The 57,671-nt window shown below is 45.4% G+C and carries 49 protein-coding genes (1 of these 49 running past the window's edge); 28 read left to right on the top strand and 21 right to left on the bottom strand.

Annotated features, from left to right (window positions below):
- The 4 genes in view from IQ211_RS03045 to IQ211_RS03030 are tightly spaced (at most 14 nt apart) and all read right to left on the bottom strand, a layout consistent with a single transcriptional unit that may run on beyond the window.
- Nucleotides 1–2,999, bottom strand: partial view of an RHS repeat-associated core domain-containing protein gene (locus tag IQ211_RS03045; RefSeq protein ID WP_193836320.1) — the 5' portion only. The gene continues 1,579 nt to the left of window position 1, outside the view; 2,999 of the gene's 4,578 nt are visible here — the first part of the coding sequence; it begins with the start codon at nucleotides 2,997–2,999; its stop codon lies off the left edge, out of view.
- A gap of 11 nt (nucleotides 3,000–3,010) precedes the next feature.
- Complete coding sequence (locus IQ211_RS03040; RefSeq protein ID WP_189758917.1) at nucleotides 3,011–3,367, bottom strand: DUF4150 domain-containing protein; 357 nt, start codon at nucleotides 3,365–3,367, stop codon at nucleotides 3,011–3,013.
- Complete coding sequence (locus tag IQ211_RS03035; RefSeq protein WP_189758916.1) at nucleotides 3,360–4,577, bottom strand: DUF2169 family type VI secretion system accessory protein; 1,218 nt, start codon at nucleotides 4,575–4,577, stop codon at nucleotides 3,360–3,362. The genes IQ211_RS03040 and IQ211_RS03035 overlap by 8 nt, the downstream gene beginning before the upstream one ends.
- A gap of 14 nt (nucleotides 4,578–4,591) precedes the next feature.
- A complete protein-coding gene (locus tag IQ211_RS03030) occupies nucleotides 4,592–6,508 on the bottom strand; it encodes a type VI secretion system Vgr family protein (RefSeq protein WP_282885651.1) in 1,917 nt (638 codons plus the stop codon).
- Between the two features lie 1,549 nt (nucleotides 6,509–8,057).
- Between IQ211_RS03030 and IQ211_RS03025 the strand changes: the two genes are divergently transcribed.
- The 7 genes from IQ211_RS03025 (at nucleotide 8,058) to IQ211_RS02995 (ending at nucleotide 15,476) form a co-directional block, all read left to right on the top strand.
- A complete protein-coding gene (locus tag IQ211_RS03025) occupies nucleotides 8,058–8,825 on the top strand; it encodes a nucleoside-specific channel-forming Tsx family protein (protein ID WP_189758915.1) in 768 nt (255 codons plus the stop codon).
- A gap of 350 nt (nucleotides 8,826–9,175) precedes the next feature.
- Nucleotides 9,176–10,141: a cytochrome o ubiquinol oxidase subunit II gene (cyoA, locus tag IQ211_RS03020; protein WP_189758914.1), complete on the top strand. Its 966-nt coding sequence runs from the start codon at nucleotides 9,176–9,178 to the stop codon at nucleotides 10,139–10,141.
- 4 nt (nucleotides 10,142–10,145) lie between these two features.
- Complete coding sequence (cyoB, locus tag IQ211_RS03015) at nucleotides 10,146–12,128, top strand: cytochrome o ubiquinol oxidase subunit I (RefSeq protein ID WP_189758913.1); 1,983 nt, start codon at nucleotides 10,146–10,148, stop codon at nucleotides 12,126–12,128.
- On the top strand, nucleotides 12,128–12,739 hold the full coding sequence (locus tag IQ211_RS03010; protein WP_189758912.1) for a cytochrome o ubiquinol oxidase subunit III: 612 nt from the start codon (nucleotides 12,128–12,130) through the stop codon (nucleotides 12,737–12,739). Before cyoB ends, IQ211_RS03010 begins: the two co-directional genes overlap by 1 nt.
- A complete protein-coding gene (locus IQ211_RS03005; protein WP_189758911.1) occupies nucleotides 12,739–13,071 on the top strand; it encodes a cytochrome o ubiquinol oxidase subunit IV in 333 nt (110 codons plus the stop codon). Before IQ211_RS03010 ends, IQ211_RS03005 begins: the two co-directional genes overlap by 1 nt.
- A gap of 12 nt (nucleotides 13,072–13,083) precedes the next feature.
- Entirely contained in the window at nucleotides 13,084–13,968 is an 885-nt protein-coding gene (cyoE, locus tag IQ211_RS03000) for a heme o synthase (RefSeq protein WP_189758910.1), read from the top strand.
- A gap of 140 nt (nucleotides 13,969–14,108) precedes the next feature.
- The gene (locus IQ211_RS02995; protein WP_189758909.1) at nucleotides 14,109–15,476 is read left to right on the top strand and encodes an MFS transporter; all 1,368 of its coding nucleotides are present in this window, start codon (nucleotides 14,109–14,111) and stop codon (nucleotides 15,474–15,476) included.
- A 183-nt stretch (nucleotides 15,477–15,659) separates the two neighbouring features.
- On the opposite strand, the gene IQ211_RS02990 is transcribed toward IQ211_RS02995, so the two are convergent.
- The gene (locus IQ211_RS02990; protein ID WP_189758908.1) at nucleotides 15,660–16,151 is read right to left on the bottom strand and encodes a YajQ family cyclic di-GMP-binding protein; all 492 of its coding nucleotides are present in this window, start codon (nucleotides 16,149–16,151) and stop codon (nucleotides 15,660–15,662) included.
- A gap of 125 nt (nucleotides 16,152–16,276) precedes the next feature.
- Between IQ211_RS02990 and panE the strand changes: the two genes are divergently transcribed.
- Nucleotides 16,277–17,188, top strand: coding sequence for a 2-dehydropantoate 2-reductase (gene panE / locus IQ211_RS02985; protein WP_189758907.1), 912 nt, complete (start codon nucleotides 16,277–16,279; stop codon nucleotides 17,186–17,188).
- Nucleotides 17,151–17,747: a protein deglycase YajL gene (yajL, locus tag IQ211_RS02980; protein WP_189758906.1), complete on the top strand. Its 597-nt coding sequence runs from the start codon at nucleotides 17,151–17,153 to the stop codon at nucleotides 17,745–17,747. The genes panE and yajL overlap by 38 nt, the downstream gene beginning before the upstream one ends.
- 89 nt (nucleotides 17,748–17,836) lie before the next feature.
- Here the strand turns inward: yajL and thiI are convergent, their stop codons facing one another.
- A complete protein-coding gene (gene thiI / locus IQ211_RS02975; protein WP_189758905.1) occupies nucleotides 17,837–19,285 on the bottom strand; it encodes a tRNA uracil 4-sulfurtransferase ThiI in 1,449 nt (482 codons plus the stop codon).
- Nucleotides 19,286–19,539: 254 nt separating this feature from the next.
- On the opposite strand from thiI, the gene xseB reads away from it, so the two are divergent.
- The 9 genes from xseB to pcp all read left to right on the top strand — a co-directional run bounded on the left by xseB (nucleotide 19,540) and on the right by pcp (nucleotide 30,606).
- Nucleotides 19,540–19,797 (top strand): exodeoxyribonuclease VII small subunit, encoded by a 258-nt coding sequence (gene xseB, locus IQ211_RS02970; RefSeq protein ID WP_189758904.1) that lies wholly within the window; start codon nucleotides 19,540–19,542, stop codon nucleotides 19,795–19,797.
- 4 nt (nucleotides 19,798–19,801) lie between these two features.
- Complete coding sequence (gene ispA, locus IQ211_RS02965; RefSeq protein ID WP_189758903.1) at nucleotides 19,802–20,734, top strand: (2E,6E)-farnesyl diphosphate synthase; 933 nt, start codon at nucleotides 19,802–19,804, stop codon at nucleotides 20,732–20,734.
- Nucleotides 20,735–20,843: 109 nt separating this feature from the next.
- The gene (gene dxs / locus IQ211_RS02960; protein WP_189758902.1) at nucleotides 20,844–22,709 is read left to right on the top strand and encodes a 1-deoxy-D-xylulose-5-phosphate synthase; all 1,866 of its coding nucleotides are present in this window, start codon (nucleotides 20,844–20,846) and stop codon (nucleotides 22,707–22,709) included.
- 480 nt (nucleotides 22,710–23,189) lie between these two features.
- Nucleotides 23,190–24,359, top strand: a complete 1,170-nt coding sequence (locus IQ211_RS02955) for a KamA family radical SAM protein (RefSeq protein WP_189758901.1) — start codon at nucleotides 23,190–23,192, stop codon at nucleotides 24,357–24,359.
- Between the two features lie 53 nt (nucleotides 24,360–24,412).
- Nucleotides 24,413–26,500: a 2OG-Fe dioxygenase family protein gene (locus IQ211_RS02950; protein WP_223281627.1), complete on the top strand. Its 2,088-nt coding sequence runs from the start codon at nucleotides 24,413–24,415 to the stop codon at nucleotides 26,498–26,500.
- Between the two features lie 17 nt (nucleotides 26,501–26,517).
- On the top strand, nucleotides 26,518–27,744 hold the full coding sequence (locus IQ211_RS02940; protein ID WP_189758900.1) for an MFS transporter: 1,227 nt from the start codon (nucleotides 26,518–26,520) through the stop codon (nucleotides 27,742–27,744).
- A 434-nt stretch (nucleotides 27,745–28,178) separates the two neighbouring features.
- Nucleotides 28,179–28,907, top strand: a complete 729-nt coding sequence (locus tag IQ211_RS02935; RefSeq protein WP_189758899.1) for a DUF969 domain-containing protein — start codon at nucleotides 28,179–28,181, stop codon at nucleotides 28,905–28,907.
- Nucleotides 28,904–29,923 carry a DUF979 domain-containing protein gene (locus IQ211_RS02930; RefSeq protein WP_189758923.1) on the top strand — a complete coding sequence of 340 codons (1,020 nt, stop codon included), beginning with the start codon at nucleotides 28,904–28,906 and terminating at the stop codon, nucleotides 29,921–29,923. The genes IQ211_RS02935 and IQ211_RS02930 overlap by 4 nt, the downstream gene beginning before the upstream one ends.
- 35 nt (nucleotides 29,924–29,958) lie before the next feature.
- Complete coding sequence (pcp, locus tag IQ211_RS02925) at nucleotides 29,959–30,606, top strand: pyroglutamyl-peptidase I (RefSeq protein WP_189758922.1); 648 nt, start codon at nucleotides 29,959–29,961, stop codon at nucleotides 30,604–30,606.
- Between the two features lie 93 nt (nucleotides 30,607–30,699).
- Here pcp and pgpA read toward each other — a convergent pair whose 3' ends face one another.
- The 10 genes from pgpA to tgt all read right to left on the bottom strand — a co-directional run bounded on the left by pgpA (nucleotide 30,700) and on the right by tgt (nucleotide 39,510).
- The gene (pgpA, locus tag IQ211_RS02920; RefSeq protein WP_189758898.1) at nucleotides 30,700–31,200 is read right to left on the bottom strand and encodes a phosphatidylglycerophosphatase A; all 501 of its coding nucleotides are present in this window, start codon (nucleotides 31,198–31,200) and stop codon (nucleotides 30,700–30,702) included.
- Complete coding sequence (gene thiL, locus IQ211_RS02915) at nucleotides 31,193–32,239, bottom strand: thiamine-phosphate kinase (protein ID WP_189758897.1); 1,047 nt, start codon at nucleotides 32,237–32,239, stop codon at nucleotides 31,193–31,195. The genes pgpA and thiL overlap by 8 nt, the downstream gene beginning before the upstream one ends.
- A 101-nt stretch (nucleotides 32,240–32,340) precedes the next feature.
- Nucleotides 32,341–32,757 (bottom strand): transcription antitermination factor NusB, encoded by a 417-nt coding sequence (nusB, locus tag IQ211_RS02910; RefSeq protein ID WP_047766861.1) that lies wholly within the window; start codon nucleotides 32,755–32,757, stop codon nucleotides 32,341–32,343.
- A gap of 29 nt (nucleotides 32,758–32,786) precedes the next feature.
- Entirely contained in the window at nucleotides 32,787–33,257 is a 471-nt protein-coding gene (ribH, locus tag IQ211_RS02905; protein ID WP_189758896.1) for a 6,7-dimethyl-8-ribityllumazine synthase, read from the bottom strand.
- A gap of 87 nt (nucleotides 33,258–33,344) precedes the next feature.
- Nucleotides 33,345–34,451: a bifunctional diaminohydroxyphosphoribosylaminopyrimidine deaminase/5-amino-6-(5-phosphoribosylamino)uracil reductase RibD gene (gene ribD, locus IQ211_RS02900; RefSeq protein ID WP_189758895.1), complete on the bottom strand. Its 1,107-nt coding sequence runs from the start codon at nucleotides 34,449–34,451 to the stop codon at nucleotides 33,345–33,347.
- A gap of 43 nt (nucleotides 34,452–34,494) precedes the next feature.
- The gene (nrdR, locus tag IQ211_RS02895) at nucleotides 34,495–34,944 is read right to left on the bottom strand and encodes a transcriptional regulator NrdR (protein ID WP_189758894.1); all 450 of its coding nucleotides are present in this window, start codon (nucleotides 34,942–34,944) and stop codon (nucleotides 34,495–34,497) included.
- Between the two features lie 122 nt (nucleotides 34,945–35,066).
- On the bottom strand, nucleotides 35,067–36,035 hold the full coding sequence (gene secF / locus IQ211_RS02890; RefSeq protein WP_189758893.1) for a protein translocase subunit SecF: 969 nt from the start codon (nucleotides 36,033–36,035) through the stop codon (nucleotides 35,067–35,069).
- 10 nt (nucleotides 36,036–36,045) lie between these two features.
- Nucleotides 36,046–37,893 (bottom strand): protein translocase subunit SecD, encoded by a 1,848-nt coding sequence (gene secD / locus IQ211_RS02885; protein WP_189758892.1) that lies wholly within the window; start codon nucleotides 37,891–37,893, stop codon nucleotides 36,046–36,048.
- 29 nt (nucleotides 37,894–37,922) lie between these two features.
- The gene (yajC, locus tag IQ211_RS02880; RefSeq protein WP_189758891.1) at nucleotides 37,923–38,261 is read right to left on the bottom strand and encodes a preprotein translocase subunit YajC; all 339 of its coding nucleotides are present in this window, start codon (nucleotides 38,259–38,261) and stop codon (nucleotides 37,923–37,925) included.
- Between the two features lie 124 nt (nucleotides 38,262–38,385).
- Nucleotides 38,386–39,510: a tRNA guanosine(34) transglycosylase Tgt gene (gene tgt / locus IQ211_RS02875; protein ID WP_189758890.1), complete on the bottom strand. Its 1,125-nt coding sequence runs from the start codon at nucleotides 39,508–39,510 to the stop codon at nucleotides 38,386–38,388.
- A gap of 353 nt (nucleotides 39,511–39,863) precedes the next feature.
- On the opposite strand from tgt, the gene IQ211_RS02870 reads away from it, so the two are divergent.
- Together IQ211_RS02870 and IQ211_RS02865 are read left to right on the top strand one after the other, a co-directional pair.
- Nucleotides 39,864–40,124 carry a type II toxin-antitoxin system RelE family toxin gene (locus IQ211_RS02870; RefSeq protein WP_189758889.1) on the top strand — a complete coding sequence of 87 codons (261 nt, stop codon included), beginning with the start codon at nucleotides 39,864–39,866 and terminating at the stop codon, nucleotides 40,122–40,124.
- Nucleotides 40,125–40,188: 64 nt separating this feature from the next.
- Nucleotides 40,189–40,548, top strand: a complete 360-nt coding sequence (locus IQ211_RS02865; protein WP_189758888.1) for a helix-turn-helix domain-containing protein — start codon at nucleotides 40,189–40,191, stop codon at nucleotides 40,546–40,548.
- Nucleotides 40,549–40,769: 221 nt separating this feature from the next.
- Here the strand turns inward: IQ211_RS02865 and queA are convergent, their stop codons facing one another.
- Nucleotides 40,770–41,843, bottom strand: coding sequence for a tRNA preQ1(34) S-adenosylmethionine ribosyltransferase-isomerase QueA (gene queA / locus IQ211_RS02860; RefSeq protein ID WP_189758887.1), 1,074 nt, complete (start codon nucleotides 41,841–41,843; stop codon nucleotides 40,770–40,772).
- 118 nt (nucleotides 41,844–41,961) lie between these two features.
- Here queA and IQ211_RS02855 point away from each other — a divergent pair, with 118 nt between their 5' ends.
- The 3 genes from IQ211_RS02855 (at nucleotide 41,962) to ggt (ending at nucleotide 45,280) form a co-directional block, all read left to right on the top strand.
- Nucleotides 41,962–42,549, top strand: a complete 588-nt coding sequence (locus tag IQ211_RS02855; RefSeq protein ID WP_189758886.1) for an acyl carrier protein phosphodiesterase — start codon at nucleotides 41,962–41,964, stop codon at nucleotides 42,547–42,549.
- A 182-nt stretch (nucleotides 42,550–42,731) separates the two neighbouring features.
- Nucleotides 42,732–43,334, top strand: a complete 603-nt coding sequence (locus IQ211_RS02850) for a peroxiredoxin C (RefSeq protein WP_189758885.1) — start codon at nucleotides 42,732–42,734, stop codon at nucleotides 43,332–43,334.
- 185 nt (nucleotides 43,335–43,519) lie between these two features.
- Nucleotides 43,520–45,280: a gamma-glutamyltransferase gene (ggt, locus tag IQ211_RS02845; protein ID WP_189758884.1), complete on the top strand. Its 1,761-nt coding sequence runs from the start codon at nucleotides 43,520–43,522 to the stop codon at nucleotides 45,278–45,280.
- 100 nt (nucleotides 45,281–45,380) lie between these two features.
- Here the strand turns inward: ggt and brnQ are convergent, their stop codons facing one another.
- The 3 genes from brnQ to phoB form a co-directional block, all read right to left on the bottom strand.
- Nucleotides 45,381–46,721: a branched-chain amino acid transport system II carrier protein gene (gene brnQ / locus IQ211_RS02840; protein ID WP_189758883.1), complete on the bottom strand. Its 1,341-nt coding sequence runs from the start codon at nucleotides 46,719–46,721 to the stop codon at nucleotides 45,381–45,383.
- A 356-nt stretch (nucleotides 46,722–47,077) separates the two neighbouring features.
- Nucleotides 47,078–48,388 (bottom strand): phosphate regulon sensor histidine kinase PhoR, encoded by a 1,311-nt coding sequence (gene phoR / locus IQ211_RS02835; RefSeq protein WP_189758882.1) that lies wholly within the window; start codon nucleotides 48,386–48,388, stop codon nucleotides 47,078–47,080.
- 19 nt (nucleotides 48,389–48,407) lie between these two features.
- Nucleotides 48,408–49,097, bottom strand: coding sequence for a phosphate regulon transcriptional regulator PhoB (gene phoB, locus IQ211_RS02830; protein ID WP_189758881.1), 690 nt, complete (start codon nucleotides 49,095–49,097; stop codon nucleotides 48,408–48,410).
- A gap of 476 nt (nucleotides 49,098–49,573) precedes the next feature.
- Between phoB and sbcD the strand changes: the two genes are divergently transcribed.
- From sbcD to IQ211_RS02810, 4 genes are all read left to right on the top strand, one after another.
- On the top strand, nucleotides 49,574–50,791 hold the full coding sequence (gene sbcD, locus IQ211_RS02825) for an exonuclease subunit SbcD (RefSeq protein ID WP_189758880.1): 1,218 nt from the start codon (nucleotides 49,574–49,576) through the stop codon (nucleotides 50,789–50,791).
- A gap of 15 nt (nucleotides 50,792–50,806) precedes the next feature.
- Entirely contained in the window at nucleotides 50,807–54,487 is a 3,681-nt protein-coding gene (locus IQ211_RS02820; RefSeq protein WP_189758879.1) for an AAA family ATPase, read from the top strand.
- Between the two features lie 79 nt (nucleotides 54,488–54,566).
- Nucleotides 54,567–54,758 carry a type II toxin-antitoxin system HicA family toxin gene (locus IQ211_RS02815; RefSeq protein WP_189758878.1) on the top strand — a complete coding sequence of 64 codons (192 nt, stop codon included), beginning with the start codon at nucleotides 54,567–54,569 and terminating at the stop codon, nucleotides 54,756–54,758.
- 51 nt (nucleotides 54,759–54,809) lie between these two features.
- Nucleotides 54,810–55,214, top strand: coding sequence for a type II toxin-antitoxin system HicB family antitoxin (locus IQ211_RS02810; protein ID WP_189758877.1), 405 nt, complete (start codon nucleotides 54,810–54,812; stop codon nucleotides 55,212–55,214).
- 34 nt (nucleotides 55,215–55,248) lie between these two features.
- Here IQ211_RS02810 and IQ211_RS02805 read toward each other — a convergent pair whose 3' ends face one another.
- Nucleotides 55,249–56,871 carry an ABC transporter substrate-binding protein gene (locus IQ211_RS02805; RefSeq protein WP_189758876.1) on the bottom strand — a complete coding sequence of 541 codons (1,623 nt, stop codon included), beginning with the start codon at nucleotides 56,869–56,871 and terminating at the stop codon, nucleotides 55,249–55,251.
- A gap of 452 nt (nucleotides 56,872–57,323) precedes the next feature.
- Between IQ211_RS02805 and IQ211_RS02800 the strand changes: the two genes are divergently transcribed.
- On the top strand, nucleotides 57,324–57,671 hold a 348-nt coding region (locus IQ211_RS02800), incomplete at its 3' end, for a cation:dicarboxylate symporter family transporter (RefSeq protein WP_193836319.1).

The raw sequence follows: 57,671 nt of genomic DNA, 5'->3' as shown, positions 1-57,671 counted from the left end.
AGTGGGGTATGCTGATTCAACTGAAAATGATTCAGCGCGCCTGATAACGGGTGATAGCCAAAGTGCAGGGTGTGGCCATCCAGGTTTTCACTGATCAGCCGCCCGGTCAGACTATCCCATTCGCGGGTGATTTCCCGCCCGTTGATACGCTCACAAATCGGCAGGCCCGTGGTCTTGTCATACTCATATTCCACCACGGCATCGGCATTGGTGGCTTTCACCAACTGATGGCGTTGGTTGTATTCGTACGTGGTGGTGGCTTTCAGTACCCACTGATTTTCTTCTGGCTGCCAGCTTTCCTGTCTGACCAGCAATCCCGCCGCGGAATAGTGCCAGCGGAGTTGCTGCCCATCGGGGTATTGTACCTGGGTACGACGCCCCAGTTTATCGTACTGATATTCAAGGGTACGCCCGGTAAAATCGGTTTCGCGGATAATCTGCCCCGCGGTATCCCGCTCATAATGGTAAGTTTCGCCGGTGGAGCCCGTGACTGACTTCAAGCGGGTCAGGCGGTCGTAGCCAAAGCGCAGCGTGGTGCCATCAGGCCGGGTCACCTGTGTCAGCAAATCAAACGCACCGTATTGATAACGTGTGGTACGGCCTTCGCCGTCAGTGGTGGCCGCCACGCGCCGTTCACTGTCATAGGCCAGTTGTTGCGCGGTGCCATCGGGCAGGGTGATTTCGGTCAGGCTACCATTGAGACCTGCGTGGTCGGCGCTGTAGCGGTAGCGGGTCTGCTGTTTGAGGGCATCGGTGACGCCGCGCAGCCGCCCCAGTGTATCCAGCTCCAGCCCGGTATTTTCACCATCCGGGGCCATGATGTTGGCCAGGCGTAGTTGCCTGTCGTAGGTATAGTGCCACTCGCAGCCATCGGGGAGGAGGCGCCGGCGCAGTTCACCGTGGGCGCCGTAGTGGTACGCCTCCTTGTGCCCCAGCGGGTTGGTCAGCTCGGTGAGGTTACCTTGCTCATCATAGTGATACCGCCAGCGCTCTCCCCCGGGCAGCACGCTTTCAATCAACTGGCCGCGGGCATCATAGCCATAGTAAAAGGCGTCGCCGGTAGGCAGGACGATTTCGGTCAGGGCGCCGTCGGGATTGTAAGCAAAGGTAGTGACATGGCCGGCGGGATCTTCTTCCCATATTTTCTGGCTGTTTTGCCACTGGCGGCGGGTGACGCGTCCCAGCGGGTCAATCTCCCGGATAACCTGCCCGTCCGGGTTATAGATGAACCGGCTTTCGCCGCCTTCCGCATCCAGATAGATGGTGGTGCGGGTGCCCTCTTCATAGCGAAAACGGTCACACCAGTAACCACTGGACGAGGTAGTGCTGAGCACGCGTCCACGCTCATCGTAGGTCACCGACAGGTCGGTCTGGTCGGTGTCGTGCCAGCGGGTCATCCAGCCCTGTGCGTTGTATTCATGCCACAGGTGGTTGTGCTGGAAGGCATTGCACTCTGCCAGATAGCCGTGTGCATCATAGCCGCAGGTGACCCAGCGCTGTTGGTGGTCACCATCAATCAGATCAATCGCTTGCAGTTGCCCGTCCTGATAGTCCAGTACCAGCCGGATGCCGTCATTGCGCACAATTTCCGCCAGATGACCCTGTTTGTTGTAATGAAAATGAATCGTGTTCTGACGACGATCTGTTATGGCAGACAAACGGCGGATATTGCCCGTCATGGCGTTGAAATGATGGGTGAGCTGGGTTTGGTTGTCGGTCAGGCTCAGTGCGCCGTCCCGTTCGCCGGTCAGCAGGCAGTGGGGCAGGTGCTTGTTTCGGGACGAGACGGTGTTGTCCGGCGTGGGGTAGTCGTAGACCACGCCGGCGGCATCCGTGTAAAGTACCTTGCCACCACTCAGCACCAGTTGGCGCGACCAGTCATCGGCCCATTTGGGGCCGAATAGCCCCTGAGGATTGGCGGTAGAGCGGTAGGTACGGGTCAGGGTGAGGGGCAACAAGCCGGGGATAGCCATGACCGGCCAGACCTGCAGGAAGTCACCGGTGGCCATATCAACCGGGTCACCGCCCCCCGTGGTTTTTTCCGGGTTATTGCCTTGTTTGTCGCTGGACGTATTTTTGGCCTGATCCGGGGCGTGGTTTTCCGGTTTATCGATAGTTTTAGCGTCTGTTTTCGACTCCCTCTTAATGCGAGCCCCGCTCCCATCTTTAGTTTTTCCTGCTGCCTGAGTTTTCGCTTTCGCGACTCCTTTGACTTCTTGTTTGGCAACCTCCTTAGCGGCCGTTTTGCCGAGGGTAAAAAAGGAGCTAATGCTTTTAAGTATATTGGGTATTTCGCCTGCTAAAGATACCGTCATACCGGTATCTACTGCCATTGCTCCGCCTTCCTGCATCGGATTATCAAAACGCTTTCGTTTGGCATCCAGATTAAATTCTTGAGTATTTTGGGCGATGGCAACACTCGTGTTACGTAAACCTTCGGTCGCGCGTTTTTGTCCCAGAGCTTCCAGTTCAGCCGCACGAGCCTGTGCTTCCAGTGCAGAGGCATTCCCCTGGAGTTTTGTTACCGCTTCTGCGGCATCGACAGCCATGTTATTGACACGTTTCGCTGCGCCAATAGCCATATCCGTCGCACGAAATTTATCAGCATTCTGCCGGGCGTTCTCTGTCACAGCCTGTAAGTTTTCTGCGGCTTTTGTCTGACCGGTCATAGCTAATATAGCGGCGCGTTCTTCTGCATCGGCATTCACAGAATTTATCATACCCGTGTCAAAGTAATCTCTTATCTGCGACCAAAGCCCTTTTTCTTCTTTGGTTTCCGGTAGTATTACCGCATTAGCTTCATGCGGCGGATTGCCTGCCTGTGGTGCCTGACCGACAATTTTACCGATGGTATTGCCTTCCCCTGTCGGGCTGTCATCCCGTACCTTTTGTGGTAACGGGGAGTTTGGTTTGAGCGGTTCAATAGGGATATCAGGCGCTTTCGGGCTGGTCGATTCTTCTGCCTGAGTATCTGCACTGGCTCCGTTGTTTTCTGTCATAGTTTCCTTCCTTATGCCCCGTTCATCCAAAATTTATCCCCGTGGCGCAACACCAGTTTGTTGCCGGCTCGTACCGTTTTAGTATGCTCCTGTGGATGGCACTTACCGCCCACGGTGCCGCTTTTGACGCCATTGGCCACGCCGGGCTGGTCACCCAGGGTGGTGGGAACAAAACTGTGGGCAAACACCACCACGGGGTTGCCATTGGCGCGCACGGTTTTCTCCGGGGCTGAGCTGTCGGCCAGTTTCGCTACGACTGGGTAGGGGATAGGCGGCGTAGAAGCACCCATCGGGGTTTTGCACACATCCGGCAGCATGCCGACAATCATCCAGGTGCCCGCAGTACGGGCCATGTAGTTATCAGCCATCAAATTTTTCCTCTTCCCGTGGCGCCAGTTTCAGTAACGGCGCATCCGGGGTCATTTCAAAGCGGGCTTCCGCTACCCGTACCGGCAGGTCAGTGCCGAAGTGCAGCCGATGGGTCAGGTGGACGGTCATCGTATCGCTGTCAATCAGCAGGGTATCGAGGCGCATCGGCACGGGCAGTAACACGCCGTTGTGCATCCGCAGCAGCAGGAAAGGGCGGTGCGTGGGTAATGGCAGGGTCGCGTGCTGTGGCAGTATGCCGCTCAGGTGGATCGTCAGGCCGGGTGCGGGCCAGTCAATCTGCTGATCCACCGGTGCTCCGTTCCAGTAGCCGAAATCAAAATCGTTCGGCAGGTAAGGATGGCGATGTGCCAGCCATTCATCATCGTAAGTGCCCGCCAGGGTGCGGCGGGGCAACCATGGTCGCCCGATAAAGCCCATGCCTTGTGGCTGCGCAGAGGGAGCATCAGCCGGCAGAGTGCCCGCGAGCAGGGCGGCAAAGTGTGCCGCTGTGAACGGAGCGTTTGGCTGGGTGAGGCGCGGTGCCGGCCAGCGGGTGATGGCGTGGACCCGGGCATACCACGGGGTGATAAAGCCCCGCCCGAGTGGATTTTGCTCACAGACAGCGTGAGCCAGCGGGGCATTAGCCTCCCCGTCCGGGTGCTGGCGGCGTTGCTCCGGTGTCAGCCGTTCGGCTTCGTGCAGGTGCTGAGCAGCGGTTTCATCGGCTGAAATTTTGCACTCCCCGCCAAAGGCGTAGCGGTAATCGAGCGGGAGATGGCGGCAAGGTGCGGGCGCAGTCAGTTGCCACTCACCGTTATCCCGGCGGATAAATTCCCGTTCGCCGCACACCAGCAGAGTTTTGTCGAGCAGCACATGGCCTTGCGCATCCGTCAGGCGCAGGCTGACCGGCCATTCCGGGCACGGGATACTGTTCGGTGCATGGGCGGTGCCGGTGAGGATAATGTCACAATGTGGCTTGAACGGGGCTAAATCACTTTCTTGTTTCACAGACGAGCGGTTCAGGCTGCCGAAATACTCGTCCTGCAGGCACAGGGGCGGAGACGGCAGCAGCTCAGCGGTGTAGTGTCCGTGATCGGTGTGCTGCCACTGGTAGCCGGTCTTCATTACTACCACATGGTGCTCCACATCCTCTACATCGAGCATCGAATAGTTCATGACCGCAAACGGGGTCAGGTTACGAAATTCCATCTCAGGGTGTCCTTTTAGTTCAGATCGATATCTTTACCGGTGATTTGTACCGCGCCGCTGGCGTCAAATTTGAACTCACTGCCCTGTATCGTGATTTTGCCGGTACTGTCCATGCGCAGGACACTCGCGCCGCAGCGCAGCTCAATCACCTCCCCGGCCGTGATGGCAAGGGTATTGCCGACGTTAACCTGCTTGTGCGTCCCGACCGTGATAATGTAATCCTTGCCGGTGGTGAGTTTGCGTACCTCGCCCACGATTTCTGCGCTGTTAAGGGTGACAGTTTCTTCTTTATTCTCATTGACCTTAATGGCCTGGTTTTTCTCCACGGTTTCGGTGTGGTTGGCGAGTACATGGGTATCGCGGTTGTTGAGTACCTTGGTGTACATGTCCTTCTGGGCGTGCAATGCCAGCCGTTCACTGCCTTTCGCATCCTCAAACAGCAGCTCATTGTAACCCTCGCCTTTGTGGGTTTTGGAGCGGAAGGCCATCTGGGTTTTGCTGCCCGGCAGTGCGCCCGGCGGGAGGTTGCTGGCATGGTAGGTGCGGCCGGTGATGATGGGCTGATCCGGATCGCCGTGCAGAAAATCCACCACCACTTCCTGGCCGATACGCGGAATGGCCAGCATGCCCCAGCCCTGACCGGCCCACGGCTGGCTGACACGTATCCAGCAGGAGCTTTGGTCATCGCTCTTGCCGTAACGATCCCACGGGAATTGCAGACGCACGCGGCCGTACTGGTCACAGAAGATTTCTTCCCCAGCCGGGCCGACTACTTTGGCAATTTGCGGGCCATCAATCACCGGTTTGGGTAACGGTGCCGGGCGCCAGTTCTGGTTCTGGCGGATGAAGTAGAAATGGCTGTTTAGCGTGGTGCCAGAACCTGAACTGACGGTTTCCAGTGCCTGCGGCTGGCTGCCGCTGTGGCGGGTGGAGATGGTTTGCCATGACTGGTTCAGGTCTTCCCGGGGATGGTTATCGAGCATGAACAATTTACCGGGTTGCAGGGCAATCGCATTGCCATGACCTTCTCCGGTCACGGCGTCGCTGCGTAGTGCCTCCAGTCGGTAGCGGGTGAATGCCTTGCCGTGCGCCTCGTCTTTGAAGCGGCCCGGATAATCGTAGTGTTCGTAGTACAGCTGTTGCAGGTTTTCGTCCCGTATTTTTTGGTGAAATTCTGCCGGCCAGGCGGGATTCTTGAAGGTGTAGTCCTTAAGCTGCACCTGAGCCGGGCGCACCTGTGCGCTATGGGTCAGGCTGCTGACCGCCGGTTCCCCCAGCGTACTGCTTTCACCGGGTTGATAAGGCAAGCGTATACCCGGCTGTACCGAGCCGCAGTCATCGGCGAACACCAGCGTATTACGCCCGTTGCTGCATTCGAAGAAGTAGAAAATACCTTCTTCTGCGGTCAGCCGTTGCAGGAAATTGAAGTCACTTTCCTGATATTGCACGCAGAATTCGCGCTCTGGGTGTGGGTGGCGCAGGTTGAATACCACGTCGCGGATGCTGTGCTCCTTGAGGATTTTGGTAATAATGCCGGCAATATTGAGTTGCTGGAAAATGCGCGAGTTCTGCCGCAGGGTAGTGCGCCACAGGTCGGGGCGGATGCTCATCCGGTAGGTGGTCTGGTGTAAGCCAGTGTTGCCCTGCTCAAAGCGGGTGACGATGCCGGTGATGCTGCGTTGTTCAACACCATTGAGCAGGATAGTGAGTGTTGCCGTGCGATCCAGCACCAGTGGAAAATCAATGGCGGCGTCAGCACTGGCCAGCCCCACTTCCAGGGTAAAGGGGTGTGAAAAGTGTTCGGTCAGGCTGAAGTCGGTGACGACAAAGGTCTGTGCCGGCAAGGTGCCCGCAGTCAGGGTAAACAGCAGGCCGCTAGGGTCGGCCCCGCCACCGCCCAGCCCCAGTTTCTGGCCCAGTTGTTGCAGGATCTTTCCTGCCCCCAGATTACCCGCAGCTGCTTTAGCGGCCAACCCCGGCGCGCCAAGTGCCTTACTGGCCCCGCCGGCAAAACCACCGCCGCTGGTCAGGCTGCCGGTACTGAAACCACCGAGTGCTTTGCTGGCCCCGCCGGCAAAACCCCCACCACTGATCAGGCTGCCGGTACTGAGACCGCCAAGTGCTTTGCCCGTTCCGCCCGTCAATCCGACCTTGCTGGCAATTCCACTCACAGAATCGCGCACAGCGGCAGCTTTGCTCGCCCCATCCGGTAATCCAACTTTGCCAGTTATTCCTGTTACGGAACGGAGGAGATCGCTGGCGTTACCGCTCGCATCCGCTAACAGCGTTTTAGCCTGTTTGGTTATTGCTTCCTGTCCCTGTTCTAATCGCGTCTTTCCTTCCTGCAATATTGTGAGGGGCTTTTTTTCTTTCTCTGACACTGTCTGTCTCCCTGAAGTCATGCCGATGGAATATAAAATGGCAATGGGGCTTAACAGGGACATCGTCATATTCGGCAGGCAAGGCACGCTTATTCAGCGCACCTATTTTTCTCGTCTGACAATAAACTGAAAATAGAGGGTTTCCTGTTTTGAATAAGGCAAAAATGTCCGGTTAAGCCAGAATAAATTGTTCCATTCGTGATAAAAAATCTGCCGAAAATAATAAGGAGTGGAAAATTAAAAACCAAATAAAATCAAGTGGAGGAAAAAAGGCGCGTTGTCCAATCACAGTGTAAAAAGTTAAAAACATTGCCGTTGGAAAATAAATTTTCGTCAGATTCACTCTGGTGAGTGCATCATACTGAGTGATTTTGTGCCAAAATTGAGGTTTTTTTTATAACAGAATGAATTACAAATAAAAAAATAGTTTTGATCTTTATAACACCCATGATCATTTCTATTTTGTGAACTTATTCACAAAAAGGTTATCTTGGAGAAAATCAAATTTTTTGGCGAATTCAGCAGCGAAGTGCAACCCAATCCCGAATGTCAAAAGGCCGGTTTCTGTTGTGCTTTAATAAATTCAGGCACTTTAATAAAGGAATAAAATGACTTTAATTACATAGGTTTTCATAATACTGAGAGTATCAGATGCTGGCGTTCCTTACCCCGCGCTCCGCGCGGGGTAAGGAATACTCCTATCATTTTGAAACGCTATTTAAAGTTGTCTTTATGAAACGAGAATCGCCCCCAAAATTTACCGATAGCTTTAAGAAACGCCGTCAATCTGGTTGTTGAACAGGGTCATACCGTCCCGCAGGCGGCTGATGCCTACTCGACAGAGATGATTTCCCCCATAGAATATGAAATGGCCTTCGTAAAAATGTCCGATTCTTCTTGAGCAGAACAGGTTATGTTGATTTTGCTATAGTGACAAACTTCACAAGAAGAGTAAAAACCTGCAATTTTGTGTGCTAAAAAACATTTTTTCAAAATGAAATTATTTATATTTGAACTAATAAATATTATTATTTGCCACATATTATTTCGAACTATTCGGAATATCGTTAACCATCTTAAAGCCATATAAAGGGAATTTATGAAAAGACGTATTTTGACACTCACCGCAGTTGCCGCAGCCTTAGTTTCTGCTTCAGCTAATGCGGAATACCAGTGGGGGTTTGGCAATGTCAGCATGAACTACCTTGACTGGAGCAAACATACTACTCATAAAACCGGACAAACCTCACACAAGGATGATTTTGCTTATTTAGAATTGGAAGGTGGAGCAGGATTTAGCTGGGGCGAACTCTATGGTTTCGCTGATTTAGAGAATCCTTTTAACAGTAAAACAGCCCAACCGGGTGACAACCAACGTTATACTTTCAAGACAACTGGCCGTTTCTATCTGGGTGATACAGGTTTCAACCTTTATGGTCATGTTTATGGAACCTATTCATTACCAGGCAAAGCAAACGGTGGAAACTTCCATGAAGTTAATACACTTTATGGATTAGGCTATAATGCGAATATTGCTGGCCTGTGGTTCAAGCCTTTTGTCGCACTGCATTATGTTGACCAAACTTTCTATTCAGGCAATAACGGTTATGTCGTAGGCTGGGTTGCAGGATACGATTTCAACCTTTGGGAACAAAAATTCAGTGTCACAAACTGGAATGAAATTGAATTGAACCGCAATGAACGCTACGGTAACGGCGGACGTGAAGGCATTAATGGCGCGGTTGCATTATGGTGGACTCCACATCCTTCTTTTACCACTGGGGTTCAGTACCGCTATGCGGATAACAAACTGGGAGAAGATTTCTTGCAGGATGGTATTGTTTACAGTGTAAAATATAACTTCTAATAATTAATTTAATCGGTGAGTAGCCTGATGCTACTCACTGAAACCAATAAATAATAGTTATCTCATCAATAAAAAAGCCTATTTTGGGGTTTTTTCTTTGATTTTTATCAAGAATTTTTCTTGTAAAATAAACAGTTATTTGAAATTAATTGTCTATTTTGATTTTTTAGTTAAAATAACTAACCGAAATTAACGTTTTGTTAAATTTAGAATCACATGTGATCCCTCTAACATAAAAAGCCCACAAGCCAACCTGCTTCTATTACAATTGTTTACACTCCGGTAACCTTACCGTAGAATGCCCGCACTGATGAAACGACAATAAAGCTTTTGTTATCTGGGGTCGCTCAATGAGACTTATGAAATACAAAAAAACTATTGGGTTATCGTCATTACTCGCAGCCACCTTAATGCTAAGTGGTTGTGATATGGTATTGATGAATCCCAAAGGGGCGATCGGCGTCGAACAAAAAACGCTGATACTGACAGCGTTTGGTTTGATGCTGATCGTTGTTATACCGGCTATTGTAATGGCAGTCATTTTTGCCTTACGTTACCGGGAAGCCAATAAATCTGCAACTTATCGTCCAAACTGGGCACACTCAAATAAAATTGAGCTTGTCGTTTGGACTGTGCCTATCCTGATTATCATCACTTTGGCGACGATTACATGGAAAACAACACATGCACTCGATCCCTATAAGCCATTGGACAGTGATGTAAAACCGGTGACGATTGAAGTTATTTCCCTTGACTGGAAATGGCTGTTCATCTATCCGGAACAGGGTATCGCAACTGTAAACGAAATCGTATTCCCGAAAGATGTTCCAGTTAACTTCAAAATCACCTCAGACTCTGTGATGAACTCTTTCTTCATCCCACAGTTGGGTGGTCAGATTTATGCAATGGCGGGTATGCAGACAAAATTGCACCTGATTGCTAACTCAGCAGGAAAATACGATGGATTCTCAGCAAGTTACAGTGGTCATGGCTTCTCAGGCATGAAATTCACTGCAACCGCGACGGATGATCGTGCAGGTTTTGAAGAGTGGGTGCAGAAAGTGAAAGCTTCACCGAAAACCCTGGATACCGTACAAGCATTCAATGAGTTGGCTAAACCTAGCCAAAACAATCCCGTTGAATACTTCTCAAGCGTGAAACCAAAACTGTTCCAAGAGACTATCGCCAAATTCATGGGTGACATGGGCCATGGTGGTATGCATGGTATGGCTGCTCACGGCAAAACAGAACATGGTGAAGCTGCGGGTCATAATATGAATATGAGTCAGTCGGCTCATTCAGGTGTTGAGGAATAAAGGCATGTGGGGAAAATTAACACTGGATGCGGTCCCATTACATGAACCCATTATTGTGGTGACATTACTTGGGATCTTGCTTGGGGGACTGGCAGTTGTTGGTTCCTTGACTTATTTCCGTAAATGGAAATGGCTTTGGAGTGAATGGTTAACCAGCGTTGACCATAAAAAAATTGGTGTCATGTACATCATCGTTGCCATGGTGATGATGCTCCGTGGTTTCGCTGACGCCATCATGATGCGTGGACAGCAAGCCCTAGCTTCCGCTGGTGAAGCCGGTTTTCTGCCCCCACACCATTATGATCAGATCTTTACCGCTCACGGCGTTATCATGATCTTCTTTATGGCAACGCCTTTCGTCGTCGGTCTGATGAACGTTGTTGTTCCTCTGCAAATCGGCGCACGCGACGTTGCATTCCCATTCTTGAACTCCTTGAGTTTCTGGTTATTTGTTGTTGGTGTCGCACTAATCAATATCTCTCTGGGTGTAGGTGAATTTGCACAAACCGGCTGGTTGGCATATCCGCCTCTCTCCGGTCTGGAGTACAACCCAGGGGTCGGTGTTGACTACTGGATATGGAGTCTTCAGCTCTCTGGTATCGGTACATTGCTGACCGGTGTTAACTTCTTTGTGACCATCCTGCGTATGCGTGCACCAGGTATGTCCATGATGAAAATGCCAGTCTTCACTTGGACTGCACTGTGCACTAACATCCTTATTATTGCTGCGTTCCCAATCCTGACAGTAACCATCGCGTTGCTAACCCTGGATCGCTATCTGGGCACCCATTTCTTTACCAACGATATGGGCGGCAACATGATGATGTACATCAACCTGATCTGGGCTTGGGGCCACCCTGAAGTTTACATTCTGGTTCTACCTGTCTTCGGTGTTTTCTCCGAAGTCACTGCAACCTTCTCGAAAAAACGCCTGTTTGGTTATACCTCATTGGTATGGGCGACAATCGTTATTACTATCCTGTCGTTCATTGTCTGGTTGCACCACTTCTTTACCATGGGTTCTGGCGCGAACGTCAACGCCTTCTTTGGTATCGCCACGATGATTATCTCCATCCCAACTGGGGTTAAGATCTTCAACTGGCTGTTCACTATGTACCGTGGTCGTATTGAATTCAAAACCCCAATGCTGTGGACAGTTGGCTTCTTGGTGACCTTCTCCATTGGTGGTATGACGGGTGTTCTGCTAGCCGTACCAGGTGCAAACTTCGTTCTGCATAACAGTCTGTTCCTGATCGCTCACTTCCATAACGTTATCATCGGCGGTGTGGTATTCGGCTGTTTCGCTGGTACTACTTACTGGTTCCCGAAAGCATTTGGTTTCACGCTGAATGAAAAATGGGGTGTCCGTGCGTTCTGGTTCTGGATCACAGGTTTCTTCGTTGCCTTCATGCCGCTGTATGCGTTGGGTTTCATGGGCATGACTCGTCGTCTGAGCCAGGATATCAACCCTGAATTCCATCCTTTGCTGGTGGTTGCCGCAGGTGGTGTTGTGCTTATCGCTCTTGGTATTCTGTGTCAGGTTATCCAGTTCTACGTCAGTATCCGTGACCGTGAACAGAACCGTGATCTGACCGGTGATCCATGGGGTGGCCGTACTCTGGAATGGTCAATTTCATCTCCACCTCCGTTCTATAACTTTGCGGAAGTTCCACACATTCAGACTCGTGACGCATGGTGGGATGTTAAAGAAAAAGGCACTGAATATAAGCGTCCGGCGAAATATGAAGAGATTCATATGCCTAAAAATACCGGCGCAGGTGTGATCATCAGTGCTTTCTGTCTGACCTTAGGCTTTGCTTTGATCTGGCATATCTGGTGGATGGCTATTGCAAGCTTCGCTGGCATCATCATCAGTTGCATCGTGAAAAGCTTTGACGAAGACGTTGATTATTACGTTCCTGTAGCTGAAATCGAGAAAGTTGAAAATCAGCGTTATGAAGATCTGAGAAAGGCAGGTGTGAAATAATGTCGACTCAAACCCTTAACAACACAGCCGCCCATGAAGCTCATGGGCACCACGATACAGGAGCCAACAAGGTATTTGGTTTCTGGGTCTACCTGATGAGTGACTTGATCCTGTTTGCAAGTCTGTTCGCTACCTATGCCGTGTTAGTTAACGGCACGGCGGGTGGCCCAACGGGTAAAGATATTTTTGAACTGCCATTTGTACTGGTAGAAACCTTCTTGCTGCTATTTAGTAGTATCACCTATGGTTTCGCCATGCTGGGCATGAACAAAGGTAAAACGGGTCAGGTTAATTTGTGGCTATTCATTACCTTCCTGTTTGGCCTTGGTTTCGTTTCAATGGAAGTTTATGAATTCCATAAACTGATCTCAGAAGGCTTTGGCCCTGACCGTAGCGCGTTCCTGTCTGCCTTCTTCGCACTGGTTGCTACTCACGGTCTGCACGTAACCGTCGGTCTTCTTTGGATCATTATCATGATGGTTCAAGTTTCACGCCGCGGCCTGACTGATGTAAATCGTATGCGTCTGAACTGCCTGAGCTTGTTCTGGCACTTCCTTGACGTTGTCTGGATCTGTGTATTCACTGTCGTTTATCTGATGGGAGCTATGTAATGAGTCATCCAAATACTTCTCATTCCGGCGCAAGCCACGGTAGCTTCAAAACCTATCTAATTGGTTTTGTTCTGTCAGTCATACTGACCGTGATCCCATTCTGGATGGTGATGGATGGCACTGCCTCACACAGCACAATTCTGGTGACAGTAGTCGCTATGGCTGTTATTCAGATTTTTGTTCATTTCATCTGCTTCCTGCACATGAATACATCATCTGAAGAGCGTTGGAACCTCGTTGCCTTAATATTCACATTACTGGTCATCGCTATCGTTGTTGTTGGCTCCCTGTGGATTATGTACAACCTGAACATCAATATGATGGTTGATTAAGGGTTGATTTGAATGATTAAGCAATACCTGCAAGTGACCAAACCAGGAATTATTTTCGGAAATCTAATTTCTGCGATTGGTGGTTTTCTACTCGCTTCCAAGGGCGTAATAGATTACCCCTTGTTCTTTGCAACGATGGTCGGGGTATCGCTGGTGGTAGCATCAGGTTGTGTATTCAACAACTATATCGACCGCGATATTGACCGTATCATGGAAAGAACGAAAGAAAGAGTCCTTGTGAAAGGGCTTATCGATCCGAAAATCAGCCTGATTTACGCCTCAGTGTTAGGTATTGTTGGCATCGTGCTGCTTTATATAGCAGCCAATGTCTTAGCAATGCAGTTAGCTCTCATCGGGTTTATCGTTTATGTTGGGGTTTATAGCCTCTACATGAAAAGAAAATCTGTTTATGGCACGCTGGTTGGTAGCTTGTCAGGCGCAGCACCTCCCGTGATTGGTTACTGTGCAGTAACAGGGCATTTTGATACAGGCGCGTTGATCTTATTGCTGATCTTCAGCCTGTGGCAAATGCCCCACTCTTATGCCATTGCTATTTTTCGGTTCAAAGATTATCAAGCGGCCAACATCCCAGTATTACCTGTGATTAAAGGTATTTCCGTCGCGAAAAACCACATCACTCTGTATATTCTGGCCTTTATGGTTGCCACTTTGATGCTGACTATCAGTGGTTATGCGGGGTATAAATACCTTATCGTCGCTGCTGCAGTAAGCCTCTGGTGGTTGGGTATGGCATTATCAGGTTATAAAACCTCTAATGACCGTATTTGGGCCCGTAAGTTATTTCTGTTTTCTATCGTTGCCATCATGTCATTAAGCGTCATGATGTCTGTAGATTCAACTGCATCGCCAGAAAACCTACTGACTTACGTCTGGTAATATTTAGATGGCAGGCTAAACCCTGCCATCTTTTTCCTTTCTTTTATCTCTATTCAATGACAACTTATTCGGTTACAAACACTTCTTTTTTGTTTGCTCCCACTTAATTGAAATGTCATACCAGATTTTTTGAGGTATCCATGAACGATAATAAAATGACTCCGCTTGAACTTCGGGCAACATGGGGCTTAGGTTCTGTTTTCTCCCTGCGCATGTTAGGCATGTTCATGGTTCTGCCAGTTCTAACGACCTATGGTTTAGCGTTACATGATGCGACTGAAGCACTTATCGGAATTGCCATTGGCATCTACGGCTTAACACAGGCAATATTCCAGATCCCATTTGGGCTTCTTTCAGACAAAATTGGCAGAAAACCTTTAATCATCGGCGGACTACTCATTTTTGCATTAGGCAGTGTTATTGCCGCCTTAAGCGACTCTATTTGGGGTATTATTATCGGGCGAGCCTTGCAAGGTATGGGAGCAATATCTGCCGCTATTATGGCATTACTTTCAGACCTGACTCGTGAGCAGAATCGAACAAAAGCAATGGCATTTATCGGCATTAGCTTTGGCATCACATTCGCTTTTGCAATTGTCGTCGGTCCTATTATCACCCACCAAATTGGTTTAAATGGCCTATTTGGAGCGATTGCAATCTTGGCTTGCTGCGGAATATTTATCACCTTGTTTGCTGTACCAAATACACACAAGCATTTATTAAATCGTGAATCAGGTATCGCGCGCGGCAGCTTCAAACGTGTGCTTTTCGATCCCCAACTCATCAAACTCAATTTTGGTATTCTCTGCCTGCATACCTTATTGATGTCGAGCTTTGTTGCCCTTCCCCTTATTATGGAAAAAGTGGGTTTTCCTCCACAACAACATTGGAAAGTGTATTTAATTACCACACTTATCTCTTTTGTCGCCGTTTTGCCTTTCATTATTTACGCAGAAGCAAAACGTCGCATGAAACAGGTATTTTTGCTGTGTATAGCTATGCTATTCATCGCTGAAGCTGTTTTATGGTCTCAGGGATCGCATCTTTGGGGGATCTTTGCAGGCATTCAAATTTTCTTCCTTGCATTTAATATCATGGAAGCAATCTTGCCTTCACTCATCAGTAAAGAAGCACCTGCGGGTTACAAAGGCACTGCTATGGGCGTTTACTCGACCAGTCAATTCCTTGGCGTTGCATTAGGCGGCTTCCTTGGGGGAATACTTTACGAATGGCAAGGCGCATCACTCGTCTTTATGGGAGGCATCGCGCTGACCGCACTCTGGTTTATTATCAGCCTGACCTTACAGCAACCTCCCTATGTCAGCAGCATCAGGCTTATTTTGCCAGAACAACTAAGCAATGCTGAGATTTTGGAGAAAAAGATATTAGCGCAAGCGGGTGTAAAAGATGTTGTCATTGCACCAGAAGAACTCAGTGCATATATCAAAGTTGACACTAAGCTAACCAATCGCAAGCAGTTAGAACAACTTGTCTTATCCCATAAATAGCCTGGGTATTTATAACAAGTACGGTGTTACCAGACACCGTACTATGATTAATTATTCACTCTTATACCAATCTCACTTCAAGATGCGTGTGATTTCTCCCCGCGAAGCGGGGAGAAATCAGGTTTCATATCGTGTTGTAAATTGCAACTTGAAGTTTAATGCGTATAGTGATAACGACGGAAATTAATCGCGGAAATTAGTAAACTGGAAAGGCTGCCCTAATTCTGCACCACGAACCAATGCCATAACACTTTGCAAATCATCGCGCGCCTTACCGGTTACCCGCACTTGCTCACCCTGAATTTGGGCCTGTACCTTCAGCTTACTGTCTTTAATCAGCTTCACGATCTTTTTCGCTAACGGCGTATCGATACCTTGCAACAAGGTTGCTTCTACACTATACGTTTTACCGCTATGAACCATATTTTCAGGAATATTAATTACAGAACCATCAATTCCGCGTTTGGCGAACTTTTCACGCAGAATATCGACGAGTTGGTTCACCTGAAAATCAGATTCGCTGGCAATTTTGATCGATTCATTCTTTTCGTTTAATTCAAAACTCGCAGGAACGTTACGAAAATCCCAACGATTGCTTAACTCACGCTGTGCGTTTTCTACTGCATTACGCACTTCTTGCATATCAACTTCAGAAACAATATCAAATGATGGCATTACCCGTCACCTCCAGCTAATCAATAAATCGGCATGATAACCGCTTTCCATTATTGGCAAAAGCTCTATACTCGGAAGCCCTACGCTCTTTTTGCAATTATCCTATTTCCAGATCAGGAAGAAATATGAAAATAACCGTTCTTGGCTGTGGTGCTATAGGTAAACTGTGGCTTGCTGCTTTATCACAACAGAATCATAGTGTTCAGGGATGGCTAAGGGTTCCACAGTCTGTTATTTCCGTCCAGATCGAAAACTTTAATGGTCAGGCTTTTAATCAACAATTTCCGGCCAACGACGAAAAACATCTTGCTGAAAGCAAGTTACTCCTCGTCTGTCTAAAAGCGTGGCAAGTTTCTGACGCAATCAATCACCTTGCTGACAAACTGTCTCCTCATTGCCCCATCCTGTTATTGCATAATGGAATGGGAACCCAGGAAGAATTCGCGCCTCTGCCCAACCCCATTTTACTTGGCGTCACTACGCATGGAGCTTATCGAAAAAATGGCATTGTGCACCATAAATCACAGGGGATAACTCACATTGGTGCCATAACAGCTAATGCCACCAAACTCAGCAATCTGGCTGATGTTTTACACAGCGCCCTGCCCGATGTAGCATGGCACAATGAAATACATGCTATCAGTTGGATGAAACTTGCTGTCAACTGTGTCATTAATCCCCTCTCCGTCATCTATGACTGTAAGAATGGTGACTTACGACATCACCAGGCACAAATTCAGGCATTATGTGGCGAAATTTACCAGGTTATGAAACATGACAATATTCATACAGCCAAACAAACATTGATTGATTATGTCATGAACGTCATTGAACAAACCGCTGAAAATTATTCATCCATGCTGCAAGATATACGGGCACAGCGACATACAGAAATAGACTACATCACCGGTTTTTTAATGCGTCGAGCCCGTGTTCACGGTGTACCAATTACAGAAAATATTTCTGTTTATCAATATATTAAACGCAAGGAGGAAGAATATGAGCGTCTCAGCCCTTATTTGTCTCGCCCACGGTAGTGAAGAAACCGAAGCTGTCACGACAATTGATTTACTTGTTCGGGCAGGCGTTAAGGTTACCGTAGCCAGTACGGAATCCGATGGTTCCCTCACCTTAACCTGCTCACGCGGTGTCAAAATCCTTGCTGATGCTCCCTTGGTTAATGTCGTTGACGAAGATTTTGACGCCATCATTCTGCCGGGGGGCATAAAAGGTGCAGAATGTTTTCGTGACAGCTTACTAGTAGTAGAAAAAATTCGAACCGCCCAAAGTCAGGGAAAAATCATTGCGGCAATCTGTGCTTCTCCAGCGATCGTATTGGAATATCATCAACTTTTCCCTGTCGGCAATATGACTGGCTATCCCAGTATGCAGGATAAGATTGCACCAGAAAAATGGATTGATAAGCGGGTTTATTTTGACGAAAGGGTTAATTTACTGACCAGCCAAGGGCCTGCTACTGCTTTTGACTTCGCCTTGAAACTGATTGAATTGTTGAAAGGAAAAGAAAAAGCCGCAGAAGTTGCTGCACAACTTATCTTACCCCCCGGCATTAATAATTACCAAAACATCCAGTAATTACCCCATCCTATAAAGAGGGAAGAAGATACAACATAGGCTGCCTATCGGAATCAATTCCATAAGCAGCCTTGTGCTTTCAGAATAAATTAAGGCCGATACACCTTCACATTACCGAAACCTTGTTCACGCAGATAAAGCGCCTGTAAACGGCTCATCACACCACGCTCACAATAAAGCAGATAAGTTTTTTCTTTCGGCAGATCCCCAAACTGGGTGCCCAGTTTATAGAAAGGCAATGATTGAATTTCAATACCCTCTATATTTAACGGACGGTTATCCTGCTCATCAGGAGAACGGATATCCAATAACACATCATTAGAGGAAAATGCAGATACCATTTCCACTTCCACCACTTGCTCACTGGATTGCTCTGCTATTTGGCGGATATCCAGATTCTGGGCTTCACTAACCACACGTTCTAAGATCTCGAAGTCAAAATTGCTTTCTTCTGCTTCAATTTTGGCTTTAACGGCTTTCACTGTTGGACTTTTTGAGATAACCCCACAAAATTCCGGCATAGTGCGGGCAAAATCTTCGGTGCCAATCTGACGGGCTAGCTTAATAATGTGTTCTTTATCATGGGAAATCAGAGGACGTAGGATCAACGTATCTGAAACATTGTCAATCAACCTTAAGTTAGTCAAAGTCTGGCTAGACACCTGCCCCAGAGCCTCACCGGTTACAATCGCCTGTACTCCATAGCGTTCTGCAACCCTGGAAGCCGCTCTGACCATCATTCTTTTCAGCACAACCCCCATCTGCCCGTCATCAACTTTTTCCAGAATTTCAGCCACGACAGGTTCAAAATTGACAGCAACGAAACGGACTTTATGCGAACTGCCAAATCGGTTCCACAAATAATGGGCAACCTGCTTTACGCCAATTTCATGGGCTGCACCACCGAGATTAAAGAAACAGTAGTGCACACGGCAGCCACGACGCATCAGCATATAGCTGGAAACACCGGAATCAAATCCACCGGAAATCAATGACAGAACATCTTCCTGCGTACCGATAGGAAAGCCGCCAATCCCTTCATGACGGGCTTTAACCAGAATCAGCTTATCCTGATCAATTTCCAGATTCACGGTGACATCAGGTTTGGTCAATTTCACCTTGGCTGATTCAATATGCTGGTTCAAGCCGCCACCAACATAGCGTTCAACTTCATTGGATGTAAAACTGTGTTTACCACGGCGCTTTACGCGAACACAAAATGTTTTACCCTGCAGTAAATGACAGTAAGTTTCGTAGGTTTGTTCAAAGATATGATGCAGATCACGAAAATCTCGTTCTTCTACTTGCAGGATATGGTGAATACCTGGAATACGTGTCAGTGCGTCACAAATTTCCGCACCGAGGTTATCATCTTTAACCCGAACTTCGATATTATCCCAATGGCGAACCACAGCAATGCCTTCTCCGAAGGTTTTCAACACATTGCGGATATTGCTGGCAAGAATTTTAATAAAGCGCAACCGGACGGTCTGGCTCTTAATCGTAATTTCTGGGAATAATTTAATGATAAACTTCATAATAAGATATAGTAGTCATTCAATGTTGAACTATCATCAACAACATCAATGATTGTTCTTAAGTGTTCAGTTGGATAGGGCGCAGAGTATAACACCATCTGGCTTATCACCTGTAAAAAATCGACTGCAAAAACCGACTATAAAAAAATAGTGGTAACACATGATTTATTTTTCTCGGTGTAGTAGGGTACTCAGCAATTCTGTCACGAACTTGCTTTGCTGTAATTCGTTAAATAACCATATGTTAAGTCATTATGCCTAAAGCAAATCAAACATCAGCAACCGAACAAATGCCAGCATTCGAAACCTCTCTTAAAGAGTTAGAGGAAATTGTTATTCGGCTGGAATCCGGGGAACTCCCATTAGAAGATGCGTTGAATGAATTTGAACGTGGTATTCAACTTGCAAGACAAGGACAGAAAACGCTTCAACAGGCGGAGCAACGAGTGCAAATTTTACTAAACCATGATGCACAATCGCCTCTTGATGAATTTTCGTCCGACGCTGAGTAAATTTATGTCTGAACAATATAAGGCTCTTTTTGAAGAGCAATCTTTTGAAGAAAGGCTGAGTGCTTGTCAGCAACACATTAATGCCAAACTGATGGCAATATTTTCTTCATTGCCCTTTTTAAACAGCCCATTAGGTACAGCAATGCAATATGGTGCTGTACTGGGTGGAAAACGGCTACGTCCATTTTTAGTTTACAGCGTGGGAGAAATATTTGGCCTCCCTAAAACGAGTCTTGATGCCGCAGCCATCGCGATAGAGTGCATTCATGCCTATTCATTGATCCACGATGATTTACCCGCAATGGATAACGACGATTTACGTCGTGGGCAGCCTACTTGTCATATCAAATTTGGTGAAAGTCAGGCTATTTTAGCCGGTGATGCCTTACAATCTCTGGCTTTTGAGATCCTGGCAAAACAGGATATGCCCAATGTGACCTTATCTGATCGCCTTGCTATGATCGCTGAACTGGCAAGTGCCAGTGGCTTTGCCGGCATGTGTGGTGGACAATCACTGGATTTGGAAGCTGAAGGTAAGCAGATCGATCTTGCTTCACTGGAACAGATCCACCAACATAAAACAGGCGCATTAATACGTTCAGCCGTCCGATTGGGCGCTTATAGTGCGGGACAACGTGGCCGCGAAGTGCTGCCTTTGCTGGAGCAATATGCCCAAGCCATCGGCCTGGCATTTCAGGTACATGACGATATTTTGGATGTCATTGGCAATACTGAAGTTATTGGTAAGCGTCAGGGCAATGATCAACAACTCGGTAAAAATACTTACCCCGCATTATTGGGTTTAGAGCAAGCCCAACAAAAAGCCAGAGATCTGTATGAAGAAGCACTCGCCGCCCTTACAGAGCTGGAAAAACGGTCATATAACACTGCAACCTTGAAGAAATTGGCTGGTTTTATCATTGAGAGAAACAGCTAAAAAAACCGGTAAAGCGCCTTACGGGGTGAACCCAGAAATTACACACTGATAATAACAGGGTTCTTAATATTCAACTTCTAACGGATATAGCATTTTACACAGGCATAGCATGAGCATTGATATAGCGAAATATCCAACATTGGCATTGGCTGAAACTCCAGAAGAGCTTCGCCTGCTACCCAAAGAAACCTTGCCAAAGTTATGCGATGAACTGCGTCAATTTTTGCTGAACAGTGTCAGCCGCTCCAGTGGTCACTTTGCTTCCGGCCTTGGCGCTATCGAATTAACCGTCGCACTTCACTATGTTTATAAAACTCCTTTTGACAATTTAGTCTGGGATGTTGGTCATCAGGCCTACCCACACAAAATTTTAACTGGACGTCGTGATCGCATTAATACCATTCGGCAAAAAAATGGCCTTCACCCCTTCCCCTGGCGAGAAGAAAGTGAGTACGACACTTTATGCGTCGGCCATTCATCCACATCAATCAGCGCTGGCTTAGGTATGGCTATTGCTGCCGAACACGAAGGCAAAGGCCGCAAAACGGTATGCGTCATTGGGGATGGCGCCATTACTGCGGGCATGGCTTTTGAAGCGATGAACCATGCCGGCGATATCGATCCCGACATGCTGGTTATTCTCAATGACAATGAAATGTCTATCTCTGAAAATGTGGGAGCATTGAATAACCATCTGGCACAGATTCTGTCAGGCAAACTGTATACAACCCTGCGTGAAGGCGGCAAAAAAGTTTTTTCCAACCTGCCGCCTATCAAAGAGTTGTTGAAAAAAACGGAAGAACATCTGAAAGGCATGGTTGTTCCCGGAACGCTGTTTGAAGAACTTGGGTTCAACTATATCGGGCCTGTTGATGGTCATGACGTACTGGCGCTAACCCAAACTTTGAAAAACATGCGCGACCTGAAAGGGCCACAATTCCTGCATATCATGACTAAAAAAGGCCGTGGTTATGCACCAGCGGAAAAAGATCCTATCAGCTGGCATGCTGTCCCCAAATTTGATCCTTCAACGGGTTCTTTGCCGAAAAGTGCAGAGACTCGCCCGACATTTTCCAAGATCTTCGGTGACTGGCTGTGCGAAGAAGCCGCGCATGATAAAAAACTGATGGCGATTACCCCTGCCATGCGGGAAGGTTCCGGTATGGTGCGCTTTTCCCGCGAATATCCTGAACAATATTTTGATGTCGCGATTGCCGAGCAGCATTCTGTCACTTTTGCCGCAGGTCTGGCTATTGGCGGCTACAAACCTATCGTTGCCATTTATTCGACCTTCCTGCAACGCGCTTATGATCAGGTGATCCACGATGTCGCCATCCAAAACTTACCTGTCTTGTTCGCTATCGACCGTGGCGGCATTGTCGGTGCAGATGGTCAAACCCATCAAGGTGCTTTTGATCTTTCTTTCCTGCGCTGCATCCCGAATATGGTAATTATGGCACCCAGCGATGAAAACGAATGCCGCCAGATGCTGCATACTGGCTATCATTATCAAGCAGGCCCTGCTGCTGTTCGTTATCCTCGCGGTACAGGGACAGGTGCTGAACTCCAGCCTTTGGAAACATTGCCAATCGGCAAGGGCGTCATCCGTCGTCAAGGAGAGCGCGTTGCGATCCTTAACTTTGGCACATTATTAGACTATGCGCTGCAAGCGGCTGAAAATCTGAATGCAACTGTTGTGGATATGCGTTTCGTCAAACCGCTGGATAAAGAGCTGGTGCAGGAAATGGCAGCCAGCCACGAGTTGCTGGTGACTTTGGAAGAAAATGCCATCATGGGTGGTGCAGGCAGTGGTGTTAACGAATTAGTGATGCAGAAAAAATTGTCAGTTCCTGTATTAAATCTGGGGTTACCCGATAACTTTATACCACAAGGAACACAACAAGAGCTTCATGCTGATTTAGGGCTGGATGCGGCAGGTATTCAAAATAATATCGAAAAATATCTGGCTGAATAATCGCTAATAAATAATGGGTGAATGTTTTTATTAAATATTCATCCATTTTAATTTCTATACGAATTAAACTTCAAGTTGCAATTTACAACGTTATATGAAACGTGATTTCTCCCCGCTTCGCGGGAAAAATCACATGTATCTTGAAATTAGATTGGTATATTTCAATTCTTATCTCCCTTAATATTCCCCATTACCAATATATTATTTTTTATCAACTCATCTTTTATAATTTCAGAAAGCGACCATTAATATTTGATATAAATAGTGTTTCAAAATGATATTCTCAGTATTATGAAAACCTATTTATCAATAGCCAAAGATTATTTCCTATATCTCAAATTAAGCATATCAATTTGACTCAATACAAATACTGTGATACCCATGCTATTTAAATGGTTATTTTCTTTGCTTACGATAGCAATAAAAAATAAAAAGTAATAAAAAACATCAAATAAGACTAATAAATATTAAGGAATAATGATGGATAATATCAATACCATATCTAATTCACAACAACGCCTTTATGACTTTAATGAAAACTGGACTGATTGGCGTTGGCAACAAAAAAACGCATTACGTGATGAAAAATCTTTACGTATCGCCTGTGGTGGATGGAGTGAGGAAATAACTCAACGTATTCAGCAAAATTTGCAAGGCCAAAAAATACAAATAACTCCCTATTATCTCCGCCGGATATTAGCCACCAACCAATCAGGCGATATCACGACAAACCCACTTTGGCGACAAGTGGTTCCATTTTGGCGTGAAGAGCAGTCCAATGGCTATGATGGGGAATCTGAAAATTGGGAACTTAATAATGAAATGAAAACTCCCATCTGCCAGCATAAATATGACAATCGGGTGATCTTGCGCATGGTTAATGCCTGTAACTCCTACTGTCAATTTTGCTTTGAAGCTCTAAGAACATTGAAAGTTGATTCAGGTAAATCAAACGCTGGCCGAACTTCCTTCCAACAATCCCTTGAATACATCAAAAATACCCCCTCTGTGGAAGAGGTCATTCTGAGCGGTGGCGATCCCTTGATGCTGACAGATAACAAATTGGATGAATCGCTGTCTGCTATCAGAGAAATCAGAGAAGACCTGTTAATCCGCGTTCATTCCAGGGCTCTGACATTCAATCCCTACCGTATTACCAATGCGTTAATCGAAACACTGAAAAAACACCGTGTTAACGCCTTTGGTGTCCATATCTGTCATCCACTTGAGTTAAGTGAAGAATTTCAGTCTGCCGTGCGCCGCATCCAGAGTGTCGTACCGATTGTTTTTTCCAATATGCCCTTCCTACGCGGCATCAATGACAAAGAAGAAATCCTCCATAAACTGTTTATCGATTTATATCGCATAGGGATTAAACCTTACTATCTCTACCATTTTATGCCTTTCTCTCCCGGCTCCTCAGAATACAAAGCCTCAATCCATGATGCCATTGCTATCATGAGTAAACTCAAGCGTCGAGTTTCCAATATCGCTTTACCGGAATATGTTCTGCCACATATGAAAGGCAAATTCACCGTGCCTTTATTCACTAATCCGGAAGAAATACCTTATTTTGAATCCATAAACGGCAAACGTTATTACCGATTTATCAACTGGCAACAAGAACAATGTGAATGGCTAGATAATTAATTTACTTATTATTTTCAGCGAATGATAAAACCTATTTATTTCAAGGATGCCAAATGAAACCAAATGCGATTTTGTTTGTTGATATCGATGATGCCCAAATTCCGCGCTATAAATATCGTGAAGCCCATTTCACTGCAGCAAAAAAAATGGGAATGAGTTGCCTAACGGCAGCGCTGAAAGGACGCCAGCACACAGAGCGTCTTTATATAGATAGCGATGATGTTTTTTACTTAGAGTCACTGACACAAGATGCCTTACAGGATCTTGTCGCCATTTTGCAACAAACCTATAGATTACGAGGTATTTTGTGTTATGCAGGCCATGCGTCTACTTACGGCCAAGTTGGCTGCATTGTTGCAGAAGTTTGTCGCAATATTGGCTTGCCAAATACGTCTGCTTCTGCGATTGCAACCTGTAACAACAAGTTCTTAATGCGCCAGGCACTACAAAAATATGGCGTCAGATCAATACACCATGCCTTGTGCCATACCGAAGAGGAACTCTATTCACAAGCTAAAATAATTGGTTATCCCTTAATTGCAAAACCTCCATTTGGGGCAGCTTCAGTCTTCATCAAAAAATGCCGTGATTGGTCTGAACTTAAAGCACATTATCACGCATTTACAACCCACTATGACCACTCGATTTATATCGATTTTATGGGAAATAAACAGGAGTGTTTCACTTTAGCGGGTGAGAAACATATCAACATACCGGGCAAAAGCCTGCTATTGGAAGAGTACCTTGATGGCGTGGAAGGCACTGTCGAATGTGTTATCAGCCAGAACAAAATACATCCGGTGCTGATCAATGAAAAATTGATCCTGACAGAAAAAGAAAACACCGTACTGGAAAACTTGCTGATTTGTCCCCCTGTATCATTTTCTCCTGTTGAGCAGGAACAGATTAGGGACTATGCCAGAGCCTGCATACAAGCCGTTGGATTGAACTATGCCATTGCTCATCTTGAATTTCGTATGACCAAAGATGGCCCGATAGTGATTGAAATTAATCCACGCCTTGGTGGACTCTTTGTAAATTCATCCTTCCGTGATATCGCAGGGCTCGATCCATACCAGCTATATCTCTCCATTCTCTTGCAGGGACAAGACATTGATACACAGATAAGCCTCGCCCAACAACGGGCTACAGCGGCTAAACAGCATTATTCGATGTTAGCTATGTACCCAGACAAGAGCGGGCACTTTCGGGGTATTAAAAACATCGAACACATGAAAAACCATCCAAACGTGATCGAGTGTATTTCCCAACCCACTGATTACTATATCAACGCAGAAACTGAAGAACATTACTTGCTCAGGTGCTGGGCAAAAGTAGACGATGCGTCCGATGCCTACTCATTACACCAGGAAATGTTAGAACACGTTTATCCCATTATTAACCCAACACCAAAAAGTAGTCAGGATATGCAAATTGCAAATATATCGGCACGTTTGATGAATGAGCACTATTGCCATATTCCACATTTCAGTGAACTTATTTCCCGTGATTCAGAAGAAATAAAAACCTTTAAAGATTATTGGAATGAATTGGTTTTAGATCAAAATTTTAAAGACTATACCCATAGGGAAAGACGTATCCTGCGCTATTATTACCACCCTGATGAAGAGAATCCACTTCAACTAAATCGGGACAATGAATATCATTCATCCGTTACCTATGACATTGAGTACAAAAAAGGTTCCAATCAACTCAGCTATGTTAAAGAAACCTTTATTACTCATCCCATCATGCAGCATATCCTTGCAACAGATATAGCGATTTTAGGTGACCAATTAACGAAAAAGCATCACTATGCGATTGATATTCACCAATTTCGGGTAAAAGCGCAAGCCGGTAAAGACAGTCCGACAACCTCCGGGATTCATCAGGATGGTCAGCATTGGATTTTTATGCACTTTATCCAAAGCCACAATACAGAGCCGGTGATTTCCGAAGTTCACGCAACCGCCCATGAAGCTCCGCCCTTGCTACACACCGCAATGGAGCATTTTCTTGAAACACTCGCAATAAATGATAAACGACTTTATCATCGGGCAAGCAGTGTTCGACAAGTATCTTCTACAAATGCAGCATTTCGAGATCTATTGCTGGTAACTTTCCGACAATTGCCTAAATAATAAGTGAGCGAATAATCATGCCAAGCCAGGAAAATAGTTTGGGTTTGCGTTGTTCTAGCCTTAATGCCTTATTGATCGTCAGTGCTCGGTTCGTCTCCGATTTTGGTGCATTCCTGAATATGGTGGCCCTCTCCACTTATGTTTATCTGCTCAGTAATAGCGTCATGCACGTCAGTATTTTTCTTGCCTGTCGTGTTGCTGGCGGTATCATTGCCAGCTTGATCGGAACCCCTTTTTTCAGACGATTTACAGGCAGATGGCCGCTGGTTTTTTTTGATCTGGTACGTGTCATTTTACTGTCCCTATTATTGTTGATCCCCGCATCACAGCAGCTACTGATCTTACCGGTGATCGCCTTCGGCATTGGCTTAGGTAATTCAATGTTTGCTATCGGATTAAACAGTCAACTGCCATATTGGGTTCATGCTTCCCAACGTATATCAACTAATTCCTGGCTTACCTCTGTCGCTGCCACAGGAGCCGTATTTGGCAGCCTTGTATCGGGACTTTTGGTCGCAAGTAGTGGTTATGAAATAGTATTTACCGTCAATATCATGACTTATCTGCTGGCGGCGATCCTGATTATGCCCCTTCGTTTTCTCTCCTTGCCAGAGCTGAAAATATCAAGAGAACTGGGTAACGAGTGGCGTGAATTGCGCCACGGGTTGCGCGGTGCGCCCATGCTGGCAGGTATGCTATTTCTCAGTCTGGCAGATACATTGGGTAGCGCTGCCCATAACGTCGGTTTTCCCATCATTTCAAAACTGCTTACCCCCGATAACGCCAGTACCACGATGGGATTACTGCTGGCAACATGGGCGATAGGAAAGTTCGGAGGCGCGCGATTGGCTAGTTACCGGCTGCGTAGCCGCAATCTGTTGAAGATGGAGAAACTATTCTTTATCGGTGTCGCTCTGATGTCGACTGGGTTTATCCTCACTTTCCAACAAAGCAGTGTATTCTGGCTACTGCTATTCGCAATCTGGGCAGGAATAGGTGACGGGATCGCGGAAGTGAGCCTAATATCACGGGCACAAAGTGAACCGGAAAATTTACGTTTGCCAATTTTCAGTTTACTGACTCTGTTACAAATGACGGGCTTTGGGATAGGAATGTTGCTGGTCGCCCCTTTCTATGTCTGGCTACCACCTTCCATTGTCATTCTAATATTTCACGGCTTGCCACTGACGGTATTAGTAATGGTCTTGTTGTGGGTACGGCGTTTTACTACAAGCAAAATATAACTATTGCAAATTACATAATCAGTATTTTTTAAAAGCACAATAGTTATATACGCATTAAACTTCAAGTTGCAATTTACAACACGCTATGAAACTTGATGTCTCCCCGCTCCGCGGGGGAGACATCACACGTATCTTGAAGTCAGATTGGTATAGTAACCACGTTAGTGCCGATATTTAACACCCGTCTGGTATCAGATATCGCTTTTATCCCTTTTGGTTTCCAATCCGATTAGCAAAATCTTCTCATCCAATAAACGCTTTTTCATCCAAGAAGTGATCTACATTCCACTTTTGCAATCCATTGCGAATTTTATTTGCTTATTTGTTAATCGAAGTTTATTTGTTGTTCAACAATATGAAAACAATAAATTAACAATAAACACAACCTAAACCCACAATAAAACAACAATGCATTTATTCATGGGGAATAAAATATGCAGCAAACCATCAACTTCTGGCCCCTAATCGGGATCGCCGTCATCATCATCGGTTTTGTCATCAGATTTAATCCGGTTCTGGTCGTCACCGTCGCTGGCCTTGTTACGGGATTGGCTGCTCACATGCCGATAACCGATATTTTGGAGAAGCTAGGTTCAGGGTTTATTAGTACCCTAAATTTAACCCTGACTCTTCTGTTTCCTTTAGTTATCATTGGCCTATTAGAAAGGCACGGTCTAAAAGAACAGGCTCAGAAATCCATTGCTCATATCAAAATGGCGACCACTGGACGTTTATTGATTGTCTATCTGTTTATACGAGAAATCTCTGCCGCATTAGGTTTAACCAGTTTAGGCGGACACCCGCAAATGGTTCGTCCCCTCTTAGCTCCGATGGCAGAAGGGGCGGCTGAAAATCAATATGGTGAGTTGCCAGATTCAGTTCGTCATCGCATTCGCGCGATGTCCGCAGCAACGGATAATACCGGTCTATTCTTTGGGGAAGATATTTTTGTCGCCTTCGGGGCAATTATCTTTATGCACAATTTCATGCTGGAATCAGGGGGTATTCACACCGAACCACTGCATATCGCTCTCTGGGGGATCCCTACTGCCATTTGTGCTTTTCTCATCCATTCAGTTCGGTTATATCGCCTTGATTATCGTATTGCCAACGAACTGAATGCCTTGAATCACACCAAACTGCACAGCAAGGAGGAGAAATAATGTTTCAATTACAGTATCTCTACGTACTGGCAGGAGTGCTCTTGCTGGCTGTCGCTATCATGTCATGGCATGATAAAGCAAATCCCCGCCGTTTAACTACCGGTCTATTCTGGGCGCTTTACGGTTTGATCTTTCTGGTGGGGAAATGGAGTCATCATATAGTAGCTGTCTGGATCAGCGATGAAGCCCAAGCCCAAAGAATTGCCTATATTAGTATCGGTGTGCTGGTCATTCTTATGGCACTATTGGCAGGATTTGGTGGAGTTCAGCTGGGAAATTATCATCAACGTACCCCAAAACAACAGCGGGAAAGCGCTGATCGTCTTGGCAATCAACTATTTTTTCCCGTCCTACTGATCCCCGTTGTCACCATGATTGGTGTGTTGATGTTTGACCACATTCCAGGCTTACAACAAGCCGTCTTTGGTGAGGGAAATCATTCAACGCTGGTGACTCTCTTTTCAATTACTCTCGGCTGCCTGCTAGGATTGGTTATAGCATTACGCATAAGCCGTGATGTCATAACACAGTCAATACAGGAGACTCGCCGTCTGCTGGACTCCATTGGTTGCGTCTTCATCCTGCCACAACTTCTGGCTACGCTCGGATTGCTGTTTACGACTGCCGGTATCGGCACGGTAATTTCCCACCTGACCGAAAGTTATGTCGCTGTCGATAATCGTTTTATCGCCGTGATAGCGTACGTATTTGGTATGGCTCTGCTGACCATGGTTATGGGAAATGCTTTCGCGGCTTTTCCCATCGTTACTGCCGGTATTGGCATTCCCATTTTGATCTTACAGCACGGCGGCAATCCTGCCGTTATGGCTGCCATTGGTATGTTCTCCGGCTATTGCGGTACGTTGATGACACCCATGGCGGCAAATTTTAATCTCGTCCCTGTTGCCCTGTTAGAATTGCCTGACCGCAATGCCGTTATCAAAGCACAAATCCCTACAGGATGTGCCTTACTACTTACCAATGTATTCCTGCTCTATTTTCTACTCTTCTTATAAAATAACAACAATGAACCGTTATGAAAGCTACTTCCATAAAAACCATTCTCGTCACTGCTTTCGAGCCTTTCGATAGTGAAACTATCAATTCATCATGGGAAGCCGTTAGGCCATTGCAGGGATGTCAAATCGCGGGAGCAAATATTGAAGTTCGCCAACTGCCTTGCGTTTTCGATACTTCTCTGGAACAGCTCTATGCGGCAATTGGACGCGTCAAACCAGAAGTAGTGATTTCAGTTGGGGAAGCTGGAAACAGGCCACATATCAGCGTGGAACGTGTCGCAATCAATGTTAACGATGCCCGTATTCCTGATAATGCAGGCCAACAACCCATTGATACCCTTGTCATTGCCGGTGGTCCTACGGCTTATTTTTCTACCTTGCCCATTAAGGCTATTGCTAATGAATTAAATAATGCAGGAATTCCCGCCAAAGTCTCCCAAACTGCGGGAACCTTCGTCTGCAATCATGTTATGTACGGTTTGCTGCATTATTTGAACCAACGGTTTCCTGCTGTGCGGGGTGGCTTTATCCATGTCCCTTATTTGCCTGAACAGGCAACAAAACATTCTGGTGCGCCAAGTATGGCTGTAGAAATGATGACAACAGCCTTGAAAATCGCTATTGAGTCAACATTGAAGCATGAAAAAGACATGACCATCACTGGCGGAACAACAAGCTGAAAAGATAGCCACTGGGATTCAGTGGCTATTTAATTTATACCAATCTAACTTCAAGATGCGTGTGATATCGTGTTGTAAATTGCAACTTGAAGTTTAATGCGTATAGAGAGGTAATAGTTGGTAGAAATTCAGTAACCAGATGACAACAACCGCAAAGATTGCCGCGATAATGTCATCCAGCATGATGCCAACACCACCTTTCACATAGCGGTCAAACCAGCGGATCGGCCACGGTTTCCACATATCAAAAATGCGGAATACCACAAAGCCAACCAAAACCCATTGCCAGTTGAGTACAGGGATCGCCATCAGTGTGATCCACATTCCGATGAATTCATCCCAAACGACACAACCAGGATCTTCCACATTCATGGCATCGGCAGCTTTCTGGCAAATCACACAGCCAATGACGGTTCCCAACACAATAACCAACCAGATTCCCCATGTCGGTAGCTGCGCCAACAGTAACCAGAAAGGGATCGCTGCCACTGAACCCATTGTGCCCGGAATAATCGGCGATAAGCCACTACCAAATCCCGTAGCTAATAAATGCCACGGATTACTCATTTTTAAGTGGCGTTTTGCGTCATCCATGCGTTCCCTCCGTTTGATCGTTTTCTTCCTGGTGTGCAGCCGGACAAGGTACGACCGGTTTTTCATCCGTTTTAAAGTGGTCAAAGCCGTTCAGATCCAGCTCAATTTCTTCGTTATTGTTAAAATAGCGGATGCCTTCTGATTCAGGTCTGATTTGCCCAATACAGCAGAAACTTGCCCCTGAATGGGCCAATGCCATATTTAACGCACCACGGTTAAGCTCAGGTACTGTGAAACACAACTCATAATCTTCTCCACCACTCAGCGCCCATTTCAACGCCTGCTCAGCGGGAATATATTGCTGCATCGCTTCCGAATACGGCAGTGCATCCAGATTAATACGCGCACCGCATTGACTGGCTGTCAGAATATGGTTGAGATCAGAAATCAACCCATCCGACAGATCAATCGCGGAAGAAGCCAGATCACGCAGCGCCTGTCCTTGTAAAACGCGTGGTTGTGGACGGAGATGGCGCTTAACCAACCAATGGTGGATAGCAGGATCTTCCACGGTCAGATGCTCTTGCAACAAGGCAAGCCCTGCGGCACTATCACCCAGTGTTCCGGTGACATAAATCCAATCACCGTTCTTCGCACCAGCACGACGTAACGCCCTGCCAGCCGGCACCAGTCCATGTACGGTTAGCGTCAAACTCATGGGGCCTTTTGTTGTATCTCCCCCAATCAACTGCATACCGTAATAGTTCAGTTGTTCAAACAGGCTATCACTAAATCGTTTTAACCAATCCTCATTGACGTCAGGCAACGTTAACGCCAACGATGCCCAGGCAGGATCTGCCCCAACGGCGGCCAAGTCACTGATATTGACAGCCAGTGCTTTATAAGCCAAATCTTCTGGTGAGATATCAGGGAGGAAATGGACACCAGCCACCAGCGTATCCGTTGTTACCGCTAATTCTTGCTTATCCGCAACGGTCATCAGTGCACAATCATCACCAATCCCTAGGCTTACATCACGTCGGCGGCTAAGAGGGCGATTGAAGTAACGTGCAATGAGGTCAAATTCACCACATGCCATAATAGAATTCCAAAAAGTGACCAACAATGAGCACATGAGGCCGGATTTCCGGCCTCATGTGTAAAATCATTGAGTTATAATGGGGAACTCCTGGCAAGCAATCACTTTTTCTTACGTGCTGCTGGGCCAGCTTTATCCAACACCCCATTCACGAATTTATGGCTATCTTCAGCACCAAACGTTTTTGCCAGTTCGATACCTTCATTAATAGCCACTTTGTAGGGGACATCATCACGAAAGCTTAGTTCAAACATCGCAACGCGCAAGATGGCTTTTTCTACCTGACCTAACTCTTCGAGCTGGCGGGAAAGATAAGGCGCCATCAAGGCATCCAATTTTGTAGCATTGACTGCTACCCCGGACAGCAATTCACGAAAATAGGTGACATCAACACCGGTTACGTCCTGCTCTGACAGAAACTGCAATTCAACATCAGCAATGCTGTTTTTGGATAATTGCCATGAATAAATTGCCTGAACAGCACACTCACGAGCACGACGACGAGCAGCAGGTTTCACAAAATTCCCCTTAATTAAAACTAAAAAATTCAGCCTTTAATGGCTTTGATTACATTGATCATTTCCAACGCGGTCAAGGCAGCTTCCGCACCTTTGTTACCCGCTTTAGTTCCAGCGCGTTCAATCGCCTGTTCAATATTTTCTGTTGTCAGAACACCCAATGTAACAGGAATGTTGCTTGACATTGCCACACTGGACAAGCCTGAACTACATTCGCCGGCAACATATTCGAAATGGGCTGTTCCGCCACGGATAACAGTACCTAAAGCGATAACCGCATCATATTTTTGGGACTCAGCCAACGCTTTGACCGTCAATGGCAGTTCATAAGCACCCGGTACCCATACTACGGTGATATTGTCTGAAGAAACCTGGCCGATGCGTTCTAACGCATCAACGGCCCCTTCCAGCAGGCTGTCATTAATGAAGTTGTTAAAGCGGGCAACTGCAATGGCAATGCGGGCTTCAGGAGCTGCAACAACACCTTTGATTACGTTCATAGCCTTCCTTATACTTTATTCATATCCGCAGGGGCGCGGATCTTATCACATTATTTTTGATTTAGGGCTATCCCAAAATCAAAACACTTAACACGGCCGTAAGCGAAGACGCACATCAGGACCAATCTGTTGAACATCAAACAGAGTAAATTCAGGAGCATCCGATAATTTTTGCAATTCAGGGATATCGAACAATCCACGGGCACTATTTCCCAATATTTTAGGCGCGATATACAGGATCAATTCATCGACCAACCCTAACGACAACAAAGCTCCAGCCAAAGCAGGGCCACACTCCGCCCACACAGAATTTACCTGACGCTTTCCAAGTTGCATCATCAGCAACACTAAATCAACACCAACACCATGTTCTGGCAATAAAATCTGTTCGGTATTATCAGGCCATTTTTGCTGATCTTGCTTAGTACGAGCTAACCAACATTCCCCTGATTGCTGGACAACTTGATGCTGTGGAGTTACACGGTTTTGGCTATCTGTAATGATACGGATTGGTTGGCGAAGCCATTCTTGCGGATAAACCGCTTGGGTTTCAGCATCCAGTTCATTCCAACGGACAGTCAGGGAAGGATCATCTGCCAGTACCGTTGCGCTGGAACTCAAAATGGCACTGCACTGCGCCCGTAGTTTCTGTACATCCTGGCGGGCTTCCGGTGAGGTAATCCACTTGCTTTCCCCTGATGCCAACGCAGTTCGACCATCCAATGATGCGCCCAATTTCAATTGCAGGTATGGAAATCCTGTACGCATACGTTTAAGAAATCCCTTATTCAAGGTTTCCGCCTGTTCCATCATTAAACCATGTTCAACTGCAATTCCGGACTGCTGCAATTTATACAAACCACGCCCGGCAACTTGAGGATTGGGATCTTGCATCGCTACCACAACACGGCTTAAACCTGCGGCAATTAAAGCATCAGCACAAGGGGGCGTTTTACCGTGATGGCTGCATGGTTCAAGGGTAACATAAGCCGTAGCGCCTTTCGCTTTTTCACCGGCCATACGCAGAGCGTAAACTTCTGCGTGAGGTTCGCCCGCTCGTAAATGAAAACCCTCCCCGATTACCTGCTCATCCTTAACGATGACGCAACCTACATTCGGATTTGGGGATGTTGTAAAACGCCCCTGATACGCCAGTTCCAGCGCTCTGGACATATATATTTCATCAAGTGTCATAGCGTTTAATCAGTGTTCTGGTTTTTAGTAAGAGTAACAGCGTTTAATCTTGTAATCTGGCAATCTCTTCACCGAATTCGCGAACATCTTCAAAGCTGCGATAAACAGACGCAAAACGGATATAGGCCACTTTATCAAGTTTCTTCAGCGCATCCATGACAAAGTTTCCGATCATTTTGGACGGAATTTCACGTTCTCCTGTAGCCCGTACCTGTGATTTAATGTGACTGATTGCCATTTCTACATCATCAGAGCTGACAGGACGTTTTTCCAGTGCTTTCTGCATTCCACGACGCAATTTTTCTTCGTCGAAAGGCTCTCGAATATCATCACTTTTAATGACTCGTGGCATTACCAGCTCTGCAACTTCAAACGTCGTGAAGCGTTCATGACATTCCAGGCACTGACGGCGACGGCGCACTTGTGAGCCATCCCCTACCAGACGGGAATCAATAACTTTAGTATCAACGGCTGCGCAAAATGGGCAATGCATATCGTTTCCTGACAGTTAACCGAAGGGATAACAGTTTACCTTGAAGTGATGACGAAAAACACCCTGTCAGTAAGTACTCACAGGGTGTTTAAGCGATATCAATGCTCGATCATGCAAAATAATTAAGGAAGAATGGAGGGCTGATCTGCCCCTTCTTTCTCAACTTTCTGCTGGATCAGGTGGTCACGCTTCATACCCAATTTCAAAGCCAGGGCAGAAGCAACATAGATAGAAGAGATTGTACCGATAGAAACACCGATTAACATGACCAGTGAGAACCCCTTCAGCATTTCGCCACCGAAAATATACAGCATCAATACAACCAACAACGTAGTTGCGGAAGTCATGATGGTACGGCTTAGAGTCTGAGTCAGGGAAATATTGGTGATTTCATACGACGTACCACGGCGTATCTTACGGAAGTTCTCACGGATACGATCCGACACTACGATGCTGTCGTTCAATGAATAACCGATAACGGACATCAATGACGCAACAATAGTCAGGTCAATTTCGATGTGGAACAACGACAGAATACCCAATGTAATAATCACGTCATGCGCCAGTGCAATAACTGCCCCTAATGCCAGACGCCACTCAAAGCGGAAACCGACATAAATCAGGATACAGATCAGTGCAACCAGTAATGCCATCGCTCCGGTTTGTGCCAGTTCATTCCCGACACTGGGGCCAACGAATTCGACACGTTTAACCTTGGCATCTTTATCAATATCCTGGTTAATCACCGAGATAATCTTATTGCCAAGCTCTTGCCCTGCATTACCAGCCACAGGTGGCATACGAACCATAACATCACGGCTGCTGCCAAAATTTTGCAAAAGAGGATCAGCAAAACCATTCTGGCTCAGGCTCGCACGCATCTTGTCCAAATCCGCAGGTTGACTCAGCTTCACCTCAATGACCGTACCACCGGTAAAATCAAGCCCCCAGTTAAAACCACGAGTGCTTATCATAACGATGGAAGCGATCAACAGCAGGAACGAAATCCCAAAGGCAACGTTGTCCCAGCGCATAAAGTCGATAACTTTACGCCCATAGTTTAATTGTTCAACAGTATAATCCTGTGCCACAACGTGCTCCTTAAATTGACAACTTATTGATACGCTTGCCACCATACAGCAAGTTCACGATTGCACGTGTTCCCACAATAGCAGTGAACATTGAAGTCGCCACACCAATACTGGTGGTGATCGCGAAGCCCTTGATAGAGCCAGTACCCACTGCATACAAAATAATAGCCGTAATCAGCGTAGTCAGGTTTGCATCGATGATACTGGAGAACGCTCCTTTATAGCCTTCGTGAATTGCCTGCTGTACCGTACGGCCATTACGCAATTCTTCTTTGATACGTTCGTTGATCAATACGTTCGCATCCACGGCGACGGCAAGCGTTAAGACGATACCCGCAATCCCCGGCATGGTCAGAGTCGCTCCCGGCAACAGGGACATAATACCGACGATCAGCACCAGGTTAGCCAGCAACGCAGAACTCGCAATCAGGCCAAACTTGCGGTAGTAAATCACCATAAAGACGACAGAAGCAATCAGCCCCCACAAACACGCTTCAAGGCCCTGCTCAATATTCTGCAAACCCAGAGTTGGCCCAATCGTACGCTCTTCTACAATCTGGATGGGGGCAATCAACGCCCCTGCCCGCAGTAACAGTGATAACTGACGAGCTTCTGTCGGATTACTAATGCCGGTAATACGGAAACTGTTACCCAGGCGTGACTGAATCGTAGCAATGTTGATAACTTCTTCTTGCTTAACCAAAATCGCACGACCGTTGGCATCTTTCTTGCCGCTGTCCTTATATTCCACAAACAACGTTGCCATTGGCTTGTGCAGATTATCTTTGGTGAAATTAGACATGGCTGTGCCGCCAGCGCTATCCAGGGAAATATTCACCTGTGGATAACCATTCTCATCAGCACTGGAAGTCGAATCGGTGATATGGTCACCCGTCAGGATAACGCGCTTGTACAGTACAACCGGATTACCATCACGGGTATATTTCACTTCTGAATCAGCCGGAATACGGCCATATTGCACAACATTTTGGTCAACATTGGTATTGACCAGACGGAATTCCAGTGTTGCGGTTGCCCCAAGAATTTCTTTTGCGCGGGCAGTATCCTGAATACCAGGCAGTTCAACCACAATGCGATCTGCGCCTTGGCGTTGAACCAGAGGTTCTGCAACGCCCAATTGGTTGACACGATTACGCAAGATAGTGATGTTCTGCTGCACTGCATAAGAACGAGCTTCACGCAGACGCTCATCACTCATCACCACTTTCAGCGTGCTGTTGGCTTCATTAGAGAACACCAAATCACGGTGACGAGGTTCAAGATAACTTTCCGCTTTAGAGCGTGCATCGTTATCGCGGAAACGAACTTCGACGCCATAATTATCCGTTTTGCGGATAGTTGAATAAGGGATGCCTTGCTCACGCAGTTCAGAGCGCAGGCCATCAATATTCTGTTCCTGCAATTTACCCAGCGCGGTTTCCATATCCACTTCCATCAAGAAATGAACACCACCACGCAGGTCAAGCCCCAGTTTCATCGGCTCAGCGCCGACTGCTCTTAACCAGACAGGCGTTGCAGGCGCGAGGTTCAATGCCACAACATACTGTTCACCCAGTGCAGAAACCAACGCTTCACGCGCACGGAGCTGCACATCAGTGCTACTGAAACGAGCAAGGATTGCGCCATTTTCCAATGCAATAGACTTGCTCTTGATTTGATCTTTTTCTAAAACATTACGGACTTGGTCCAGCGTTTTTTCACTGGCGGCAATACCTCGCGCGCCAGTGATTTGTACAGCCGGATCCTCACCATAAAGGTTGGGAAGTGCATAAAGCAAACCGATGAGGATCGCAGCGATCAGCATCAGATACTTCCACAAAGGATAACGGTTCAACACGGCAGTTCCCTTCGGGAAAAATCGGAAAATTAAATAGCCTTCATTGTACCTTTCGGCAAAATGGCAGCAACGAAGTCACGTTTGACAGTTATTTCTGTGGTGTCATTCAAGGCGATAACCACGTAGCCGGTATCAGACACTTTAGAGACACGTCCCACCAAACCACCAGAAGTCAGCACTTCATCCCCTTTGGAGATGGAATCCATCAGTTTTTTATGTTCTTTGGTGCGTTTTTGTTGTGGACGCAGGATCATGAAATAGAAAATCAAACCGAAAACAACCAGCATGATAATCAGAGAATATGGGCTTCCCTGAGCTTGCGCGGGTGCGCCAGCAGCTGCCGCAGCTTCAGAAATAAAAAAACTCATCAAATTTCCCTCATTGTTATCGAAAATATGACTGCCGAAAACATTACGATTGAAAATCGGCAGTGGCTCGATCAAAAACCAGCCCAATATGCTACACATATTGAGACTGATTAGTCACGATAAATTATATATTTAACGGCGGAACGGGTTTACCGATCTGCTGATAAAACGCTTCAACAAACTGTTCCAGCTTGCCTTCTTCAATGGCCTGACGAATTCCAGCCATTAAGCGCTGATAATACCTTAAATTATGTATCGTATTCAGCCTTGCACCAAGAATTTCGTTACAACGATCAAGGTGATGGAGGTATGCCCGGCTATAATTGCGGCAAGTATAGCAGTCACAATGCTCATCCAAGGGAGATGTATCTTCTTTATGTTTAGCATTGCGGATTTTAATAACCCCCTCGGTCACAAACAGGTGACCATTGCGGGCATTACGTGTCGGCATCACACAGTCAAACATATCGATACCACGACGAACACCTTCAACCAAATCTTCCGGCTTGCCGACGCCCATCAAATAGCGAGGCTTATCCTGTGGGATCTGAGGGCAAACATGCTCCAGAATACGGTGCATATCTTCTTTCGGTTCACCGACGGCCAGTCCCCCTACAGCGTAGCCATCAAAGCCGATTTCCACCAGCCCTTTTATGGAAACATCACGCAAGTCTTCGTACACACTGCCCTGAATAATACCAAACAAAGCATTTTTATTACCCAGTTCATCAAAACGTTGACGGCTGCGGGCAGCCCAGCGCAATGACATTTCCATGGAACGCTTGGCGTAATCCCAATCCGCAGGATATGGCGTACATTCGTCGAAAATCATGACAATATCGGAACCCAAATCATATTGGATTTCCATCGATTTCTCTGGACTGAGGAACACGGGTGTTCCATTAATTGGGTTACGGAAGTGAACCCCTTCTTCTTTGATTTTACGCATGGCGCCAAGGCTGAACACCTGAAAACCGCCAGAGTCAGTCAGAATAGGGCCTTGCCACTGCATAAAATCATGCAGGTCACCATGCAATTTCATGATTTCCTGTCCCGGACGCAACCAAAGGTGGAAAGTATTCCCCAACAGGATTTGCGCTCCAGTTTCTTTCACCTCTTCCGGTGTCATCCCTTTTACCGTGCCGTAAGTTCCCACAGGCATAAACGCCGGAGTTTCCACAACGCCACGCTCAAAAATCAAACGACCACGACGGGCATTCCCATCCGTCTTTTGTAACTCAAATTTCACTTAACCTCCAGACATCAGAAAAACAGTCTGATGCTTGACATAAAATGATGCATTCTAAACACTAATGACGCCACTGTACACGCCAGCCTTGTGATATACAGTATGTCAATCATTGCGAATTTTTGTGTCATTTTCACTTCCTTGCGACACAGTTTTGCCACAGTTGGCACATCATTAAAAAAGTGTGAAAGGCATTAAAAAACTTTCGCATCCCAAATGTGTCCCGCCTAATCCGAAGCTCAGCCCTGAAAACAGAATCGCATTTTAATCGCATTTATTATTGACACAATACGATTAAAATCGCATTATCTAATCATTCTAAGCGGATATGTTCTTTAACAAATGAGGAAACAATGGCTACGGTTCAATGGACGAGGAAAGCACGAAAACAGTTGCTTTCAATCGATACCAGATACCGGAAAGCTATCAGTGAGAAGGTTAACCAACTTGAAACTTTCCCCGCAGTGACACTGGACATCAAGAAGCTTCATGACCTTAATAACCAGTACAGACTAAGGGTTGGCGAATACAGGATAATCTTCGAAATCACTGACGGCGAACCGGTTATCTGCTCGATAATGGCAGTCAAACGGAGAACATCGACAACGTACTAGGCGGGGCACCCGCCATTTCCTCATTATTAAATTCACCGCGACTCTCAACTACCCGGATGAATACATGAAAATGCAATACATAAACGACGAAGCAGGAAAACCGCTATATGTTGTCCTGCCAATAGCTGAATACGAAAAACTTCTCAGCATAAAGGAAGATTGGGAGGATGTGCCATACACTCCGTCAAAATATGATGATGTGACCGTGCCTAACGGCGTCGTGTCTATTATGGTTAATCAGGATATTTCTCTCCTGGCAGCTTGGCGCATCTATCGTGGGTTGTCTCAGTACGAGGTAGCTGAAAAACTCGACACAACTCAATCAACCGTATCTCAGTGGGAGGCGTCAGATCGACCACAGAAGCGCACACGAGAAAAACTGGCTGCACTATACAACTGTACTCCGGAACAACTCATTCCATAACCCAACGGCCCCGCTCAGGGGGCGTTTACTTTGTCTGAAAGACAAAAAAGCCCCGCGAATGCGAGGCTTAAATTATTTCTGCTGTTGCAACGAGAGGCAATAACCTATCATTGGGATAACGATAGGCTACTCTATTCAACATATCAACAATTAGCCGGCAATCTGGAATATCCGCGATCTGAGCATTGTATTTAATTAATATCAGCACCGTTTCGCGGTACTTACCCTTCTGATACCCGTTCTTTGACTGCCATTTTATTGCGATTAATAAACATTGCATCACCATAACTAAAAAAGCGATATTCTTTTGCTATCGCTTCTTTATAGGCATTCATCGTATTCTTATAACCGGCAAACGCAGAAACCAGCATGATAAGTGTGGATTCTGGCAGATGGAAATTGGTGATCAGTACATCAACAACCTGATATTCAAATCCAGGATAGATAAAGATTTGGGTATCATTAAAAAATGGCGCGATAATCCCATCCTGACAAGCTCTTGCGGCACTTTCCAGTGAACGAACCGATGTTGTTCCTACAGCAATCACCCGATTACCACGCGCTTTACATGCCAGAACTGCATCCACAACATCCTGTGGCACTTCCGCATACTCGGCATGCATCACATGATCTTCAATGGATTCCACTCGTACAGGCTGAAAAGTACCGGCACCAACGTGCAAGGTAACAAAGGCCATTTCAACGCCCTTTTCACGCAAGGCAGCCAAAAGCGGTTCATCAAAATGTAATCCCGCAGTCGGTGCAGCCACGGCTCCTGGACGTTCACTATAAACTGTCTGGTACAATTCACGATCTGCATCTTCATCAGGACGAGCGATATAAGGCGGCAAAGGCATATGACCAATCTGCTCCAAAATGGTCAACACATCACGCTCGTCATCAAAACGGATTTCAAACAACGTATCATGACGCGCCAGCATCGTTGCCTTAATGCTCTCTTCTTCACCGAGGATAAGTTCAGCACCTTCTTTCGGTGCCTTGGAAGCCCGAACGTGAGCAAGCACTCGCTTATTATCCAGCATCCTTTCGACTAAAACTTCCAACTTTCCCCCCGTCGCTTTGCGGCCAAACAGGCGCGCAGGGATAACGCGGGTGTTATTGAAAACCAATAAATCTCCAGCTTCCAGCTTATCCAGCACATCAGTAAAAACACCATGCGTCAGCTTGCCTGTTTCACCATCAAGGGAAAGCAGGCGGCAAGCACTTCGCTGTGGCTGGGGATAGTGAGCAATCAGCTCTTCTGGCAGTTCAAATGTAAAATCAGCGACACGCATTTTATCTGTATCATTCAAAAAAACAGGCGGACTAGTCTAGTGCTGCAAGTGCAAGGGTGCAACAAAGAAGCATCGGGTTTAACTATTTACGCTGCATTCTTTGCGATATACTCTCGCTATGAATTTTCTCGCACACCTTCATTTAGCTGCCTTAGCGGAAAGCTCCTTACTGGGGAATTTGATGGCGGATTTCGTCCGCGGCTCTCCAGAAGGCGCATTTCGTTCTGATATTGTAGCGGGTATCCGTATGCACCGTCGGGTAGATAGCCTGACGGACAGGCATCCGCTTGTCCTGGAAGCACGTCAATTATTTCGTCCCGAATATCGACGCGTTGCCCCCATTACTCTTGATATCATCTGGGATCACTTTCTCTCGCGACATTGGGACAAATTTGAAAAAAATTACTCCCTGCCCGAATTTGTCCATCTTGCCCACAACACTATAGAACCGCATCTCGCGTCAACCCCCGAAAAATTTCAGGAATTGAACAACTACCTCTGGTCACAAAATTTATTCATCCGTTATGCCGATATGTCATGCATCGCCAATGTCTTGCAGAGCATGGCACGCAGGCGCCCCAAATTATCCGCATTGACCGGTTCGTATCAGGATATAGAAAATCATTACCTTGATTTTGAAACACTATTTTATCAGTTCTACCCAGAAATGATGGCACTAGCAACAAATAAGCATCTACTTGAGTAGCAACTATCTTGAACTTTTCATAAATAGTTTTATCTTATGTAGTCTAAAAGGAATTAAAAACAGTTTATCAATAGGTAAAATCTATTATAACAATTGGTATTTTATCCTTTATTGCTATAACCTAATTCCTTATGCTGTAACCCGTTTTTACATAACACCTTTTAAAATCACAGGAGTCAATTATGGTTTTAGTAACCCGCCAAGCCCCTGACTTTACAGCTGCCGCAGTTCTCGGTAACGGTGAAATTGTTAATAACTTCAATCTGAAAAAACACCTGAATGGCCGTGCTGCTGTTATTTTCTTCTGGCCAATGGATTTCACTTTCGTTTGCCCTTCTGAGCTGATTGCTTTCGATCATCGCTATGAAGAATTCCAGAAACGTGGGGTTGAAGTTGTTGGTGTCTCCTTCGACTCTGAATTCGTTCACAACGCATGGCGTAAAACCCCAGTCAGCGAAGGTGGCATTGGCGAAGTCAAATATCCAATGGTTGCTGACATCAAACGTGACATCATGAAAGCTTACGGCATTGAACACCCAGAAGCGGGTGTTGCTCTGCGTGGTTCTTTCTTGATTGACAAAAATGGTGTTGTACGTCACCAAGTCGTTAACGATCTGCCACTGGGCCGTAACATCGATGAAATGCTGCGTATGGTTGACGCTCTGCAATTCCATGAAGAACACGGCGAAGTTTGCCCTGCACAATGGGAAAAAGGCCAGGAAGGCATGGGCGCTTCACCAGAAGGCGTAGCAAAATACCTGACCAAAAACGCTGACAAGCTGTAATCCCGTTAGGATTCAACCTGTTCATAACTTTACGTTATGAAGCATTCCAAACCAGCCGCTCAATCGGCTGGTTTTTTACTTTCCAAAATCCTGAGCTTTAGATAAGGTGAATTACTTATTCGCAACAAAAGCACCACAAACACTCAAATCAATTAACAGTTGATCTATCCTCAGGAGAACAACACATGTTCAAGGCATGGAAAATACCACTTATCGCTGTATCTCTGCTCATTTCCACTCCTCTTTATTCTGCTACTGAGCCTGCTGTTGAAGCTAAACAAGGCATGGTTGTCAGCTCACAGCGCCTTGCTTCACAAGCTGGCATAGATATTCTTAAAATGGGTGGAAACGCCATTGATGCTGCTGTTGCCGTTGGATATGCCCAAGCCGTAGTTAATCCCTGCTGCGGCAATATTGGCGGTGGTGGCTTTATGACCATCCATCTCGCTAATGGAAAAGATACTTTCATCAATTTCCGTGAAACAGCCCCTGCCGCGGCTAACGCTGATATGTATCTGGATAAAGATGGAAAAGTGATCAAAGGTGCCAGCCTGTATGGTTATAACGCGATTGCTGTACCAGGCACAGTGATGGGATTTGAAGCGGCACTGAAAAAGTACGGCACATTAACTCGCGAACAAGTCATGGCACCCGCTATCAAGCTGGCGCGCGAAGGCTATATACTGACGCGTGGTGATACCGATATTTTGGATACCACAGTCAAGCGTTTCGCTCAAGATCCAGAAGCTGCCCGTATTTTCCTGCGTAAAGATGGTACGCCATTCAAACCAGGGGACAGGCTCATCCAAACCGATTTAGCCAACACACTGGAAATGATTGCCAAACAGGGACCTGATGCTTTTTATCACGGCAAAATTCCCCAATTAGTTGCACAAGCATCAAAAAAAGCAGGCGGAATTATTACCGCAGCCGATTTCGCCAATTATCACATCACAGAAACGACGCCTGTCACCTGTAGTTACCGAGGCTACAAGTTTATCTCTTCTCCACCTCCCAGCTCTGGCGGGGTGACGTTATGCGAGATATTAAACATCGTTGAAGGCTATGATCTTAAGTCTATGGGATTCAACTCTGCTGCTTATATTCATACATTGACAGAAGCCATGCGCCACGCCTATATGGATAGAAATACCTATTTGGGCGATCCGGCATTTATCAACAACCCACTTGATCGACTGTTGAGTAAAAGTTACGCCGAATCGATCAGAAAAGAGATTCAACCAAATAAAGCCACTCCATCGGTAAATATTCAGCCAGGCATTGGTCCCCATGAAAAACCGGAAACTACCCACTATTCCGTGGTAGATAAAGAAGGAAACGCAGTATCAACAACTTACACCATCAATGGACGCTTTGGTGCTGGCGTCATTGCCCCAGGAACAGGCTTTTTCCTCAACGATGAGATGGATGACTTTACAACTAAAGTCGGTGAGAAAAATCTGTATGGGCTAGTACAAGGTGCAACCAACTCAATCGCCCCTGGTAAGCGCCCACTATCATCAATGAGTCCAACACTCGTGACCAAAGATAATAAAATCTTCCTGGTGTTAGGTTCTCCAGGAGGCTCACGCATTATCTCCATCACTTTACAAACTGCGCTAAATATCATCGAATTCAACATGCCACCACAAGAAGCTGTCAATAGTCCACGGTTCCACCACCAATGGCTACCTGACGAAGTCTATTATGAGCAACGTGGTTTGTCGAAAGACACCCTAAACTTACTGGAAAAAATGGGCTACAAAATGGTGAAACAGACACCTTGGGGAGCAGCAGAATTAATTATGATTGGATTACCGGGTGCTGCTGGGGTGACTCCACAATCATCAGGCAATGATTCTGCCGTATCAGGTATTGTCCGTGAAGGTTACATCTATGGTGCCAACGATGCACGACGACCTGCCGGTGCCGCCATTGGTTATTAATCCAGCATAAATCAACAAAAAAGGTGGGCTGTTTTCAGCAGCTCACCTTTATCATCTTATAACATCACTTATCCATGTTTATCATGAACAGACTTTATTCCTACTTTTCTTCAGTCTGCACTTCATACTTTGGGAGCTTTACGCCTCCTACAACGCGGTCATAAATAGCGCACACAGCAGCCGTCAGTAAGGTAGGCAGCAACCAAGCCAAACCTTGATCCGCTAATGGCAGATGCTTCGCCCACTCAGGCAGTAAATGGGACAAATACTCAGAAGCTTTTATTGCATCCAAGATCCCAAACAGCAAACTGACAGACATGGCCGGAGCCAAAATGCGGATGAAGTTATTCCACCAACGGATTGTAAAGCTCAACAATATCAGCGCGATACAGGGTGGATAAATGGCCGTCAACACTGGAATTGAGATCTTAATCAAATGGCTTAAGCCCACGTTAGAAACCAGCATGGAGAATGTGCCTAAGATCAGTACCAGAGCACGGTAGGACAATGGCAAATAACGGCTGAAAAATTCAGAGCAAGCACAAGTCAAACCGACAGCAGTCACCATACAAGCAATGAAAATCAGTAACGCAAGGAAGAAGCTACCGTAGTTACCAAAAATATTTTGGACATAGGCGTGCAAAATCACAGCACCATTATCTGCGGTAGGCACTAATGTGCCACTACCTTCCCCAAGCTTAAACAAAGAGAGGTACACCAGTGTCAGGCCAAGACCAGCAATCAGGCCGGCCCACATAGCATAGCGCGTCAACAGGGAAGAAGCCTCAACCCCTCTGGAACGGGCTGCATTGACAATAACAATACCGAATACCATTGCAGCCAGTGTATCCATTGTCAAATAGCCATTGACAAAGCCATTTGAGAACGGAATTTCCCGATAACTTTCAATAGCAGGAACAGGGCCACCTGCCGGCCACAATACCGCCGCAATTCCCAAAATGGCTAATGCTACGATTTTGATTGGAGCCAATATATGGCCAACACTATCCAGTAGTTTGCCCGGATATAATGAAATCAGCACCACGAGTGCAAAATAGATCACACTATAAATAAATAGAGGAAGATCACCTGTTCCGGTAAGTGGAGCAATACCCAATTCAAAAGAAACTGTTGCAGTTCTGGGGGTAGCAAACAGAGGACCGACAGCTAAATAGCAGACAGTTGCCAGAATCAGGCCCGCAGTTTTTCCGATCGGCGCACTCAGTGCTTCAATACCTCCACCCACTTTTGCCAACGCAATGACAGTAATGACTGGCAAGCCAACAGCGGTTAGCAAAAAGCCGACTGCTGAGATCCAAACGTTCTCTCCTGCCTGCAAGCCAACCATAGGCGGAAAAATAATATTTCCCGCACCAACAAACAAGGCAAAGGTCATAAAACCTAATGCCCAAATATCCTTAGATGATAAACGGTATGCCATAATGATTGTTAATGTATTATTGTCAAAAGAGATGCATCTGCGACAGTAGCTATCGCAAGTACTTGAATTTTCACTGGCGAAACCGGATTCTGATTTAACAATCAGTGATCTGCATGATACTCACTGATAGCCGTAAGCTACAGAATAATAGTAATAATAACAGCTAGAATCGCCAACAACTGCTCCCAAGTAAAACTTTTATAGCGCAAAAAGGCAAGCGGTAAACCAAAAACCAGAACAATATTCTGAACTGTTTTTTAAAATCAGTTATTATTGTTATCTATCATTGAATACACACTATATGATTTGTGCATTTTTTTATTCATGCGTGTTTTTTGCTCACATCTGCCAATAAATCATTTTGTCATAAAACTGTTTTTGGCAGAAACAATAAGCTGAGACGCTAATAAAAAACTAAAGACTGAACCCTTTCCTAAAGTGCTCTCAATATCGAGATGGGTATTGTAGTGATGCAATGCATGTTTCACTATCGCCAAACCTAACCCATTCCCCCCCGTTTGACGAGAACGGGCCCGATCGACGCGATAAAAACGCTCTGTCAGGCGTGGCAAATGTTCCGCACTAATCCCACCGCCATTGTCTTTCACTGTGAACAGCGCACCTTGGGAAACATTTTGCCAACTCACCTCAATCCTTGTGCCCGGAGAAGTATGTCTAATGGCATTATAAACAAGGTTGGACATTGCACTGCGCAGCTGCTCTTCATTACCAAACACTTTCAGCTTTTCATCAATATCAAACACAATATCGTACTGCTCATTTCCCAAGGCCAACACCTCCCGTTGCAATACCTTCAACAGGTTGGGAACATCCACAACTTCATTCATGTCCACTTGCGCCCCTCCTTCAATTTTGGAAAGATGCAGCAGTTGTTGCACCAAACCATCCATCCTTCGTATTTGTTCCCGCATCGTACCGATAACCTTTTGGTTCACCTTATTGTCGAACGCCTGATCTTCCATCATTTCCAGATAACCTTGCAGGACGGTGAGGGGGGTTTTGAGTTCATGACTTACATTGGCAAAAAAATCCCGTCTGGCATTTTCCAGCTGCCGTTTTTGGGTGATATCGCGTGCGACCATCAATAATTGCTTCTCAGAATAAGGCATAATGCGGAACTCCATCATATTGCCATTATTCAATTCGATGGACAGAGGGTGGGAAAAATCATTCGCGGTAATATAACGGCTAAAATCAGGGTAGCGAAGCAAGTTGAAAATATGCTGACCATTATCCTCAGGCCAGCGGAACCCAAGTAAATGTTGTGCCAGGCGATTACACCAAAAAATATTGCCTTCCGTGGTCATGATCACAATAGCATCCGGCAATGATTCCGCCCCACTACGAAAGCGTTTGATGAGTAATGCGAGTTCACGACGTCGTTTACGATTGCGTTGCTGCAACTGATAAATACCATAAAAGATAGGTTCCCAGCCGCCACGGCCGGCTGGCGGTAACATATTGCGATCCAACCATAACCAATCGGATAATTTCAGCAAATTATAGCCATGCCATACCAAAGCCAAAAATAGTGCGATAACCAGCAGCCATGCCAAGTGACCGATAAAAAGAGACAAAATGACAGCGGGCAAGCAAAAAAGCACAAGCCCCCATACCAACTTTTTCCAAGATAAACGCTCAAGCACGCGACTTTACTCCAAACAGTCAATAGCGGGTAGAAAAGCGATAACCTGCACCACGCACCGTCTGCACCATCCTGGCGTGATCCCCTGTCTCTAACGCCTTACGCAAGCGTCGAATATGTACATCAACCGTACGATCTTCCACATAAACATTTGTTCCCCATACATAGTTGAGTAACTGTTCACGACTATAAACACGCTCAGGATGAGTCATAAAAAAGTGGAGAAGTTTGAATTCAGTTGGCCCCATTTCCAAATCTTGTCCATGACTGGAAACACGGTGGGATGATGGATCCAGAACCAATCCATCCATATCAATAGTGTCTTCCAACTCTATAGGTGAAATGCGACGCAAAACAGCCTTAACCCTGGCAATCAATTCCTTAGGTGAAAAAGGTTTCGTGATATAGTCATCCGCACCGACATCTAAACCACGTACCCGATCTTCTTCCTCCACCCGAGCCGTGACCATAATGACAGGGATCGCCTTAGCGTTATTATCCCGCTTCATTTGTCGGATAAGTTGTATCCCTGAACCGCCTGGCAACATCCAGTCCAATAATACCAAATCAGGATAAGGCTCAGACAAACGTCTTATTGCTGTATCGTAATCTTCGGCTTCAATGGCTTCATAGCCGTTTTGTTCCAGTGCAAAACAAACCATTTCACGAATCGGTACTTCATCTTCAACTACCAAAATGCGTTTAACCATGGTTAATTCCGTTAATATCATTAAGGCTAAATAGGTTTTCATCATACTGAGAGTATCAGATGCCGGAGTTCCTTACCCCCGCGCGGGGTAAGGAACACTCCTATCATTTTGAAACGCTATTTAGTGACTTTTACTGCAAATCATTATGAGTCAATTTTATGACACTTTTATGAAACTCCTTACTTCTCAATTAACAAGATACAAACTGGTTCTCAAAGAAAATCTTGCTTTTTGTTATATACCAATCCAACTGCAAATTGCAGCTTGCAAATCAATGTGATTCTTTATATCTCCCCGCGTAGCGGGGAGATAGCTAAGACGCATCTTGAAAGAAGATTGGTATATTTCACTATGAATGCGAAGCAGCTCGAAAATTCAGTAAAGGAAATCAAATTGCACAGGACATCTCTCACACGGCCATTATAATTAGCACCTGCAACAGATAAGAAAAGCATTCAGGCAACGGCGGGAAAATCATGCGAATTATTCACACATCTGATTGGCATCTTGGCCAATATTTTTTTACTAAAAGCCGTGCCGCTGAACATAAACACTTTTTACAGTGGTTGATTGAAAAAATCGTGCAGCATCAGGTTGACGCATTGCTTATTGCCGGCGATATTTTTGATACCGGTTCTCCTCCCAGCTATGCACGTGAACTTTATAACCAATTTATTGTGGCCCTACAGCCCACAGGCTGCCAACTTGTCATTCTCGGTGGAAATCATGATTCCGTCGCCACACTCAATGAATCTAAATCCCTGCTTTCTTACCTGAATACCACTGTCATTACCCATGCTGAACCCGAAGATATAACACAGCAGATAAAGATCCTGAATAACAGAGAAGGTCATGCAGGAGCGATCCTCTGTGCCATTCCCTACCTGCGTCCACGGGATATTATCACCAGCCAGGCGGGGCAATCAGGCGCTCAAAAACAGCAGGCCCTACAGGATGCCATCACCAAACACTACTATAGTCTCTACCAGCAAGCCTGTGCATTACGAGAACAGTTCGGCCAGCCATTACCGATTATTGCCACTGGTCACCTCACTACAGTGGGTGCTTCCACTACAGACTCCGTTCGCGATATTTACATTGGCACATTAGAAGCCTTCCCCGCACAATCATTTCCGCCTGCTGACTATATTGCCCTGGGGCATATCCATCGCCCGCAACTCATTGGTAAATCAGAGCATATCCGCTACAGCGGTTCCCCTATTCCACTCAGCTTTGATGAAGTGGGACAGGAGAAAAGCGTCTGCTTAGTGGACTTTAAATCAGGAAGACTTGATAACATCACACTGTTACCGATCCCTCATTATCAGCCAATGCAACTTATTCGTGGTAATTTGAAACAAATCGAAGAGCAATTACACTCTTTTAGGGAATATCAAGGAGAACGCCCGGTTTGGCTGGATATTGAAGTCGCAACTCAAGATTATCTGCCCGATATCCAAAAACGCATTCAGGCCCTAAGTGAAAGCCTACCTGTTGAGATTATCTTGCTACGCCGTAGCAAAAGCACTCGCCAACTGTCACTATCTGCACAAAATAAAGAAACCCTTACTGAACTGAGCGTCAATGAGGTCTTTGAACGTCGTTTAGCACTGGTAGAAATCGACGATCCCGCACAAAAACAACGCCTAACCACCCTGTTTAAACAAACGCTGGATGATATTTCTCAGCAATAACTTGAAGAGAACGCCATGAAAATTCTTAGCTTACGGCTGAAAAATATCAATTCCCTGCAAGGTGAATGGAAAATAGACTTTACGGCAGAACCCTTTGCCAGTAATGGATTGTTTGCCATTACCGGCCCAACAGGTGCAGGAAAAACCTCCTTATTGGATGCTATTTGTCTCGCCCTTTATCATGAAACGCCAAGGCTCAACACCATTTCAGCCTCACAAAATGAGCTAATGACCCGTCATACCGCAGAGTGCCTTGCTGAAGTAGAATTTGAAGTCAAAGGCATTGTCTATCGGGCATTTTGGAGTCAGCGTCGTGCTCGCAACCAGGCAAATGGCAAACTCCAACCCCCAAAAGGAGAATTGGCCCTCAAAAAAGAGGGAAAAATCCTGGCTGATAAAATTCCAGAGAAAAAAGAGAAAATTGCCGAAATAACTGGACTGGATTTTAGCCGTTTTACTAAATCCATGCTTTTGTCACAGGGAAATTTTGCCGCGTTTTTAAATGCACAGGATAAAGACAGGGCCGATCTACTGGAAGAGCTAACCGGTACAGAAATTTACGGCATTCTGTCCCAGGAAATTTATCAACGCCATAAAGAGGCACAATCAGAACTGAATATCCAACAGGCCAAAGCTTCTTCCATTGAATTACTCACGCCAGAACAACAACAGGCATACCAAAACCAGCAACAACAACTTATTGCAGAAGAAACCCAACTCAGCCAACACATGAAGGCATTACAAACTGCCGATCAGTGGTTGTTGCGCCGGAATGAACTACAGCAATCACTGATCAACAATGCTTCACTTTTGCAACAAACTGAGCAAGCCATTCAAGAAGCACAACCCCAGTTACAACAGCTAGCAGCCAGCGAGCCAGCAGAAAAAATTCGTTCATTATGGGATGCACAAAACCGAGCTATTCATGAAAAACAGCGGCTCACGGAGCAACGCACTAAAATAGAACATGAACGCCGGCAACAACTGGCAATGTTACAACCTGCCGAACAACAACTAACACTGCTGGAAAAAAAGCGGGAAGAGCACCAACAGCATCAAAATCAACAAGAAAAGCTCATCTCAGAGCAGATTATGCCGCTCGATCATAAAATTGATATTCAATCCAAAGATCTACTGAAACTTGGACAAGAGATCGCAGAACAAGAGCGCGATCTCACAGAGATTTTATCCCAATACCAAGCTACACAAGATCGAACGGTAACCTTAAATAGTGAACAAAAAGCCTTGGAATCCTACTATGAGCAGCATCCTTATTACTGCAATTTGGACAGCAAACTGCCTGAATGGAAACAACTATTCACTCGCCAAAAAGAGCGACAAGAAAAAATAAATCAGCTTACTCAAAGCACCCAACAAATAACCTCAGAGCTTGCTCATACAACCCATTATTTACATACCTTGAATGCAGAATTAGCCAAACAACAAGAACAGAGCCGAACACTGCATAACAACCTTGCCGCTGCTGCAAACCAACTCACAATTTTGCAGCAAAAGCATCCATTGGAACAATTGCAGAAAAATTTAGAAAATTATCAAAAACAATTGGTATCACAAAACCAACTGGAGATTTTGCTTCCGCAGAACCAGCAGTTACAAACCGCGCTCTCAGCCGATCAAAACCAATTAAACCAATCTCAAGCATGGGTAAAAGCCTTACCTGATCAGATCGCAATCCTTAATCAACAGTTGGCAGATAAGCAACAACATTATGACGATCTCAACAATCGAATTCGTTTGGAACAACGGATAGTCAGCCTGGAAAAAGAACGGGCACAATTAAAAGAAGGGGAATCTTGCCCACTTTGTGGTTCTACTCACCATCCTTTAATCAACGAATACCAGGATATTGCCCTACCACATTCAGAAGCGCGCCTGAGAACCTTGCGCCAACAGCTTGATCAACTGCAAGAAAAGCGTACAACCCTACAGCAGAAGCATCAGCTTCAGCAACAACATAGTGAGCAATTGCAGCAAAATATTGCACAATACAATGCTAAATTAACAGAATTAGTTAAACAGTGGGAATACCATTGCCAGCAGTTGCAAGCTACCGAATTACCGATGGAGGCAGAGGCGGTTAATCACTTTATCAGTCAGCGACAATCTGCTTATCACCAATACCAGGCTCAACAAGAAGCACTTTCACAGGCAGAGAAAAACTATCAAGCAGCCGAAAAAGCACTTGCTGCTAACCGAGAACACTACCAAGCTTGTGAAAAAAATATTGAATTGGAAAAATTCAAACAGGATTCAGCCCAAAAACAATTAGCAGAAAAGACGGCAGAGGCTCAACAACTAGAGGCTGACTACGCGACGACAGCACAACAATTAAACACACAATTACAGCCGACACCGTTCATACTTCCTGCTCCTGATGAAACAGAAAACTGGCTACAACAGCGTGAACAAGAATTAAAAAACTACCGCGATTCACGGGAGAAATTGCTACAGCTACAGAAAGAACAAGCAGCCTTGCAAAGCAAACTGGGTGAACTAGACAAACAAAAAAATAAGCTTTCCACTCATCTCCATGCTTTGAATGAACAGCAACAACAACAAATACAGTTATTGGAACAAACACGTCAGGAACGCCATCATTTATTTGGCGAACAATCTATTATTACCGTTCGTCAGGTTTTGCAACAAAAAACCCATGAATTGGAAGTCGCCTACAAACAGGCCGTTTTCCATCTGCAAACACTGCAAAACAAAATGAGCCAACTAATCGGTGCCGCCAGTGAAATAGAAAAAAGCCACACTACCGCCGAGGCAAACTACAAACTTGCTGTCAGCCATTTCCAGACAGGCTTAGAACAGCAAGGCTTTCCTGATCAATCATCCTTTGAACATGCCTTGTTAGAACCGGAACAGCGGGAAAAGTTACAACAATTACAAGAAAAACTTGAACAACAACAATTGCAAGCCAAAACACGCCATTATGAATCAGAAATGGCCTTACAACGACATACGGAAACACAGCCGCAATTGCTTAACCAATATGAACCTCAACAATTATCCGCCATATTGATTGACGTTACGGCTAAATTGAAACACAACAACCAACAACAAGGTGAAGTCAGAACCCTATTGAACAGTGATGCAATTCGCCGCCAACACCAACAGGAGTTACTGATACAGATCGCACACTTACAGCAAACATATGATGACTGGAGTTATCTTAATAATCTCATTGGTTCTGCCGATGGCGCTAAGTTCCGCCGTTTTGCCCAAGGTCTGACATTGGATCATCTCGTGCATCTGGCAAATATCCGCTTGGAAAAACTACATGGCCGTTACTACTTGCAACGCAAAGATGACAGCGGGCTGGAATTACAAGTCGTTGACACCTGGCAAGCGGAAGCCATGAGGGATACCAAAACGCTTTCTGGAGGAGAAAGTTTTCTTGTCAGCCTGGCTCTTGCACTCGCCTTGTCTGATCTAGTGAGTAACAAGACACAAATAGAATCCCTGTTTCTTGATGAAGGATTTGGCACGCTTGATCCTGAAACCTTGGATATCGCTTTGGATGCACTGGAACACCTTAATGCATCAGGAAAAACTATCGGAGTCATTAGCCATGTAGACGCATTAAAAGAACGAATTCCTGTTCAAATAAAAGTAGAAAAAAAGAATGGATTAGGGTTCAGTCAATTATCGGCTGCATTTCGGGTTTAAACATGGAAATCAAATAATAACAATCGCTTGATGGATGTGTATAGTGTGTATATAATATTCAAAGCGGAAAGGAGGCTGCTTGAACAGTTCAGATTTAATGAAATTATTGGAAAAAAACGGCTGGAAACTTAAGCGAATCAAAGGGAGTCATCATCAGTTCACTCATCCTGGATTCGCTGCTGTGATAACAATTCCTCATCCACGTAGAGACATCAAACCAGGAACTCTTAGCAAGATTCTGAAAGATGCAAAACTCAAACAATCCAGTTAATGGATGACGTAGTACCCAGAAAAAGCCTGTAAATAAAAATGGAATAAGATTATGTTATATCCAGCATTTGTCGAAATAGATCAAGATGGTAGTGTCAGTGGCTGGTTCCCTGACGTTGCAGGGTGCATCTTTGCTGGTGACACACTTGAAGAAGCACATTCTGATGCACAATCTGCGATCAATGCACATTTCGAGTTAATGAAAGAACAAAACTTGGAATTCCCATTTCCAAAAGCCATGCAACAACACCTTGCAGAAAAAGCCGATGAATACAAAAATGGGCAATGGCTTTTAATTCCTGTTGATATGAGCCAGTTCGAAGACAAAATAGAGCGGATTAATATTACGCTGCCATTGCGTTTAATCAATCGCATTGATGCGAAAGTTAAACAACATCCCGAATATGGTAGCCGTAGTGGATTTTTAGCCCTAGCTGCTCGCAAGGCACTACAATAAACTATGGAGAGCCTGCTTAAGCAGGCTCTTTAATTTAGTGTTTAAGCACATAAAGATCTTTCGTTGATATTCTCCCCAAAAGATCAGCGTAATAACCACCAATATAAGGCTTAACCAATATCGCAGTAACATAGTAATAAACGGGAATAATCGGCGTATCTTTTGTCATAAGATCGAGTGCATGTTGAAAATCTTCTTGTTTATTTGTTTCTCCTGCTTTACGGATCCAATTATCGAAGTCTTTACTAGAATAAAATGAAGTATTATTGGTTTGATTTGTTGTAAATATATTAAAAAAAGCCATCGGGTTATTATAATCGCCAATCCATCCACCTCTGACGATATCAAATTTCCCTTGATGTTCGTTCTCCAGCATCACTTTCCACTCTTCAGTTTGTATATTGGCAATGACACCGAGATTCTTTTTCCACATCGAGGTTGCAGCAATAGCAACTTTTTTATGTAAATTTGATGAGTTGTAAACCAAATTAAATTTAAGGGGATTATTTTTATTAAAGCCCGCTTCGTTCAATAATTGTTTGGCTTTTTCATTACGTTGATTTTGTGTCCATGATGCATAATCAGGTTGTTTAAATTTAAAACCACCAATTCCAGGAGGTAAAATTGTGTACGCAGGTATTTGCCCTTGAGCAAGGACTTTATTAGCAATGATATTTCTATCCAATGCAAGACCTAGTGCTTGTCGGATCCTGGTGTCTTTAAACAGTGGTTTTTTATTGTTAAATTCATAGTAATATGTGCTAAGCATTGGTGAAATATGAACTTGTGAACTCATATTTTTCTTTAATGAGGCAAACGATTCTAATGGTATCGTAAATGTAATATCTATTTCTCCGGCCAGATAACGGTTTAAATCTGATGTATCTGATGAAAGTGGAAGATAGGTGACTTTATTAATAACGGTGTTTTTATTATCCCAATAATAAGGATTTCTTACTCCAACAATTTTTTCATTCACTTTCCACTCTGCTAATTTAAATGCGCCACTAGAAACAAAAAATTCAGGTTGTGTCCATTTATCCCCGTATTTTTCAACGACTTTTTCGCTAATCGGAGCCGCAATATTGAATGCCAGCATCTGTAAAAAGTATCCAACCGGTTTTTCTAGCCTGACCTCCAATGTCGAATCGTCCAGGGCCTTAACACCAAGCTCCTCCACTTTTTTCTTTCCGGCTAAAATATCTTTAGCATTAACCATAGAAGCATCAACAAAATAGCTGCCATATGGGGAAAGTGTTTTAGGATTTGTCAGCCGTTGCCAGCTAAAAACAACATCATGAGCGGTAATGGGTGTACCATCAGACCATTTGTTTCCTTTCCTTAAATGGAAAATCCACGTTTTATTATCCTTAGTTTCCCAGCTTGCAGCCAGTCTAGGTATGATCTTGCCTTGTTCATCCATTCCCACTAACGTATCAAAAAAATCATTGATAATGTTTAATGCAATATTACCTTCAACTTTATCAACATCCAGTGATGCAGGTTCTGCACCATTATTGCGAACAATCTCTTGTTTTTCCGCCAATTGTGTACCAGGTGGAATAACTGCGGCATAAGACAGTGTTGTACTATCCAATATCATACTCATAGAACAAACTAATATTTTAAGCGTTTTTTTGCTGATTTGACTTAACATATCATGTCTCCTCATCGCTGTGCTGTAATTATTTATTCTTTGTCCTTTATTTTATTTTCAATCCATATTTCAGAATGACATGCTATTTATTACTCAATAAATCATTTAGTGCAACAATAATAAAATTTTCAAATACTGTATTTATAGCCATGTATTTATACACAATAGTTTTCAAATTTCAGCACAAAGGCAAAAAAGGTGATGAATAGGGCTTGAGCAAGCCTCTGACCTCAGAAACCTAAATGACAATGTTGATGCATCAATTCAAGGAATTATTCCTGGGTTAGTGTCAGTGGCCTCATGATCTAACTTGAATAATAAACAAACATCTTAAATGATGACGAGTATCATTTATACATTGTTTAAAAGATTATCTCAGATTTTATTGTGCATTAGGTCAAGGTTATTGTATAAGAAAGAGGAGTAAAGAAAAGAAAACATAAGGTTGTCTAATGAATAAGACCGAAACAGTTAATAAAAAGAAATTTAAATTTGGGCTTGGCTGGCAGATTTTAGCTGCGCTAATATTGGGAATTATTGCAGGAGCCATTTTACATGACAATGAGCACAAACAGTGGTTAATTGTTAATGTACTTTCTCCTGCCGGTAAAATATTTATCCAGCTTATTAAGATGATTGTTGTTCCGATTGTAATTTCAACATTGGTTGTTGGCATTGCCGGTGTTGGTACAGGGCGAGATCTCACATTTTTAGCAAGGTTATTGAGGTTAAATAAAGACCAGAATATGATTTTTTATAGCTATTTCTCCCATGAAAACGCTAAGATCACGCTATTGCAT

It is taken from the genome of Xenorhabdus griffiniae (assembly GCF_015163655.1).
Classification (GTDB): Bacteria; Pseudomonadota; Gammaproteobacteria; order Enterobacterales; family Enterobacteriaceae; genus Xenorhabdus; species Xenorhabdus griffiniae.
The sequence above is the reverse complement of the archived record's forward strand: the minus strand, read 5'-3'. Positions and strand labels throughout refer to the sequence as shown.

Coding starts and splice junctions, on each gene's coding strand:
- IQ211_RS02940 (WP_189758900.1), top strand. CDS start 26,518: ATGCCAAGCCAGGAAAATAGTTTGGGTTTGCGTTGTTCTAGCCTTAAT.
- xseB (WP_189758904.1), top strand. CDS start 19,540: ATGCCTAAAGCAAATCAAACATCAGCAACCGAACAAATGCCAGCATTC.
- IQ211_RS03025 (WP_189758915.1), top strand. CDS start 8,058: ATGAAAAGACGTATTTTGACACTCACCGCAGTTGCCGCAGCCTTAGTT.
- yajL (WP_189758906.1), top strand. CDS start 17,151: ATGAGCGTCTCAGCCCTTATTTGTCTCGCCCACGGTAGTGAAGAAACC.
- panE (WP_189758907.1), top strand. CDS start 16,277: ATGAAAATAACCGTTCTTGGCTGTGGTGCTATAGGTAAACTGTGGCTT.
- IQ211_RS03035 (WP_189758916.1), bottom strand. CDS start 4,577: ATGGAATTTCGTAACCTGACCCCGTTTGCGGTCATGAACTATTCGATG.
- cyoB (WP_189758913.1), top strand. CDS start 10,146: ATGTGGGGAAAATTAACACTGGATGCGGTCCCATTACATGAACCCATT.
- cyoA (WP_189758914.1), top strand. CDS start 9,176: ATGAGACTTATGAAATACAAAAAAACTATTGGGTTATCGTCATTACTC.
- IQ211_RS02820 (WP_189758879.1), top strand. CDS start 50,807: ATGAAAATTCTTAGCTTACGGCTGAAAAATATCAATTCCCTGCAAGGT.
- IQ211_RS02995 (WP_189758909.1), top strand. CDS start 14,109: ATGAACGATAATAAAATGACTCCGCTTGAACTTCGGGCAACATGGGGC.
- cyoE (WP_189758910.1), top strand. CDS start 13,084: ATGATTAAGCAATACCTGCAAGTGACCAAACCAGGAATTATTTTCGGA.
- ribH (WP_189758896.1), bottom strand. CDS start 33,257: ATGAACGTAATCAAAGGTGTTGTTGCAGCTCCTGAAGCCCGCATTGCC.
- IQ211_RS02870 (WP_189758889.1), top strand. CDS start 39,864: ATGGCTACGGTTCAATGGACGAGGAAAGCACGAAAACAGTTGCTTTCA.
- IQ211_RS02865 (WP_189758888.1), top strand. CDS start 40,189: ATGAAAATGCAATACATAAACGACGAAGCAGGAAAACCGCTATATGTT.
- IQ211_RS02955 (WP_189758901.1), top strand. CDS start 23,190: ATGGATAATATCAATACCATATCTAATTCACAACAACGCCTTTATGAC.
- yajC (WP_189758891.1), bottom strand. CDS start 38,261: ATGAGTTTTTTTATTTCTGAAGCTGCGGCAGCTGCTGGCGCACCCGCG.
- queA (WP_189758887.1), bottom strand. CDS start 41,843: ATGCGTGTCGCTGATTTTACATTTGAACTGCCAGAAGAGCTGATTGCT.
- ispA (WP_189758903.1), top strand. CDS start 19,802: ATGTCTGAACAATATAAGGCTCTTTTTGAAGAGCAATCTTTTGAAGAA.
- brnQ (WP_189758883.1), bottom strand. CDS start 46,721: ATGGCATACCGTTTATCATCTAAGGATATTTGGGCATTAGGTTTTATG.
- IQ211_RS02935 (WP_189758899.1), top strand. CDS start 28,179: ATGCAGCAAACCATCAACTTCTGGCCCCTAATCGGGATCGCCGTCATC.
- ggt (WP_189758884.1), top strand. CDS start 43,520: ATGTTCAAGGCATGGAAAATACCACTTATCGCTGTATCTCTGCTCATT.
- sbcD (WP_189758880.1), top strand. CDS start 49,574: ATGCGAATTATTCACACATCTGATTGGCATCTTGGCCAATATTTTTTT.
- phoB (WP_189758881.1), bottom strand. CDS start 49,097: ATGGTTAAACGCATTTTGGTAGTTGAAGATGAAGTACCGATTCGTGAA.
- nrdR (WP_189758894.1), bottom strand. CDS start 34,944: ATGCATTGCCCATTTTGCGCAGCCGTTGATACTAAAGTTATTGATTCC.
- IQ211_RS03040 (WP_189758917.1), bottom strand. CDS start 3,367: ATGGCTGATAACTACATGGCCCGTACTGCGGGCACCTGGATGATTGTC.
- IQ211_RS02805 (WP_189758876.1), bottom strand. CDS start 56,871: ATGTTAAGTCAAATCAGCAAAAAAACGCTTAAAATATTAGTTTGTTCT.
- ribD (WP_189758895.1), bottom strand. CDS start 34,451: ATGACACTTGATGAAATATATATGTCCAGAGCGCTGGAACTGGCGTAT.
- IQ211_RS02850 (WP_189758885.1), top strand. CDS start 42,732: ATGGTTTTAGTAACCCGCCAAGCCCCTGACTTTACAGCTGCCGCAGTT.
- pgpA (WP_189758898.1), bottom strand. CDS start 31,200: ATGGATGACGCAAAACGCCACTTAAAAATGAGTAATCCGTGGCATTTA.
- dxs (WP_189758902.1), top strand. CDS start 20,844: ATGAGCATTGATATAGCGAAATATCCAACATTGGCATTGGCTGAAACT.
- thiL (WP_189758897.1), bottom strand. CDS start 32,239: ATGGCATGTGGTGAATTTGACCTCATTGCACGTTACTTCAATCGCCCT.
- IQ211_RS03010 (WP_189758912.1), top strand. CDS start 12,128: ATGTCGACTCAAACCCTTAACAACACAGCCGCCCATGAAGCTCATGGG.
- IQ211_RS02950 (WP_223281627.1), top strand. CDS start 24,413: ATGAAACCAAATGCGATTTTGTTTGTTGATATCGATGATGCCCAAATT.
- IQ211_RS02855 (WP_189758886.1), top strand. CDS start 41,962: ATGAATTTTCTCGCACACCTTCATTTAGCTGCCTTAGCGGAAAGCTCC.
- IQ211_RS03005 (WP_189758911.1), top strand. CDS start 12,739: ATGAGTCATCCAAATACTTCTCATTCCGGCGCAAGCCACGGTAGCTTC.
- IQ211_RS02990 (WP_189758908.1), bottom strand. CDS start 16,151: ATGCCATCATTTGATATTGTTTCTGAAGTTGATATGCAAGAAGTGCGT.
- IQ211_RS02810 (WP_189758877.1), top strand. CDS start 54,810: ATGTTATATCCAGCATTTGTCGAAATAGATCAAGATGGTAGTGTCAGT.
- thiI (WP_189758905.1), bottom strand. CDS start 19,285: ATGAAGTTTATCATTAAATTATTCCCAGAAATTACGATTAAGAGCCAG.